This window comes from Serratia sp. TSA_105.2, assembly GCF_052692115.1.
In genome coordinates this window covers 55339-104653 of the sequence record NZ_JBQZFT010000012.1, presented here as the reverse complement: position 1 = coordinate 104653, position 49315 = coordinate 55339, and the positions used below count along the sequence as shown (strand labels likewise).

Annotated in this window: 54 protein-coding genes and 1 riboswitch (1 of these 55 cut by a window edge); of the genes, 32 read left to right on the top strand and 22 right to left on the bottom strand. The window is 58.7% G+C overall.

The genetic code is table 11. The features are described 5' to 3' along the window. Positions 1-602: 602 nt before the first annotated feature. Genes ACUTSC_RS22890 through ACUTSC_RS22880 form a run of 3 tightly spaced genes read right to left on the bottom strand, consistent with a single transcriptional unit; the run spans position 603 to position 3180 of the window. A complete protein-coding gene (locus ACUTSC_RS22890) occupies positions 603-755 on the bottom strand; it encodes a DUF2474 domain-containing protein (protein ID WP_071605360.1) in 153 nt (50 codons plus the stop codon). Between the two features lie 14 nt (positions 756-769). Then, positions 770-1777 (bottom strand): cytochrome d ubiquinol oxidase subunit II, encoded by a 1008-nt coding sequence (gene cydB / locus ACUTSC_RS22885; protein WP_197767888.1) that lies wholly within the window; start codon positions 1775-1777, stop codon positions 770-772. A gap of 2 nt (positions 1778-1779) precedes the next feature. Beyond that, complete coding sequence (locus tag ACUTSC_RS22880; RefSeq protein WP_004934615.1) at positions 1780-3180, bottom strand: cytochrome ubiquinol oxidase subunit I; 1401 nt, start codon at positions 3178-3180, stop codon at positions 1780-1782. 144 nt (positions 3181-3324) lie between these two features. On the opposite strand from ACUTSC_RS22880, the gene ACUTSC_RS22875 reads away from it, so the two are divergent. The 6 genes from ACUTSC_RS22875 (at position 3325) to ACUTSC_RS22850 (ending at position 10487) form a co-directional block, all read left to right on the top strand. Continuing rightward, a complete protein-coding gene (locus ACUTSC_RS22875; RefSeq protein ID WP_107226590.1) occupies positions 3325-4743 on the top strand; it encodes an aminotransferase-like domain-containing protein in 1419 nt (472 codons plus the stop codon). Between the two features lie 187 nt (positions 4744-4930). After that, positions 4931-6586, top strand: a complete 1656-nt coding sequence (locus ACUTSC_RS22870; RefSeq protein ID WP_445653556.1) for an ABC transporter substrate-binding protein — start codon at positions 4931-4933, stop codon at positions 6584-6586. Positions 6587-6634: 48 nt separating this feature from the next. Next, positions 6635-7591: an ABC transporter permease gene (locus tag ACUTSC_RS22865; RefSeq protein ID WP_048234726.1), complete on the top strand. Its 957-nt coding sequence runs from the start codon at positions 6635-6637 to the stop codon at positions 7589-7591. Between the two features lie 4 nt (positions 7592-7595). After that, a complete protein-coding gene (gene opp4C, locus ACUTSC_RS22860) occupies positions 7596-8546 on the top strand; it encodes an oligopeptide ABC transporter permease (protein WP_197772873.1) in 951 nt (316 codons plus the stop codon). Then, positions 8543-9529 carry an oligopeptide/dipeptide ABC transporter ATP-binding protein gene (locus tag ACUTSC_RS22855; protein ID WP_197767886.1) on the top strand — a complete coding sequence of 329 codons (987 nt, stop codon included), beginning with the start codon at positions 8543-8545 and terminating at the stop codon, positions 9527-9529. Before opp4C ends, ACUTSC_RS22855 begins: the two co-directional genes overlap by 4 nt. Next, positions 9519-10487, top strand: a complete 969-nt coding sequence (locus ACUTSC_RS22850; protein WP_197767885.1) for an oligopeptide/dipeptide ABC transporter ATP-binding protein — start codon at positions 9519-9521, stop codon at positions 10485-10487. Before ACUTSC_RS22855 ends, ACUTSC_RS22850 begins: the two co-directional genes overlap by 11 nt. A 2-nt stretch (positions 10488-10489) precedes the next feature. Here the strand turns inward: ACUTSC_RS22850 and ACUTSC_RS22845 are convergent, their stop codons facing one another. Beyond that, positions 10490-11464: an alpha/beta hydrolase fold domain-containing protein gene (locus tag ACUTSC_RS22845; RefSeq protein ID WP_197767884.1), complete on the bottom strand. Its 975-nt coding sequence runs from the start codon at positions 11462-11464 to the stop codon at positions 10490-10492. A gap of 665 nt (positions 11465-12129) precedes the next feature. On the opposite strand from ACUTSC_RS22845, the gene ACUTSC_RS22840 reads away from it, so the two are divergent. From ACUTSC_RS22840 to ompC, 6 genes are all read left to right on the top strand, one after another. Continuing rightward, on the top strand, positions 12130-13344 hold the full coding sequence (locus ACUTSC_RS22840; protein ID WP_197767883.1) for a bifunctional succinylornithine transaminase/acetylornithine transaminase: 1215 nt from the start codon (positions 12130-12132) through the stop codon (positions 13342-13344). A gap of 52 nt (positions 13345-13396) precedes the next feature. After that, positions 13397-14431, top strand: coding sequence for an arginine N-succinyltransferase (astA, locus tag ACUTSC_RS22835; RefSeq protein WP_197767882.1), 1035 nt, complete (start codon positions 13397-13399; stop codon positions 14429-14431). Then, the gene (gene astD / locus ACUTSC_RS22830; RefSeq protein WP_197768048.1) at positions 14431-15903 is read left to right on the top strand and encodes a succinylglutamate-semialdehyde dehydrogenase; all 1473 of its coding nucleotides are present in this window, start codon (positions 14431-14433) and stop codon (positions 15901-15903) included. The genes astA and astD overlap by 1 nt, the downstream gene beginning before the upstream one ends. A 52-nt stretch (positions 15904-15955) precedes the next feature. Beyond that, a complete protein-coding gene (gene astB / locus ACUTSC_RS22825) occupies positions 15956-17296 on the top strand; it encodes an N-succinylarginine dihydrolase (protein WP_197767881.1) in 1341 nt (446 codons plus the stop codon). A 10-nt stretch (positions 17297-17306) separates the two neighbouring features. Then, positions 17307-18290: a succinylglutamate desuccinylase gene (astE, locus tag ACUTSC_RS22820; RefSeq protein ID WP_197767880.1), complete on the top strand. Its 984-nt coding sequence runs from the start codon at positions 17307-17309 to the stop codon at positions 18288-18290. A 568-nt stretch (positions 18291-18858) separates the two neighbouring features. Then, on the top strand, positions 18859-19941 hold the full coding sequence (gene ompC, locus ACUTSC_RS22815; protein ID WP_443006851.1) for a porin OmpC: 1083 nt from the start codon (positions 18859-18861) through the stop codon (positions 19939-19941). A 241-nt stretch (positions 19942-20182) separates the two neighbouring features. Here ompC and ACUTSC_RS22810 read toward each other — a convergent pair whose 3' ends face one another. Further along, a complete protein-coding gene (locus tag ACUTSC_RS22810) occupies positions 20183-20407 on the bottom strand; it encodes a biofilm development regulator YmgB/AriR family protein (protein WP_197767879.1) in 225 nt (74 codons plus the stop codon). Between the two features lie 123 nt (positions 20408-20530). Next, positions 20531-20722 (bottom strand): YdfD/YebW family protein, encoded by a 192-nt coding sequence (locus ACUTSC_RS22805; RefSeq protein ID WP_004934567.1) that lies wholly within the window; start codon positions 20720-20722, stop codon positions 20531-20533. A 228-nt stretch (positions 20723-20950) separates the two neighbouring features. Between ACUTSC_RS22805 and lysM the strand changes: the two genes are divergently transcribed. The 5 genes from lysM to ACUTSC_RS22780 all read left to right on the top strand — a co-directional run bounded on the left by lysM (position 20951) and on the right by ACUTSC_RS22780 (position 23835). Next, positions 20951-21397: a peptidoglycan-binding protein LysM gene (lysM, locus tag ACUTSC_RS22800; protein WP_107226346.1), complete on the top strand. Its 447-nt coding sequence runs from the start codon at positions 20951-20953 to the stop codon at positions 21395-21397. 134 nt (positions 21398-21531) lie between these two features. Beyond that, positions 21532-21819 (top strand): hypothetical protein, encoded by a 288-nt coding sequence (locus ACUTSC_RS22795; protein WP_197768055.1) that lies wholly within the window; start codon positions 21532-21534, stop codon positions 21817-21819. Between the two features lie 23 nt (positions 21820-21842). Continuing rightward, positions 21843-22007, top strand: a complete 165-nt coding sequence (locus tag ACUTSC_RS22790) for a hypothetical protein (RefSeq protein ID WP_197767878.1) — start codon at positions 21843-21845, stop codon at positions 22005-22007. Between the two features lie 105 nt (positions 22008-22112). Beyond that, positions 22113-23054: a pirin family protein gene (locus ACUTSC_RS22785; protein WP_197767877.1), complete on the top strand. Its 942-nt coding sequence runs from the start codon at positions 22113-22115 to the stop codon at positions 23052-23054. A gap of 427 nt (positions 23055-23481) precedes the next feature. Further along, positions 23482-23835 carry a DUF1304 family protein gene (locus ACUTSC_RS22780; RefSeq protein WP_197767876.1) on the top strand — a complete coding sequence of 118 codons (354 nt, stop codon included), beginning with the start codon at positions 23482-23484 and terminating at the stop codon, positions 23833-23835. Positions 23836-23856: 21 nt separating this feature from the next. Here ACUTSC_RS22780 and ACUTSC_RS22775 read toward each other — a convergent pair whose 3' ends face one another. Further along, entirely contained in the window at positions 23857-24243 is a 387-nt protein-coding gene (locus ACUTSC_RS22775; protein ID WP_063990191.1) for a helix-turn-helix domain-containing protein, read from the bottom strand. A 448-nt stretch (positions 24244-24691) separates the two neighbouring features. Further along, entirely contained in the window at positions 24692-24904 is a 213-nt protein-coding gene (locus ACUTSC_RS22770) for a YccJ family protein (protein WP_004927694.1), read from the bottom strand. A gap of 182 nt (positions 24905-25086) precedes the next feature. Here ACUTSC_RS22770 and ACUTSC_RS22765 point away from each other — a divergent pair, with 182 nt between their 5' ends. Then, positions 25087-25326, top strand: a complete 240-nt coding sequence (locus ACUTSC_RS22765) for a DUF2766 family protein (RefSeq protein ID WP_004927692.1) — start codon at positions 25087-25089, stop codon at positions 25324-25326. 40 nt (positions 25327-25366) lie between these two features. Here ACUTSC_RS22765 and ACUTSC_RS22760 read toward each other — a convergent pair whose 3' ends face one another. Then, positions 25367-25600, bottom strand: coding sequence for a YobH family protein (locus ACUTSC_RS22760; protein WP_049202099.1), 234 nt, complete (start codon positions 25598-25600; stop codon positions 25367-25369). Positions 25601-25761: 161 nt separating this feature from the next. Here ACUTSC_RS22760 and ACUTSC_RS22755 point away from each other — a divergent pair, with 161 nt between their 5' ends. After that, the gene (locus ACUTSC_RS22755; protein WP_004927688.1) at positions 25762-25920 is read left to right on the top strand and encodes a PhoP/PhoQ regulator MgrB; all 159 of its coding nucleotides are present in this window, start codon (positions 25762-25764) and stop codon (positions 25918-25920) included. A gap of 81 nt (positions 25921-26001) precedes the next feature. After that, positions 26002-26280: a YebO family protein gene (locus ACUTSC_RS22750; RefSeq protein WP_197767875.1), complete on the top strand. Its 279-nt coding sequence runs from the start codon at positions 26002-26004 to the stop codon at positions 26278-26280. Positions 26281-26319: 39 nt separating this feature from the next. On the opposite strand, the gene fos is transcribed toward ACUTSC_RS22750, so the two are convergent. Then, positions 26320-26727, bottom strand: coding sequence for a fosfomycin resistance glutathione transferase (gene fos, locus ACUTSC_RS22745; protein WP_197767874.1), 408 nt, complete (start codon positions 26725-26727; stop codon positions 26320-26322). Positions 26728-26897: 170 nt separating this feature from the next. Here fos and ACUTSC_RS22740 point away from each other — a divergent pair, with 170 nt between their 5' ends. From ACUTSC_RS22740 to ACUTSC_RS22730, 3 genes are all read left to right on the top strand, one after another. Further along, positions 26898-27200 (top strand): phage protein NinX family protein, encoded by a 303-nt coding sequence (locus ACUTSC_RS22740; RefSeq protein ID WP_004927682.1) that lies wholly within the window; start codon positions 26898-26900, stop codon positions 27198-27200. 74 nt (positions 27201-27274) lie between these two features. Then, positions 27275-27511 carry a DUF4060 family protein gene (locus tag ACUTSC_RS22735; RefSeq protein ID WP_004927680.1) on the top strand — a complete coding sequence of 79 codons (237 nt, stop codon included), beginning with the start codon at positions 27275-27277 and terminating at the stop codon, positions 27509-27511. A 175-nt stretch (positions 27512-27686) separates the two neighbouring features. After that, on the top strand, positions 27687-29048 hold the full coding sequence (locus tag ACUTSC_RS22730; protein ID WP_443003405.1) for an amino acid permease: 1362 nt from the start codon (positions 27687-27689) through the stop codon (positions 29046-29048). A gap of 46 nt (positions 29049-29094) precedes the next feature. On the opposite strand, the gene ACUTSC_RS22725 is transcribed toward ACUTSC_RS22730, so the two are convergent. Then, on the bottom strand, positions 29095-29385 hold the full coding sequence (locus ACUTSC_RS22725; protein WP_107226343.1) for a hypothetical protein: 291 nt from the start codon (positions 29383-29385) through the stop codon (positions 29095-29097). Positions 29386-29605: 220 nt separating this feature from the next. On the opposite strand from ACUTSC_RS22725, the gene ACUTSC_RS22720 reads away from it, so the two are divergent. The 3 genes from ACUTSC_RS22720 (at position 29606) to cspE (ACUTSC_RS22710) (ending at position 31690) form a co-directional block, all read left to right on the top strand. Further along, entirely contained in the window at positions 29606-30640 is a 1035-nt protein-coding gene (locus ACUTSC_RS22720; RefSeq protein WP_445653555.1) for an MBL fold metallo-hydrolase, read from the top strand. A gap of 682 nt (positions 30641-31322) precedes the next feature. Beyond that, positions 31323-31439, top strand: coding sequence for a DUF2627 domain-containing protein (locus tag ACUTSC_RS22715; RefSeq protein WP_002211058.1), 117 nt, complete (start codon positions 31323-31325; stop codon positions 31437-31439). Positions 31440-31480: 41 nt separating this feature from the next. Next, positions 31481-31690, top strand: coding sequence for a transcription antiterminator/RNA stability regulator CspE (gene cspE, locus ACUTSC_RS22710; RefSeq protein WP_002221949.1), 210 nt, complete (start codon positions 31481-31483; stop codon positions 31688-31690). A gap of 52 nt (positions 31691-31742) precedes the next feature. Here cspE (ACUTSC_RS22710) and ACUTSC_RS22705 read toward each other — a convergent pair whose 3' ends face one another. Continuing rightward, entirely contained in the window at positions 31743-32459 is a 717-nt protein-coding gene (locus tag ACUTSC_RS22705) for a polyphenol oxidase family protein (RefSeq protein ID WP_445653554.1), read from the bottom strand. Between the two features lie 161 nt (positions 32460-32620). On the opposite strand from ACUTSC_RS22705, the gene rlmA reads away from it, so the two are divergent. Continuing rightward, positions 32621-33439, top strand: a complete 819-nt coding sequence (rlmA, locus tag ACUTSC_RS22700; RefSeq protein WP_443003403.1) for a 23S rRNA (guanine(745)-N(1))-methyltransferase — start codon at positions 32621-32623, stop codon at positions 33437-33439. A 64-nt stretch (positions 33440-33503) separates the two neighbouring features. Here the strand turns inward: rlmA and mntP are convergent, their stop codons facing one another. The 5 genes from mntP to manX form a co-directional block, all read right to left on the bottom strand. Further along, entirely contained in the window at positions 33504-34073 is a 570-nt protein-coding gene (gene mntP, locus ACUTSC_RS22695; RefSeq protein WP_164113109.1) for a manganese efflux pump MntP, read from the bottom strand. 11 nt (positions 34074-34084) lie between these two features. Beyond that, a riboswitch (yybP-ykoY riboswitch) is annotated at positions 34085-34268 on the bottom strand. A 218-nt stretch (positions 34269-34486) separates the two neighbouring features. Next, positions 34487-34945: a DUF986 family protein gene (locus ACUTSC_RS22690; protein WP_197767870.1), complete on the bottom strand. Its 459-nt coding sequence runs from the start codon at positions 34943-34945 to the stop codon at positions 34487-34489. A gap of 54 nt (positions 34946-34999) precedes the next feature. Then, complete coding sequence (locus ACUTSC_RS22685; protein ID WP_033634889.1) at positions 35000-35842, bottom strand: PTS mannose transporter subunit IID; 843 nt, start codon at positions 35840-35842, stop codon at positions 35000-35002. Positions 35843-35857: 15 nt separating this feature from the next. Then, positions 35858-36658, bottom strand: coding sequence for a PTS mannose/fructose/sorbose transporter subunit IIC (locus tag ACUTSC_RS22680; RefSeq protein ID WP_033634888.1), 801 nt, complete (start codon positions 36656-36658; stop codon positions 35858-35860). 56 nt (positions 36659-36714) lie between these two features. After that, positions 36715-37674, bottom strand: a complete 960-nt coding sequence (gene manX, locus ACUTSC_RS22675) for a PTS mannose transporter subunit IIAB (RefSeq protein ID WP_445653553.1) — start codon at positions 37672-37674, stop codon at positions 36715-36717. Positions 37675-38236: 562 nt separating this feature from the next. Between manX and ACUTSC_RS22670 the strand changes: the two genes are divergently transcribed. After that, positions 38237-39781 (top strand): TerC family protein, encoded by a 1545-nt coding sequence (locus tag ACUTSC_RS22670; RefSeq protein ID WP_197767868.1) that lies wholly within the window; start codon positions 38237-38239, stop codon positions 39779-39781. 16 nt (positions 39782-39797) lie between these two features. On the opposite strand, the gene ACUTSC_RS22665 is transcribed toward ACUTSC_RS22670, so the two are convergent. From ACUTSC_RS22665 to pabB, 4 genes are all read right to left on the bottom strand, one after another. Next, positions 39798-41384 carry an EAL domain-containing protein gene (locus ACUTSC_RS22665; protein WP_197773349.1) on the bottom strand — a complete coding sequence of 529 codons (1587 nt, stop codon included), beginning with the start codon at positions 41382-41384 and terminating at the stop codon, positions 39798-39800. A gap of 267 nt (positions 41385-41651) precedes the next feature. After that, on the bottom strand, positions 41652-43016 hold the full coding sequence (gene sdaA, locus ACUTSC_RS22660; RefSeq protein WP_445653552.1) for an L-serine ammonia-lyase: 1365 nt from the start codon (positions 43014-43016) through the stop codon (positions 41652-41654). 446 nt (positions 43017-43462) lie between these two features. Next, entirely contained in the window at positions 43463-44041 is a 579-nt protein-coding gene (locus ACUTSC_RS22655) for a CoA pyrophosphatase (protein ID WP_142110044.1), read from the bottom strand. Then, positions 44038-45411 carry an aminodeoxychorismate synthase component 1 gene (pabB, locus tag ACUTSC_RS22650; RefSeq protein ID WP_445653551.1) on the bottom strand — a complete coding sequence of 458 codons (1374 nt, stop codon included), beginning with the start codon at positions 45409-45411 and terminating at the stop codon, positions 44038-44040. The genes ACUTSC_RS22655 and pabB overlap by 4 nt, the downstream gene beginning before the upstream one ends. Positions 45412-45932: 521 nt before the next feature. Between pabB and ACUTSC_RS22645 the strand changes: the two genes are divergently transcribed. Next, positions 45933-46934, top strand: a complete 1002-nt coding sequence (locus ACUTSC_RS22645) for a glycosyltransferase (RefSeq protein WP_197767866.1) — start codon at positions 45933-45935, stop codon at positions 46932-46934. A gap of 70 nt (positions 46935-47004) precedes the next feature. Further along, positions 47005-47250, top strand: a complete 246-nt coding sequence (locus ACUTSC_RS22640; RefSeq protein WP_063990176.1) for a YoaH family protein — start codon at positions 47005-47007, stop codon at positions 47248-47250. A 34-nt stretch (positions 47251-47284) separates the two neighbouring features. Here ACUTSC_RS22640 and purT read toward each other — a convergent pair whose 3' ends face one another. Further along, positions 47285-48463 carry a formate-dependent phosphoribosylglycinamide formyltransferase gene (purT, locus tag ACUTSC_RS22635; protein WP_197767865.1) on the bottom strand — a complete coding sequence of 393 codons (1179 nt, stop codon included), beginning with the start codon at positions 48461-48463 and terminating at the stop codon, positions 47285-47287. A 246-nt stretch (positions 48464-48709) separates the two neighbouring features. Here purT and cspE (ACUTSC_RS22630) point away from each other — a divergent pair, with 246 nt between their 5' ends. Together cspE (ACUTSC_RS22630) and dbpA are read left to right on the top strand one after the other, a co-directional pair. Further along, complete coding sequence (cspE, locus tag ACUTSC_RS22630; protein WP_004927572.1) at positions 48710-48919, top strand: transcription antiterminator/RNA stability regulator CspE; 210 nt, start codon at positions 48710-48712, stop codon at positions 48917-48919. Between the two features lie 147 nt (positions 48920-49066). After that, positions 49067-49315 carry the 5' end (the start) of an ATP-dependent RNA helicase DbpA gene (gene dbpA, locus ACUTSC_RS22625; protein WP_197767864.1) on the top strand. Its footprint extends 1134 nt past the window's final position, so only the first 249 of its 1383 coding nucleotides appear in the window; its start codon is at positions 49067-49069; its stop codon lies beyond the right edge, outside the window.

Below are 49315 nucleotides of genomic sequence, written 5' to 3'. Positions count from 1 at the left end.
CCATGGCGGTTTCGCCTAATGCGCTATGCCTGCGTTCGGCGTCTTCAAGGGCGTCCAATACCGTGCTCATCTCCGATTCCTCTTCTCTGCCATAACCTTATAAAGGACGGGTTGCCCGGTAGCTGCCAGCTCAGGTGTTGACCTTTGGTGCGCATCACCGGCTGCCGAGCAAGACGGCGTTGTCAGGGGCAACTGGCCAGGGAAGGCCGGTTGAGGCGAGACTAACAGGGACGTTTGTCGCAGCCGACCCGCCCGACAATGCAGACGCGGCGAGGACAAATCTGCCGGGAGCAGATTTGAACGCTGCTTGCAGCGGCCCCGAAGGGGCGAGGCCCAGGATGGGCCGAGTAATTTCCGCACAGCGGACAGATGGTGTTAAGCGAAGGCGTGGGTGGAGGGGCCGCGCCTTCGGCCCCTCCAATTGCCGTTTATTGTAGTAACAGAGAAATGCGGAACATCTACGGCAATTCAGGCTGCACGAAACACACAAAGATGGGATAAAAAATGCCAGTCAGGCTTAATTGACAAGTATTAACGTCTTCGCCTGGCATTTTCTTTATCAATCCTAAATTCCCAACAGCGCGGCCAGATAAGGCGCCGCGTCAATGCGACTTCATGCCCGCCGCGGTCATCAGCAGGCGGAACAGCGAGGCGACCACGAACAGCCCCAGCACGCTGGCGCTCCAGATGATCACCAGCCAGCCGATGCGTTTCCACCAGGGCGCCGGCGCAGCGGTTGCCGTTTTATCTTGCATAGCGTCCTCCCTCCTCAGTGATAGCCGTGTTCATGGCTGATCTTGCCGCGGAACACGTAGTAGCTCCAGAAGGTGTAGACCAGAATGATCGGGATGATGAACAGCGCGCCCACCAGCATAAAGCCGAGGCTCTGCGGCGGGGCGGCGGCGTCCCAAAGGCTGATGGCCGGCGGGATCAGGTGCGGCCAGATGCTGATGCCAAGCCCGCTCAGGCCGAGGAACACCAGCAGCAGCGTCAGCATGAACGGCGAGTAGTGCGCGCCGCGTTTCACACCGCGCTGAATTCCCCAGGCGCTGAGCAGCACCAGCAGCGGCACCGGCAGCAGCCAGAACAGGTTCGGCAGCGTAAACCAGCGGGCGGCGATTTCCGGATGCGCGATCGGCGTCCAAATACTGACCGCGGCCAGCACCAGCAACAGGATCGCCAGCAGCGGCGTCGCCAGATGATACATGCGCGCCTGCAGGTCACCGGCGGTTTTCATCACCAGCCAGGTACAACCGAGCAGGGCATAGGTCACCACCAGCCCCAGCCCGCAGAACAGCGCGAACGGCGTCAGCCAGTCCAGCGCGCCGCCGGCGTAGGTGCGGCCTTCGACCGGGAAGCCGTTGATCACGGCGCCTACCACCACACCCTGGCTGAAGGTGGCGAACAGTGAGCCCCAGATAAATGCCTTGTCCCAGATATGGCGTTTCTCCGGCTTCGCCTTGAAGCGAAACTCGAAGGCCACGCCGCGGAAAATCAGCCCGATCAGCATCAGCGTCAGCGGGATCGCCAGCGCGTTGAGGATCACCGAGTAGGCCAGCGGGAAGGCGCCGAACAGCGCCGCACCGCCCAGCACCAGCCAGGTCTCATTGCCGTCCCACACCGGGGCAACGGTGTTCATCATCAGATCGCGGTCGCCGCTCTCTTTCACCCACGGAAACAGGATGCCGATGCCCAGGTCGAAACCGTCCATCACCACATACATCATGGTGCTGAACACGATGATCACAAACCAAATCAGCGGAAGATCGATACCCATGTTCAGCTCCTGTCGTCCAGAGTGTCGTTGACCGCGGACAGCGGACGCGCCGGCCGGCCCTCGGTATTGTCTTCTTGGTGTTCATGCGGCTGCGGCCCTTTGCGGATCAGGCGCATCATGTAGGAATACCCCACGCCGAACACCGAGCAGTAGACGATGATGAACGCCAGCAGGCTGATGCTCATGTGCAGGTCGCCGTGCGCGGAGACCGCGTCCTTGGTGCGCAGCAGGCCGTACACCACCCACGGCTGGCGGCCGATCTCGGTGGTGAACCAGCCCGCCAGCAGCGCCAGCAATCCGGAAGGACCCATCCACAAAATGAAGTACAGGAACGGACGCGACTGATACAGCCCGCCGCGCCAACGCAGCCACAGGCTCCACACCCCGGCCAGAATCATCAGCATGCCGAGCCCGACCATGATGCGGAACGACCAGAACACCACGGTGGAGTTGGGGCGATCTTCCGGCGGGAAGGATTTGAGTGCCGGCACTTGTTCGGTCAGGCTGTGGGTCAGGATCAGGCTGCCGAGGTACGGCACCTCCAGCTTGAAGCGGGTCTCTTCGCGCTGCATGTCCGGCCAACCGACCAGGATCAGCGGCGTGGCTTCGCCCGGCGGGTTTTCCCAGTGGCCTTCGATGGCGGCGATCTTCGCCGGCTGGTGCTTCAGCGTATTCAGGCCGTGCGCATCGCCGATCAGCGCCTGCACCGGCGCGACGATCAGCGCCATCCACATCGCCATCGACAGCATCTTGCGCATCGCCGGGGTGTCGCGGCCGCGCAGCAGGTGCCAGGCGGCGGAGGCGCCGACGAAGAACGCCGAGGAGAGGAAGGCGGCGGTGGACATGTGCAACAGGCGGTACGGGAAGGACGGGTTAAAGATCACCTTCAGCCAGTCGACCGGTACTACCTGGCCGTTGATGATTTCATGCCCCTGCGGCGTCTGCATCCAGCTGTTGGAGGCCAGGATCCAGAAGGTGGAGATCAGCGTGCCGAGCGCCACCATGCAGGTAGCGAAGAAGTGCAGGCCGGGGCCGACGCGGTTCCAGCCGAACAGCATCACGCCGAGGAAACCGGCTTCGAGGAAGAAGGCGGTCAGCACTTCATAGGTCAGCAGCGGCCCGGTAATGCTGCCGGCGAACTCGGAGAAGAAGCTCCAGTTGGTGCCGAACTGATAGGCCATCACCAGCCCGGACACGACGCCCATGCCGAAGTTAACGGCGAAAATCTTTGACCAGAAATGGTAAAGCTCGCGGTAGGCTTCATTGTGCGTTTTCAACCATAACCCTTCCAGCACCGCCAGATAGCTGGCTAAACCGATGGTGATGGCGGGGAAGATGATATGGAAAGACACGGTGAAGGCGAACTGTATTCTGGCGAGTTCCAGTGCATCAAGACCCAGCATGGCGCCTCCTAGGGTTGAACATAAATTAACCTCTTGAGTATAGCTGTCATTTTTATGTGAAATACTTGGCGTTAAGTTAAGCACGGAGTACAGTGACTATAATAGTGACAGTTATTTTACTTTTTCATATAACAGTTAATGGTTATGACCCGATACGAGCAGCTTGCGCAGCAGATTAGAGAACAGATCCAGAACCGGGTGTGGCGGGCGGGCGACAAACTGCCTTCGCTGCGCGAGAGCGGCAAACGTGCCGGACTGAGCCTGATGACGGTGGTGCAGTCCTATCAACTGCTGGAGAGCCAGGGGTGGATCGTCGCCCGGCCGCAGTCGGGCTACTACGTGGCGGCGCGTCCGCAGCCGCTGCCCCAGCCTTCGCGCGGCGAGAAACTGTTGCTGAGCGAGCAGGTGGACATCAACGCCTTTATTTTCGACGTGCTGCAGGCCTGCAAGGATCCGGATATCGTGCCTTTCGGTTCAGCCTTTCCCGACGCCACGCTGTTCGCCCAGCCGAAGCTGGCGCGCGCGCTGAGCAGCGTGGCGCGCAAGTTCACGCCGCACAGCTCACTGGCCAACCTGCCGCCGGGCAACGACGCGCTGCGGCGGCACATCGCCCAGCGTTATGCGCTGAGCGGGATGCAGGTTGCGCCGGACGAGATCGTCATCACCGCCGGGGCGATGGAGTCGCTCAGCCTCAGCCTGCAGGCGGTGACCCAGCCGGGCGACTATGTGGCGATCGAGTCGCCGGCGTTTTACGGCGCGCTGCAGGCGCTGGAACGGCTGCGGTTGAAGGCGGTGGCGATCGCCACGCATCCGCAGGACGGTATCGATCTGGACGCGCTGCAGCAGGCGGTGGAACAGTATCCGATCAAAGCCTGCTGGTTGATGACCCACTTCCAGAACCCGCAGGGCGCCACCCTGCCGGAGGCCAACAAGCAGCGTCTGGTGACGCTGCTGCGCGACCGACAGATTTCGCTGATTGAGGATGACGTTTACGGTGAGCTGTACTTCAGCGCGGAACGGCCGCTGCCGGCCAAGGCGCTCGACAGCGGCGGCCAGATCCTGCATTGCTCGTCGTTTTCCAAATGCCTGGCGCCGGGCTTTCGCGTCGGCTGGGTGGCGGCGGGGCGTTATGCGCAGCAGATCCAGCGTTTGCAGCTGATGAGCACCGTTTCCACCAGCGTGCCGACCCAGATGGCGCTGGCGGATTATCTGCTGCACGGCGGCTATGATACCCATCTGCGGCGGCTGCGGCGGCTGCTGGCCCAGCGCCAAAGCGCGATGCGTCAGGCGATCGCCCACCATTTCCCGCCGACGGTGAAGGTCAGCCAGCCCGACGGCGGCTACTTCCTGTGGCTGGAGCTGGATCCGGCGCTGTCGTCGATGGAACTGTACCGGCGGGCCCTTTCGCGGGGCATCAGCATCGCGCCGGGGCGTATGTTCACCACCGGCGACCATTTCAACCACTGCTTCCGTCTCAACGCCTCTTTTGAATGGAACGATCGGTTTGAAGAGGCGATCAAAACCTTAGCCAAACTTATCCGGGGGCTGGCGGCGGCAGGCTGAATCGCATTTTGCACGGCGCCTCGCCACAGAAAAATTCATAATGCTTTTTTCGGCAATGGAATGCCGGTTTCGTTGTTAGACAGCCCTCCAGCCGCCCATTACTCTGCGATAAATTTTGTCACATTTTTATCAACGGGAAGACGAGGGGCTGTGGGTGAGCAGAATAAAAAATAGGTTAAACAAACTGTTGCGATATCGGCTGACGCCGCTGGCGTTGGTCTGCGCGCTGGGGCTGAGCGCCGGCGCGCAGGCGGAAACGCTGGCCGAAGGCATCACGCCGGCCAGCGACGCCGCTCGGGTACCGGCCGCCGCCAAGCTGCGCAAAGACACCGTGGTGGCGGGCATCTCGGAGCCGCAGGGGATTTTCAACCCGTATCTGTTCACCAACGGCTGGGACGAGAACGTGACCGACGTGATCTTCAGCCGCCTGATCGGCCTGGACAGCCAGGGCAAGCCGGAAGGGCGGTTGGCGGAGTCCTGGCAGGTCAGCCCCGATAATCTGACCTACACCATCAAGCTGCGGCCGAATCTGGTCTACAGCGACGGCTCGCCGCTGAAAGCCGACGATATCGCCTTTACCCTGACGCTGCTGCACGATCCGGCCTATGACGGCGACACCGACATCACGCCGGCGCACATCCAGGGTGGCGCCGAGTATAAAAACGGCACCGCCGCCGGCATCAGCGGCCTGAAGGTGATCGACGATCGCACCATTCAGATCGTCACCACCCAACCGGGCGCGACCACGTTGCAACTGATCGGCGGCCCGGTGCTGTCGCGGGCTTACTACGGCAAAGACTATCAGCGCGGCAAGCTTGACGGCGTGCGCGCCTTCAACGGCAAGCCGCTCGGCAACGGCCCCTATATTTACGACAAGTACGTGCCGGGGCAGGAGATCCGCTTCCACGCCAACCCGAACTTCTACCTCGGTGCGCCGCCGATGGCGCGCTTTATCTACCGAGTCACCAACCCGGCCACCAACTTCCAGCTGTTCCAGACCGGTGAGACCGACTACGACGCTTTTACCGCCAAACCGGACGATATCGAACAGCTCAAGCTGCTCGGCTTCGCCAATATCAACCTTTACAGCTCAAGCGATTACAGCCGCATCGACTTCAATCTCAAGCGCCCGGCGCTGCAGGACAAACGGGTGCGTCAGGCGCTGATCTACGGCCTGGATCGGCAAAGGCTGATCGCCGTGGTGTACCAGGGTTACGGCAAGGTCGCCAACCAGCCGATCTCGCCGATCTCCTGGGCTTATGACGCGAACGGGATCAATCCCTACGCTTACGATCTCGACAGGGCCGGGAAGCTGTTGGACGAGGCAGGTTGGCGAGTGGGCGCGGACGGCATTCGGCAAAAAGACGGTAAAAAGCTGGAACTGACGCTGCTGGTGACCAAAAAGCTGATCAACGATGCGCTGGTGCCGATCGCCAAGGATAACTATCGCCGGCTCGGCGTGGTACTGAAACCGCAGGTATTGGACTTCAACGCGCTGCTGGCGCAGCGCAAGGCGGGCAATTACGACCTGGCGTCCCTCAGCACCAGCACGCTGAACGATCCGCACGACGGCGTGCGCGATTTCATCAGCAGCGAGAGCGAAACCGGCTATCACAACTCGCAGGTAGACGCGCTGATCGCCAGGGCCAACGCTACGCTGGATATCGCGCAGCGTAAGCCGCTGTACCACCAGCTGTATCAAGCGCTGGCGGACGATCCGCCGGTGATCCTGCTCGGCAACCGCGAGATTTTGAGCGCCAGCAGCGCGCGCGTCATCGGCTTTAAACCGGATATCTACAACGGTTTGGTCGGCAGCCTGCCGAACGTCAAACCGGCGCCGTAACGCCCTGACGCCGCCGCGCCACTCCGGGCGGCGGCGATGGAACCCGCGATGAGAAACTTTATCCTGCGCCGTCTGTTACAGACTATCCCGATGCTGTTGCTGGCTTCCTTGCTGATTTTTTGCATCTTCGCCCTGGCGCCCGGCGACTTTATCGACGGCAACATCAACCTGACCGCGCAACGCGCCGCCGAGCTGCGGGCGCTGTACGGGTTGGATCAGCCGTTGTTCAGCCGCTACCTGCACTGGCTCGGCCGGCTGCTGCAGGGCGATCTCGGTTTTTCGCTGCAGTACCAGATCCCGGTCAGCACGCTGCTGAACCAATACATCTGGAACTCGTTCCTGCTGGCGGCGGTGGCGATGGTGCTGTATTGGGGCATCGCGCTGGCGGTGGGGGTGATCTCGGCGATGAAACCCTATTCGCTGTTCGATCATCTGATCACCGTGGCGGTGTTCGCCGCCATGTCGTTTCCGACGTTCTTCCTGTGTCTGCTGCTGATCAAATGGTTCGCCGTCGATCTGCACTGGTTGCCGGCGGGCGGCATGCTGCGCACCGGCAGCGAAGCGAGCGGACTGGCCTGGGCGCTGGAGGTGGCGGCGCACCTGCTGCTGCCGGTGCTGGCGCTGGTGATGCTGCAGGCCGGCAGCCTGACGCGCTATTTCCGCGCCAGCATGCTGGACGTGATCCGCATGGACTATATCCGCACCGCGCGCGCCAAGGGGCTCAGGGAGAAAACGGTGATCCTCAAACACGCGCTGCGCAATGCGCTGTTGCCGATCGTCACCCTGCTGGGGTTCGAACTGCCGGGATTGTTCTCCGGCGCGCTGATCACCGAAAAAATCTTCAACTGGCCGGGCGCCGGACATATCCATATCGATTCGCTGGCGGCGCGTGATTACCCGGTACTGATGGGATTCACGCTGTTTCTGGCGGCCCTGACCATCCTCGGCAATCTGCTGGCGGACATTCTGTACGCCTATGCCGATCCGCGCATTCGTTTGAGGTAACGCTATGTTGGCTACGTTGTTTTTCGGCCGCCGTCGCCGCTGGCGCCAGGCGCAGCTGCCGGCACTGGCGCAACTGTCGCCGCCGCCCGCCGCGCAGGCCTGGCGACGGCTGCGCCGCCACCGGCCGGCGATGATCTCGCTGGCGTTGCTGGTGCTGTTGGCGCTGCTGTGCCTGATTGGGCCGTCGCTGTCGCCGTGGCGCGACGACGCCGGCGATGTGCTGAATATCAATCAGGCACCGAGCGGCGCGCACTGGTTGGGCACCGACTTTCTCGGCCGCGATATCTGCACCCGGCTGCTGCTGGCGGGGCGGATATCGCTGACCATCGGCCTGGTGTCGATGCTGCTGTCGGTGACGCTGGGCTATGTGCTGGGTGCGCTTGCCGGTTATCTGGGCGGTGTGGCGGATCGGCTGATCATGCGCTTCGCCGATCTGCTGATGACCATTCCCGGCCTGCCGCTGCTGATCATCATGGGGGCGATGCTGACCGAGCTCGACGTCTCGCCGGACTACCGCATCTACATGGTGATGATCATGCTGAGCCTGCTGGGCTGGCCGTCGCTGGCGCGGCTGGTGCGCGGCCAGATCCTGTCGCTGCGCGAGCGGGATTTCATGCTGGCCACCGAGGTGCTGGGGCTCTCCACCCGTCGGCGTCTTTTCGGCCATCTGCTGCCCAACACCGTGCCGATTTTGGTGGTGGTGGCCACCATGGCGGTGGCCAACGCCATCCTCAGCGAATCGGCGTTGAGCTACCTCGGGCTGGGCGTGGTGCCGCCGACGCCATCGTGGGGCAACATGATGGATGCCGCCAACAGCCTGATCGACTTTCAGCGCCGCCCCTGGCTGTGGATGCCGCCGGGGCTGGCGATTTTCGTCACCGTGGTGGCGATCAATATCTTGGGCGACGGCCTGCGGGACGCGCTCGATCCGAAAATGAACGGGGTAACACCATGAGTCAACCGCTGGTGGCGTTCGATCGACTGTCGGTGTCGTTTCAGGGAGAGCAAGGGCCGGTGCGGGCGGTGCAACAGGTCAGCCTGGAACTGCAGGCCGGGCAAACGCTGGGGATCGTCGGCGAGTCGGGCTGCGGCAAAAGCGTGACCGCCATGGCGCTGATGGGGCTGTTGCCGCAGCCGCTGGCGCAGGTAGACGGCGGTGAGATTCGCTTTGAAGGGCAGAACCTGCTGTCGCTGCGGGCATCAAAGATGGCCGATCTGCGCGGCAACCGGCTGGCGATGATCTTTCAGGAACCGATGAGCGCGCTCAATCCGGTGTTGACCCTCGGCGAACAGCTGGTGGAGCCGCTGATTCGCCACCTGGCCCTGTCGCCGAAAGCGGCCTGGGGTCAGGCGGTGCAACGGCTGGCGGAAGTGGGGTTGGCGCGTGCGGAGGCGCTGATGCGCTGCTACCCGCATCAACTGTCCGGTGGCATGCTGCAGCGCGTGATGATCGCCATGGCGATCGGATGCCGCCCGGCGCTGCTGATCGCCGATGAGCCGACCACGGCGCTCGACGTCACGGTACAGGCGCAGATCCTGGCGTTGCTGCGCGAGCAGAGCCGGCGACATAACATGGCGATGATCTTGATCACCCACGATCTCGGGGTGATCGCCCAGATGACGGACCGGCTGGCGGTGATGTACGCCGGGCGCGTCGTCGAGCAGGGCACGACGCGGGAAGTGTTGGACGAGCCGCGGCATCCTTATACTCAGGGTCTGATCGCCTCGCGGCCGGTGCCGGGCCAGCGGCTCCGCCGCCTGTATTCCATTCCCGGCCAGGTGCCGGATCTGGCGCGCTTGCCTGAACACTGTGCGTTTGCCGAGCGTTGTGCGCAGGCCTCCGCTCGCTGCCGCGATGGCATTCCGCCGCTATACGGCACACCACAGCGCCAGTCCGCCTGTTTCCTCAACGCCGGAGGGCGCCCCCATGTCGATTGAACCTCTGGTGGAAGTGAAAGGATTAAAGAAATATTTCCCGCTGCGCGACGGGCTGTTCGGGCGAACCACCGGCCAGTTGAAGGCGGTGGACGACGTCAGCTTCAGCATTCGCAAGGGCCGAATTTTCGGGCTGGTGGGCGAGTCCGGCAGCGGCAAAACCACCGTCGGCCGCACGCTGCTCGGCCTGCACGACAAAACCGCCGGCGAAGTGATGTTCAAAGGGAAGACGCTGGATAGCCTGAGCAAAGAGGCGTTGCGCGCTCTGCGGCCGAAAATGCAGCTGGTGTTTCAGGATCCCTACAGCTCGCTGAATCCGCGCCTGCGCGTAGGCGACGCCATTGGCGAAGCGCTGTTGCAGCACGGCCTGGCGAGCAAGGCGGAACTGCGCGAGCGGGTGCTCGATACCCTGTCGATCTGCGGGCTGTCTCCACAGCATTACGGGCGGTTTCCGCATGAGTTTTCCGGCGGCCAGCGCCAGCGCATCGGCATCGCGCGCGCGCTGATCCTGCAGCCGGAGTTTATCGTCGCCGACGAACCGATATCGGCGCTCGACGTGTCGATTCAGGCGCAGATTATCAATCTGTTTTCCGATTTGCAGGAACGGCAGGGGGTGACGCTGCTGTTTATTTCGCACGATCTCGGCGTGGTAGAGCATCTGTGTCAGGACGTGGCGGTGATGTACCTGGGGCAGATCGTCGAGAGCGCCGACCGCGATGCGTTATTTCGCCGGCCGCTGCATCCCTACACGCAGGCCTTGCTGGCGGCGGTGCCGACGCTGGATGCGCATCGCTTGCCGCCGCAGGTGGCAAGCGGCGAACCGCCGAATCCCGCCAACCCGCCGCGCGGCTGCCGTTTCCATCCGCGCTGCCCGCTGGCCACGGCGCAGTGCCGTGAACAGGCGCCGCACCTGCGCAGCGTGGCGCCCGGTCATCAGGTGGCGTGCCACGTGGTCGGTTAGCGTCAGGACAGGTAGTGCTTCAACGCGCGCCCGGCCTGGTGGATCGCCGAATGCACCGCCGGGACGTGGGCGAGCGGGTTCAACAGGCCGTAGTCGTGGATCAGCCCGTTATAGCGGGTGGCGGTGACCTCGACGCCGGCGGCATCGAGCAGACGCGCGTAGGCTTCGCCCTCATCGCGCAGAACGTCCAGCTCGGCGGTTTGCACCAGCGCCGGCGGCAAACCCCGCAGCTGTTCCGGCGTGGCGTTGAGCGGCGAGGCGTAGATGTCTTTGCGCTGCGCCTTATCGGGCGCGTAGCTGTCCCAAAACCACTTCATCATGTTGCGAGTCAAGAAATGGCCTTCGGCGAACTGATGATAGGAGTCGGTATCAAACTGGGCGCGGGTGACGGGCCACAGCAGGATCTGGCAACGCAGCGCCGGTATGCCTTTCTCTTTGGCCATCAGGCTGACCACCGCCGCCATATTGCCGCCGGCGCTGTTGCCGACCACCGCCAGCCGCGAACCGTCGACGTTGATCTTCTCGCCGTACTCGGCCACCCATTCGGTGGCGGCGTAAGCCAGGTTGATCGCCTCAGGGTAGCGCACCTCCGGTGAACGGGGATAGTTGACGAACACCGCCGCCGCGCCTGAGCTGTGCACCAGATCGCGCACCAGCCGTTCATGGGTGGGGAAATCGCCCAGCACCCAGCCGCCGCCGTGAAAGAACATGAATACCGGCAACGCCTCTTTGACCCTGGCCGGCCGCACCAGCTGCAATAGAATATCCTGACCTTCTACGTGAATGGTTTTCTCGCTGATCTCGACCTCGCGCAGCGGCACCTCGACGCTGCGCTGCGCGTCCTCCAAGACCCTGCGCGCCTCTTTGGGCTTCATCTGTTCCATGGGTTTACCGCCGCCGGCATTCAGCGCGTCGAGAAACGCGCGGATGTCGTGCTGGGCGTGTGGCTGGCTGAGATCGACGGTTTTCTTGGGCATGGTGACTCCTTGTGCGCAGAAGAGAAGGGGCGGTCAGGATCACAGTGTAGACGCTGGCGCACAAAGCAGGAGCCGCGGTCAGCGCGGCCTTGTTGCGGGAGCATGGCGGGGGAGATCTCTGCGTCGCTGCCGCGTTGCACAATTTTGGCGCACCGCTGCACCCGATGGGGGCAAAAAGCGTGATAGCGAGCAAAGGGGGGGAAATTATTTTTGCGAGCCCGATCAGAAATTCTAAAGTTTTTCGTAATTGAATAGGATTTCGCGCGCAATGATGATTTTAGGCCTTATTTTTTAATTTATGCATTACCAATGCATAGAAAATGAATAAATATTCATTATAAGCCGTTGTTTTAACGTAAAAAATAGCAAAATACGGCAAAAATCCCGTTTTGGCACGATAGCTGCTCTACACTCTTTATCAAACGACATGTATTTTAACTGCTCGTTAACATTTACTCCCCGTTCAGGGACCGGATATACGCCATAAATAGTGAAAAATCGATTTTATGTAACAGATTTGTTTCTAAATCAGCGGTAAGGGACAGCATTTTCTCCGCCGGGAAAGTCGGTTTTGAACAACGGTTTTTTTTCATTGTGGCGGCCTAGCCGGGCTTGAACGGTCCTTACAGTCAAAATTCAGCCTTTGCTGAGATTATGAGGTCACTATGGAACAGCCAATCGCAGTTACCCGCCAGTCTTTCGATGACTGGATGGTCCCGGTTTATGCCCCTGCCGATTTTATTCTGGTGCGGGGAGAAGGATCGCAGGTGTGGGATCAGCAGGGTAAGTCTTACATCGATTTCGCCGGCGGCATCGCGGTTAACGCGTTGGGGCATGCGCACCCGGCGGTCAAGGCGGCGCTGGTGGAGCAGGCGGGCAAACTGTGGCATCTGGGCAATGGCTATACCAACGAACCGGTGCTGCGCCTGGCCAAAAAGCTGATCGACGCCACCTTCGCCGACAAGGTGTTCTTCTGTAACTCGGGCGCTGAAGCCAACGAAGCGGCGCTGAAACTGGCGCGCAAGCATGCGCACGACCAGCACGGCGCCGGTAAAGATCAGATTGTGGCGTTCAACAACGCGTTCCACGGTCGCACGCTGTTTACCGTGTCCGCCGGCGGCCAGCCAAAATATTCGCAGGATTTTGCGCCGCTGCCGGGCGGTATCACCCATACGCCGTATAACGATCTGGCCGCGGCGGCCGAGCTTATCAACGATCGCACCTGTGCGGTGATCGTCGAGCCGATCCAGGGCGAAGGCGGCGTGCTGCCGGCGGAAGCCAGTTTCCTGCAGGGGCTGCGTGAGCTGTGCGATCGTCATAATGCGCTGCTGATCTTCGATGAAGTGCAAACCGGCGTCGGCCGCACCGGCCATCTGTATGCCTACATGCAGTACGGCGTGGTGCCGGACGTGCTGACCACCGCCAAAGCGCTGGGCGGCGGCTTCCCGATCGGCGCCATGCTGACCACTGATGCACTGGCGAAAACGCTGGGCGTCGGCACCCACGGCACCACTTACGGCGGCAACCCGCTGGCGACGGCGGTGGCGGGGGCGGTGTTCTCCATCATCAACACCCCGGAAGTGCTGGAAGGCGTCAAACAGCGTCAACAGTGGTTTATCGACGGGTTGAACGACATCAACCGCCAGTACCCGATCTTCGCCGAGATCCGCGGCGGCGGTTTGCTGATCGGCTGCCAATTGACGAAAGACTATGCCGGCAAAGCGAAGCAGATCACCCAACTGGCCAATGAAGAAGGCGTTATCGCGCTGATCGCCGGCCCGGACGTGGTGCGTTTCACGCCGTCGCTGATCATCCCTGAGCAGGATGTGAAAGAGGGGCTGGCGCGATTCGCGCGCGCCGTGGCGCGCATTTGCAGCTAATCAGCGGGCTGCGCCTTCACCGGCGCAGCCTGATTCAGAAGAGGTTCGCATTATGATGATTATTCGCCCTATAGAGCGTCGCGATCTGGCGGATTTACTGACGCTGGCCGGTAAATCCGGCATCGGTCTCACTTCACTGCCGCAAAATGAAGATACCCTGTCGGCACGCATTGAGCGGGCGTTAAAAACCTGGCAAGGCGAACTTCCGCAAAGTGACCAGTGTTATTTGTTCGTGTTGGAAGACAGCGAGCGCCGTCAGGTGGTCGGGGTCTGCGCGATCGAAGTGGCTGTCGGCCTGGCGGAACCCTGGTACAGCTTCCGCGTCGGCACGCAGGTGCACGCTTCCAAACAGCTGAACGTCTATAAATCGGTGCCGACGCTGTTCCTCAGCAACGACCACACCGGCCATTCGGAGCTGTGCACGTTGTTCCTCGATCCGGATTATCGTCACGGCGAGAACGGCAAGCTGCTGTCGAAGGTGCGTTTCCTGTTTATTGCCGCGTTCCGTGAGCGTTTCTCCCGGCGCCTGATCGCCGAGATGCGCGGTTTCTCCGATGAAAACGGCCGATCGCCGTTCTGGGAGAGCGTCGGGCGTCATTTCTTCTCCATCGAGTTCGCCAAGGCGGACTACCTGAGCGGCACCGGGCAAAAGGCGTTTATCGCCGAGCTGATGCCGAAACACCCGCTGTATGTCGATTTCCTGGCCGAAGACGCGCAGAAAGTCATCGGCGAGGTGCATCCGCAAACCCTGCCGGCGCGCCGATTGCTGGAGGCGGAAGGCCTGAGCTATCAGGGCTACGTCGATATTTTCGACGGCGGCCCGACGCTGGAAGCCGAGATCGACCACATCCGCGCGGTGAAGCAGAGCCGCCTGGTGAAAGTGGTACTGGATGACACGCCGATGCGCGCCGATGCGCCGGTGCATCTGGTGGCCAACGACAACTATCAGAACTACCGCGCACTGTTGGTCAATGCCGAACTGTATGACGACCGCCTGCATATCAACGCCGCCACCGCTGCGGCACTGGGCGTCGAGCAGGGCAGCCCGGTGCGGGTACTCCCCCTTATTGCACAGGAGAAAGCATGATGTCTCATCCTGCACTGTTGATTAACGGCGTCTGGCGGCAGGGCCGCGGCGCCGAGTTCGGCAAGGCCGATCCGGTCGGCAACCAGCCACTGTGGCGCGCTAACGCCGCCGATACCGACGACGTCGCCGCCGCCTGCGAGGCCGCACGCGCCGCGTTCCCGGCCTGGGCACGTACGCCGTTCGAGCAGCGCGAACAGTTGGTAAAACGCTTCGCCGCCTTGCTGGAAGAACACAAGCAGTCGCTGGCGGAAACCATCAGCCGCGAGACCGGCAAACCGCGCTGGGAAACGCTGACCGAAATTCAGGCGATGATCGGCAAGGTGGGCATTTCGCTGCAGGCCTATCAGACGCGTACCGGCTTTAGTCAGACGGCGATGGCCGACGGCGCCTCGGTGCTGCGCCATCGTCCGCACGGCGTGTTGGCGGTGTTCGGGCCTTACAACTTCCCCGGCCATCTGCCGAACGGCCATATCGTGCCGGCGCTGTTGGCCGGTAACTGTGTGGTATTCAAACCGAGCGAGCTGACGCCGCTGACCGCCGAGGAGACCCTGAAGCTGTGGCAGCAGGCCGGTCTGCCGGACGGGGTGATCAATCTGGTGCAAGGCGGCCGCGAAACCGGCGAAGCGCTGGCGGCCAGTGCGGATATCGATGGCCTGCTGTTCACCGGCAGCGCCGGTACCGGCTATCACCTGCATCGCCAATTGGCCGGGCAGCCGGAAAAGATCCTGGCGCTGGAGATGGGCGGCAACAATGCGCTGATCGTCGACGGTTTCAACGATCGCGATGCGGCGGTCAACCTGGCTATCCAATCGGCGTTTATCTCCGCCGGCCAACGCTGCACCTGCTCACGCCGTATTCTGGTGAAGCAGGGGGCGGAAGGCGATGCCTTTATTGCGCGTTTGGTCCAGGTGGCGGGCGAACTGCAGGTCGGCCGCTGGGATGCCGAACCGCAGCCGTTCATGGGCGGGGTGGTGTCGGCAGCCGCGGCGGAAAACATGCTGAAAGCGCAGCAACACTTGCTGGCGTTGGGCGGCAAATCGCTGCTGACCATGCGCCTGCTGGAGCCTGGTAGCTCGCTGCTCAGCCCGGGCATCGTCGATCTGACCGGCGTGGCCGGCGTACCGGACGAAGAGTACTTCGGGCCGTTGACCACCATCGTGCGTTATCGCGATTTCGACGAGGCGCTGCAGCTGGCCAACCGGACGCGCTACGGCCTGTCGGTGGGGCTGGTATCGCCGCAGCGCGAGCTGTTCGAGCGATTGCTGCTGGAAGCGCGCGCCGGCATCGTCAACTGGAATAAGCCGCTGACCGGGGCGTCCAGCGCGGCGCCGTTCGGTGGCGTGGGCGCCTCCGGCAACCATCGCCCAAGCGCCTTCTATGCGGCGGACTATTGCGCCTGGCCGATGGCTTCGCTGGAAAGCGAAAGCCTGTCGCTGCCGGCGACGCTCTCGCCGGGCTTGTCGTTCCGTTAATCGTCTGCGGCGGCGCGATGGCGCCGCCGCACGCTATCCCCAGGGGATGAACATGTCAGGATATGAAGTCAATTTCGACGGTTTGGTGGGGCCCACGCACCACTATGCCGGGCTGTCGTTCGGCAACGAGGCGTCGACGCAGCATCAAAACAGCGTATCGAACCCGAAGCTGGCAGCGAAACAAGGTTTGCTGAAGATGAAGGCGCTGGCCGATCTCGGTTTCCAGCAAGGGGTATTGCCGCCGCAGGAACGGCCGCATTTGCCGATGCTGCGCCGCCTGGGCTTCAGCGGCAGCGATGAGGCGGTGCTGGCGCAGGCGATGCGTCAGTCGCCGCGCCTGCTGTCGGCGCTCAGCTCGGCGTCGTGCATGTGGACCGCCAATGCGGCCACCGTGTCGCCCTCGGCGGACAGCGCCGACGGCAAGGTGCATTTCACCGCCGCCAACCTGAATAACAAATTCCACCGCGCCATCGAAGCAGAAACCACCACCGCCGTATTGCGGGCGATGTTCAGCGACGATCGGCATTTCGCCCACCATGAGGCGCTGCCGCAGGTGGCGTTGTTCGGTGACGAAGGGGCGGCCAACCACAACCGTTTGGGCGGCGACTACGCCAGGCGCGGCGTGCAGGTGTTCGTCTACGGTCGGCAGGAGTTCGGCGGCGAAACGGCACCGGCGCGTTATCCGGCGCGCCAGACGCGCGAAGCCGGCGAGGCGATCGCTCGCCTGCATCAGTTGGACGAGCAGCATACGGTCTTCGTGCAGCAAAACCCGGCGGTGATCGATCAGGGCGTGTTCCATAACGACGTGATTGCGGTCAGCAACCAGAACGTGCTGTTCCACCATCAGCAGGCGTTTTACCGCCAGCAACAGGCGCTGGATGAAGTGCGCCGCAAGATGGCGACGCTGGACAGCGAGCTGGTGGCGATAGAAGTGCCGACGGAGCGCGTCTCGGTGGCGGACGCGGTGGCGACCTACCTGTTCAACAGCCAAATTCTTACCAAGTCGAACGGCAAGATGATGATCGTGGTGCCGGAAGAGTCGCGCCAGCACGCCGGCGTGTGGCGTTATCTGAACGACATGGTCGGCAGCGGCGGCCCGATCGATGAAATCCGCGTGTTTGACCTGCGCGAAAGCATGCGCAACGGCGGCGGCCCGGCCTGCCTGCGGCTGCGGGTGGCGCTTAACGAGCAGGAGCTGCGGGCGGTGAACCCGCGCGTGATGATGAACGATCGGCTGTTCACAACGTTGAACGAGTGGGTCGATCGCCATTACCGCGATCGCCTGACGCAAGATGATCTGGCCGATCCGCTGTTGCTGCGCGAAGGGCGCGAGGCGCTGGATTCGCTGACGTCGATCCTCGGTCTTGGTTCCATCTATCCATTCCAACGCTAAGGGAGGCGGCATGATCGATCTACTGCCCCTGACGCTGGAAGGGAACGAACCTGTCGAATGGCAGGGTGAAACGCCACTGCTGCGCTGGCGCTGGCAGGGGGAAGGGGTGCTGGAGCTCACGCCGCGGCAGCCATACAGCCAGGCGATGGTGATGTCGGCGGGCGTGCACGGCAACGAAACCGCGCCGATCGAACTGCTCAATCAGCTGGTCGGCGACCTGCTGACCGGCCGGTTGCCGCTGAGGGTGCGGCTGTTGGTGGTGCTGGGCAATCCGGCGGCGATGCGGGCCGGCAAGCGTTATCTGCACAGCGATATGAACCGCATGTTCGGCGGCCGCTACCGCAACTTCGCCGCCAGCGGCGAAACCGTGCGCGCACAGCAGCTGGAGCGTACGCTTGCCGCCTTTTTCGATGGGGAACAGGCGGCGCGTTTCCATTACGATTTGCACACCGCCATCCGTGAATCGCGGTTGCCACGCTTCGGCATTTTGCCCTTCCAGAAACGCCCGTACAGTGAGCCGATGTTGAAGCTGTTGGATGCCGCCGATTTGGATGCGCTGGTGGTGCACAGCGCGCCGGGCGGGACTTTTAGCCATTACTCCAGTGAACATCTTAATGCGGCGAGCTGTACGCTCGAGTTGGGCAAAGCGCGGCCGTTCGGCAGCAACGATCTGCAGCAGTTCGCCGCCATCGATCGCGCTCTGCGGGCGGCGGTCAGCGAGGGGGCATTGCCGGCGCGTGCGGGCGACGAGATTCGGGTTTTCCGCGTGATGCACTCGTTGATCAAGCACAGCGAAGAGTTCAAGCTGTACCTGGATGATGACACGGCCAATTTCACCGAACTGAAGCCGGGCATGTTGCTGTGCGAGCAGCCGCAGGAGGACTATCGCGTTGGCCCAGAGGGGGCGTGGATACTGTTCCCTAACCCCAATGTGGCGCTGGGCCTGCGCGCCGGTATGTTGTTGAACGAGGTTTCCCGCTCTACGCTGTATTGATTTATCCACGGCGGCGCCGTCAGCGCGCCGCCGTTATTCCCTTCATTATTTTACTCTGCTATTTACCGCTATTTTAATTGCAGTAAGGCGAATTTTATTCGTTCCGAAGATATTCATTTATGCGAATGAATAAAAGGCAGTGCCAGATGATTAGCTGAAAGCCTTAATTGCCTGGTGAGTTTGTTAAGATAAAAATGTGAAATAAGTAACGTTTTTAATAACCATGCTAATTTTGTTGTTACTTTTGAATCGCGCAGAAAGCACGCAAAACGAAACCAAGATGCACTATTTTGGTGCGATGCACCATTTTGGTTATAACTTATGTGATAAAATATTCTTATATTCAATGAGTTGAGTGGTTTCTTTTTTGTAATATTTAGTTACAAATAAACATGCTTTCTCCTCGTTGTTTCATGAACTTTTTGATTTTAAGTTTTGATTCATGATGCTAATGTCACATCACCCCCGCATTAGGGGAGCTCATAAAATACCAAAAGATAAAATCACAGCCCAAATTATAAATTGGGCGTGACGGGCAGGGTTCTAATTATAATATCTAGGAAAATAAATGATGAAACGCAGTGTATTAGCCTTAGCTGTCGCCCTCGGGGCGATCACCTCCTTCGCCAACGCGGCTGAAATCTACAATAAGGATGGCAATAAACTCGACCTGTACGGCCGTGTTAACGCCAAGCATTATTTCAGCGACAGTAAATCCAACGACGGCGATATGACCTATGTTCGTCTGGGCTTCAAAGGCGAAACGCAAATCAATGACCAGCTGACCGGTTACGGCCAGTGGGAATACAACGTTCAGGCCAATCACGACGAAGCGCAGGGCACCGCCGGCACCAAAACGCGTCTGGGCTTCGCGGGGCTGAAGTTCGGCAACTACGGTTCTTTCGATTACGGCCGCAACTACGGGGTGGTCTATGATGCCGAGGCTTACACCGACATGCTGCCGGAATTCGGCGGCGACTCCTACAGCTATACCGATAACTTTATGACCGCCCGCTCCAACGGTTTGGCCACCTACCGTAACCGTGATTTCTTCGGCTTGGTGGAAGGCTTGAACCTGGCGGTGCAGTACCAGGGTAAAAACGACGGCGACGGCCGCAGCGTCAGCAAGCAAAACGGCGACGGTTACGGCCTGTCTCTGGACTATCAGGACATCGGCGGTTCCGGCATCGGCGTAGCGGCGGCGTTCTCTGACTCCAACCGCACCAGCAAGCAGAAAGAGCTGCAGTATGGTAAGGGCGACAGCGCCACCGCATGGACCACCGCGGTGAAATACGACGCCAACCAGGTTTACCTGGCTGCGATGTATGCCGAAACCCGTAACATGACGCCGATCAGCGTCAATGGCACTTCCGGCTTCGCCAATAAAACGCAAAACTTCGAAGTTGTGGCCCAGTATCAATTCGAGAACGGCCTGCGTCCTTCCGTGGCCTACGTGCAGTCCAAAGGCAAGGATATCGAAGGGATCGGTGATGCCGACCTGGTGAAATACGTGGAAGTGGGGGCGACTTACTACTTCAACAAAAATATGTACACCTACGTCGATTATCAAATCAACCAGCTGAGCGACGATAACAAACTGAAACTGGCCAACGATGATATCGTTGCCGTCAGCTTGACGTATCGCTTCTAAGCGGCAATTTCATTACCTTCATCCTGTGTCGGGATTGGTAATCAGGCAGGGCGCAAGCCCTGCCTTAGCTTGCTGACAAAAAAGGGAAAAGCGTGGTTTTTCCTTCTCTGTGGTGAGCCGCCGAAAATCAATGAATTGATTTTTCTTTTTTAAATGTTCTCTTCGATAAACCTGGCAATGCCATCAGGTTTGTCATTAACCTCAGGCAGGGCGCAAGCCCCGCCTTTGTTTTATCGGGATCTCAGCTTTTGGGCGCCAACCCGACCAGCTCAATGGCGGAACGCAGCGCGGCGAAACGTTGCTGATCCTGCTCACGCTCTATTTCGTTCACCAGCTGTGAAAGAATATTGCCGCCGGATACTTTTTTATGGTTTTGGATTAACTGCAATACTGCGTCGCCTAACGCCAGGCTGACGTCGCGCAGCAGAGTTTCATATTGCTCGTTGGAATGAGCCGGTGCTGGCATGACCTTTCTCTGCCTCTCTCTTCTTCGGGAGACGCAATTTAGCAAAACAGCGGCCTTATGCCTCGGAGGAAGACGAAGTTTCCGATGAAATCAGAAATTCCTCAGCATCGCGCGGGGAGGGAATTAAAAATCCGAATATTCGCTGGCTGGCAACCAGAAACCGTCGATAAACTCTTCCATGGGATAACAGCCGGCATGTCGCAAGTTCTGTTCCTTCATCGCGACCAGGCATTGCGGCTCGTCACGCAATATGTCGACCACCATTTCACTGCAGCCACCATCCAGATAACAGACAAACATCACCAATGCGTACATCGTTGCACGCCTCCTTCGTCGAGTTGCCTTGTCTGCAACAGTGTAGGTAAAAAAGCGCGATTTTTCAGCATCATTGCGCGATTAATCACCATTGAAACGCCGCTGACGACACTTTCGGAATACTCTAACCGTTTCTGACGCCGTGAGCGGATGGCATATCCTTTTGTCGATGCTAAGCTTAACAAGCCTTACTTAAACGCATTAGTGAAACCATCAAAAGGAGTGAATATGGGCTTGTTTAACTTCGTCAAAGAAGCGGGAGAAAAACTGTGGGACACAGTCACCGGCAATGCCTCCGCCGAAGATCAAGGCGCCAAACTCAAGGAGCATCTCGATAAGAGCGGCTTGCCGGGCACCGACAAAGTCGAGGTGCAGGTGATCGATGGTAAAGCCGTAGTGACCGGCGACGCCGTCAGCCAGGAGTTAAAAGAGAAGATTCTGGTGGCGATTGGCAACGTGGCGGGTATCAGCGGCGTGGAAGACAAGGTGGCGGTGGCGCAATCCGATGCCGAGAGCCGCTTCTATACCGTGAAGAAGGGCGATACGCTGAGCGCGATCTCTAAAGAGATGTACGGCAACGCCAATCTGTACAACAAGATTTTCGAAGCCAACAAGCCGATGCTGTCGAGCCCGGACAAGATTTATCCGGGGCAGGTGTTGCGTATCCCGCAATAACGCGTTGGCTTGCCATAGCCCGGTTACGTACCGGGCTTTTTTTTGTCCTCTGCAATAGGCGTCTCTTATTTCTCTGCGATCCCCATGCCAGTTACATCTCCCCTGTGTCCCTGCTCGCTCGCCGGGAGGGGGTGGTGTTGACCCTGATGGGGAAAATTGATAGCGTCATCCCCCGGTTGAGGCCGGAACGACCAAGGCGGCAACGTTGGCGCCTTATTCTGAGGGGATGTTTTGCCCCGTCAAACAGCAATGCAGCAGTTGAACGAGTGAAAACCGATTTAGTGAAACAACAGCGTAACGCCTCAACGGATAAAAATTATCGAGAAACCTTGGGTGATGCGCAATTTGCGATCGTCGTGTTGGCGGTGGCGTCCTGCTCACTGATTATCTTTACGCTGGCGGTCACGCTGTGGGTGACCTGACGCGATTAACTAGGGGAGATAAAATGGAGCCTAATCTCCATGATGAAACCAAACTGCTGGCGATCATCGGCCTGTTGGTGTCCGTGCTGCTGGTGGTATCAATTCTCTTTGGCGTGACCTTTTTCTCCGATCTCAGGCACGCGCACGACGATATAGACATCAAGAGCTGCTATATCAAAGCGTCCTGATCCGCGCGAACGCGCCTGAGCGTCGCCGCTCTGTCGGGGATCTGTCCTGTGTTAAGCTTGGGCGGTTACCCTTGGCGAATCGGCGCCATTCAGGAGGTCTTTGCGATGAGTCAGTCACGTCCTACGCTCTCTTCACCTTCACGCGAGTGCCCCGTCGTTGACGGCGTGCGCCAGATACAACGTATTGCCGTGCGTAACGCCGAAGTGGGAGGCATTCCGATCAACCGTGCGTTGCCAACTCGGGAGCGGCGTACCGTTGGCGCTTGGTGTTTTCTCGATCACGCCGGGCCGACGGTATTCAACGGCGCCTCGCCCGGTATGGATGTGGGGCCGCATCCGCACATCGGGCTGCAAACGTTCACCTGGATGATAGAGGGGGAGGTGCTGCACCGAGACAGCCTCGGCAGTGAGCAGGTGATTCGCCCGGGTCAGGTTAACCTGATGACCGCAGGGCACGGCATTGCGCATACGGAACAGTCGGTGGGTGAGCAACGGCGATTGCATGCTGCGCAATTATGGATCGCGCTGCCGGCCGAACATGCCAATATGGCGCCACGCTTCGATCATTATCCTGACTTGCCGCAATGGCAGAATAACGGCGTGAATCACCGTTTGTTGGTCGGGGAATTTGGCGCTTACCGTTCACCGGTGTTTACTCTTTCGCCATTAATCGCCATTGATCTGGAATGGGAGGAAGCGGCGAGAATCGAATTGCCGCTGCGCGATGATGATGAAGTCGGCTTTTTGCCCCTTATTGGTGCATTTGAACTTAATGGTGAAACCTTTTCACCTGATGAGTTCGCCTATTTGGGCATGAAGAATAACTCTATTGGGTTAAGTGCGCAGAAGGGCAGCCGGGGATTATTGATCGGTGGGGCGCCATTAAACGAAGAGATCCTTATCTGGTGGAATTTCGTTGGCCATACCAAGGCTGAAATTACTCGGGCTCAGCATGATTGGGAACAAGGCGCACCGCGTTTCCCGGCGGTTAGCGGTTATTCTGGTGAGCGCATGACCGCACCGCGCCTGCCCTGGAGCGATGTTTGATAGCGTTCGGCTATAATCGCCGCGATTATTCGGTTTATTTCGCTCTAATAAGGCGTAATTAGTGTGATCGCGGCTCCAGCTTTACGACAATATAAGGTTTCTCGGCGGAAAAGTGATCTGGCGCAAATAATGACAACGAGAAGAAGTTTAGGATAATCCTCAGGAAGTCAAGTTGTCTCCCGTTAGTCAGATGTCAGTGAGGTCATTATGAGCCAGGTACTTTATCGTGCAAGACTGTCCCATGTCGTGGTTGCCACGGCGCTGTTTTGGGTCTCTGTCGCGGCATTGTTGGTCGCCGTATTAAACTAACCTCAGAAAATGACTCCTGCATAAACCCGCTTCGGCGGGTTTTTTTATCTCCGCCGATGGGGAGGTGAGAGGTAGCGTTTATAATTAATGACATCTTAAATAAATGACAGGGACCATCATGAAGCTGTTTGCCGATATTTTGCTGCTGCTCATCGCAGCGCTCCATCTTTATATCCTGGTGCTGGAAATGTTCTTGTGGCGTACGCCACTCGGCAGGCGCGCATTCGGCACGACGGCGGAGTTCGCCGCAGCCACGCGAGTGTTGGCCGCCAATCAAGGGTTGTACAACGGCTTTCTGACGTTGGGGTTGGTATGGAGCTACTGGCGTGGGGATATGGCACTGCAGCTGTTCTTTCTCGGGTGTGTGTTGGCGGCCGGGGTGTTCGGCGGGTTGACCGCCAGCCGCAAAATTCTGTGGGTGCAGGCGCTGCCGGCCGCGATCGCGATACTGGCTGTCTGGGGGGCGCGTTAACCCGTCGGTTTGCGGCGGGCGTCAGGCGGATTTTTGGTGAATGACGTGCAAAGGCGGAGCGATGTGCAGATCGACGCTCAAGTCCTGACGGAAATCATAGGGCGTGATATTAAAACGCTTTCTGAACATGTAGGTGAAGTGGGACTGTGAACCGAAGCCAAAGTCCAGGGCGATATCGAAGATCGACGCTTCACTGCTGCGCAGTTGATAGACCGCGCCGGCCAGACGGCGTTCGCGAATGTATTTGCCGAGCGAAATCCCTGTCGCTTCTTTGAACAACTTCTGCATGTGCCACAGCGAGTAGCCGGAATATTCGGCCAGCTCTTCGAGATGGATCACTCGTCCGAGGTGAGTTTCGACCCATTTGCTGAGGGCGCAGACCAACGAGAGGTGGTGTTCTTGTATCATCAGTGCGTCAGTGTGAGACCTACATAGCGGTGAAGTATACACAACTTGCCGCCGTGGACAAAAACGCAGCCGGTGACGGGGGGGAAATTATTCGGAAAAACCGTTTAACCGCCGCTTGTCAGCCGAAAGGAAAAACGGCTAATCTGAGACTGTCGCCGCCGCGGTGGGGGACGCAAAGCAGGCCGCAGCAAGTAACCGCCAAAACAGAGTCAGCCGTAACAACTCAACGTTGATGGGGTGATCGCATGTTAATGACAGTGATTATTACTCTGGTTGTAATCGTGGGCGTCGGCGCTTTTATGGCGATGCCGGTGATGAACATGAAAAATGCGGAAGGTGTAGGAGGTGAAGAACCGTGAGAGCAAAAGACATTGCACGCCGCTGAGCGGGGCGATCGCTAATCGGGAAAGCCTGGGTCAGAAACCCGGGCTTTTTGTTGCGTAACCGCTCAAACGTTTTTCCGCTCGACGGTTTCCTCTCCCCAATAAAGCTGGTCGGCGGTGGTTTTGGCAAAGGCCTTCTCCAGCGCTTCGTCGCTGCCTTCTTCCCAGATTTTCTGCGCCAACACTTCGTCGTTCCCTGCCAGCTCAAAAATGGCTTCGGCGATTTCCACCGAAGTTTCACGCACTGTCGCCCAGGATTTCACATTGTGATTCGCCATAACTTTCTCCTGTTGGTTGTGGCTGTGGGTGGTTTTACCACTGTCATGCTGCAAGTATAGGCTAATCCGCCGCAGGCTTTTGCCCGGCGGTGCGCAGAAGGGGGAAAAAAATGGGGATAGCGGGCAATGGCGCGGACGTCATGCTATTCTGTGCGGCGTTTGAATCAAGAGGGAAAGTTATTATGTCTGACATGCTGAGCAACGAGCAGGAACTGGCTTCCGATCTGGTCGCTTGCCAACTGGTCATCAAACAGATTCTGGACGTTATCGACGTGATTGCGCCGACCGAAGTGCGCGACAAGATGGCGGGTCAGCTCAAAAGCATCGATTTCTCCACGCACCCTGCAGGTGCCGATCCGGTGACCCGCCGAGCGATTGACAAGGCGATTGCGCTGATCGAAATGAAGTTTACCCGCAACTGAGGCGGGGCCGCCGCAGAGCGGCGGCGTCGGGCGGTGGCGGTTAATCCACCACCGTTTCGATTTTCTTGAACAGCGGGCAGTCGGCTACGCCGATGAAACCGTTGTCGCCATTCACATACTGGGCGATCGCCACGTTGCGCGCCGTCAGGTATTTGCACTGCAATCCCAACCCGCCAACGTTTTTGTTGCTACCGATCAGCACGCCGTAGCCCGAGATCAAAAAGCCGCCGTAAATTACCGCCAACACCACTACCCACTTAATCAATCTGCTCATTGTGCTTCCTCGTTGTCCCTGAGAGGGCATCTAGCCACGGCACCTCTGCGAGAGCAAGGGTAACAGTCTGAAAACCGGGCGATAGCCAGAAATCTAAACGACAAGTTAAACTTCGTTTAACTTCGTTGTGATAACATGCGCGATAGATTACCCAGATAACAATGAGGCTGCTAAATTTGTTGCGAAAAAAAATCCTCGTGATAATGACGGCCGTCGCTGCCTGCCTGTTTTTCTACCTGCTGGCGCTGGACAGCTATTGCGACGATGGTGGAAATTTTGCGTTGGGCATCTGTTCGGTGACCCGCTTCGTGCCCTGGTAAGCAATTTTTGGCGGGGATGTTCGCACGGCCGCCGCGAGTGTTAAGATGGCGGCCTGAATGTCGCAGTAGATAGGGTTGTCCATGTACGATTTAGGTTTTGGCCAGAACGGCCTGTTGTCGCTGGCCCTCGCCGCCGTGGCGTTGCTGGCCGGGCTGTGGGTTTGGTTTCTGGTGAACCGCGCCAGCGTGCGCGCCAACGAGCAGATTCGTCTGCTGCAGGAGATTGCCGAGCAACAACGCCAACAAACGGCGCTGTTGAAACGCCTGGCGCACCGCGCTGGTGCTGATGGCGGCGATGCTGCTGACGACGACGATCTCAGCCCCGCGCTGGATTTCAAAGGTTTTATCCCCGAACGTTAAGCATGATGCTCCGGCCGGCGGCAGCGCCGCCGGGGCGCCTCAGTAAAACACCATGCCCTGATACGGTTTTTCCCGGCATGCCGCCAGGCGGCTGGCCAGATCGCCGGCATGGATCTCCAATTGATGCCCGTCAGGATCGAGAAAATAGAGCGATTCGCCTTCGCTGCGATTGCTTTTCCACTCTTTGACGCCGTTCTGGCGCAGCCGCTCGCTGACCCGCTCAATGTGTTCCGGCGCTACGCTGAAAGCGTAATGAGTGTAATCGCGCTCGCGTTGTTGCGTACGCGATTCATCCAGCGACAGGCACAGCCACAACGGCCCCAACGAAAGATAGGCGCCGCCTTGCCAGCGGGCGTGCGGGGTAAACCCCAACAGATGACGATAAAATTCGAAACTGCGATCGAGATCGCTGACGGCGAGCGTCAGGTGATTGAGGCCGGTCAACATGCATGCATTTCCTGGGCGCTGAACAGAGGGAAAAGTGTACGCAGGCGCTAAGGAAAGATAAAGGGGACAAAGCATTAGTAGAGATAATGTGAAAACCGGCGGCGCTGTCATAAAACTGTCGTACAGACATCGTAATGTAGCGCGAACCTTACGAAAGATGGATAAAGCCGATGATTAAATGGTACGAAGAAAGCGATGCCGAAGTGAACCGCAGCATCGCGCTGCTAACCGGGGAGAACCCGGACAAGTGGTATCCCTACGGTGGTGTGAAAGGTAAAGATTACTGCAAGAATCCCTCCGATGCCTGGCCGATCATTTGCGCCAACAAAATCAGTCTGAACCCCGACAACCAAAGCGACAGCCCGCAGTGGCAGGCACGCATGAGCACCCAGGGCGGTGAATGGCAGGCGGACAGCGCCAGCCCGCTGCGCGCGGCGATGATCTGCTTCCTGATGAGCCGACAGGCTAACTGAGTCGAACAATACCGGTGATTGGTAAGAGTTTCTCCTTTTTCTAATAACAGAACTGTCGTTGGCGGAGGCTGTTTATGAAGCGCATTATCAAAGGTGATAAAAACTTGTCTCATCTGGTGATTGCCCATGCGGCGATCGATCGTCATGCCGAAAGTTTCGGCCAGCGCCGTCAGGGCTGGCCCTCGACCTACCTGATAAAATATCAAAACGATCGCGTGGCGGTGGAAGTGGTCACGCGTAGCCAATCTTATGTCGCCACGCTGATGATCGGCGCGCGCAACCTGACCAAACTGTGCGGAATGCCTGGCTAAACGCTGCCCTTATCCGCTTTCTCTCGGTAAAAAAATCGCGCTCCGGCCTGCCGTCTCGGGGCGCTTCTCCTTGATGCTCACGGGGTTAAGTGTTAAAAAACCGCCCGCAGATACATTTATTGATTGGTGAAATCTTGGCCGATAGCGGCAAGGGTGTACGCCATATGAGGATAAGATGGGCGGTCAGCATCAGGATACTCCGCTAAAACGCGGTTTAAAAAACAGACACATACAGCTTATTGCCCTCGGGGGCGCCATCGGTACCGGTTTATTTCTCGGCATTGCGCAAACCATTAAAATGGCCGGCCCCGCCGTGCTGTTGGGCTACGCCATCGGCGGTTTTATCGCGTTTTTAATCATGCGCCAGCTGGGCGAAATGGTGGTGGAAGAACCGGTCGCCGGCTCTTTCAGCCACTTTGCCTATAAATATTGGGGCGACTTCGCCGGCTTCCTTTCCGGCTGGAATTACTGGGCGATGTTCATTCTGGTCGGCATGGCGGAATTGACCGCTGTCGGCATCTACATTCAGTACTGGTGGCCGGAGATCCCCACCTGGGCCTCCGCCGCGCTGTTCTTCGTGCTGATCAACCTGATTAACCTGGTGAACGTGCGTCTGTACGGCGAAACCGAATTCTGGTTCGCCATCATCAAAGTGGTGGCGATTGTCGGCATGATCGTGTTCGGCGCCTGGCTGTTGGTCAGCGGCAACGGTGGCCCGCAGGCCAGCATCACCAACCTGTGGCAGCAGGGCGGCTTTATGCCGCATGGCTTCTCCGGGCTGGTGATGGCGATGGCGGTCATCATGTTCTCGTTCGGCGGGCTGGAAATGGTCGGCATCACCGCGGCGGAGGCCGCCGATCCGCGTCGCAGCATTCCCAAAGCCACCAATCAGGTGGTGTACCGCATTCTGATCTTCTATATCGGCTCACTGACCGTGCTGCTGTCGCTCTATCCGTGGGGGCAAGTGGTGGAGGGCGGCAGCCCGTTCGTGCTGATCTTTCATGCGCTGAACAGCAATCTGGTGGCGACCGTGCTCAACGTAGTGGTGTTGACCGCCGCGCTGTCGGTCTACAACAGCGGCGTTTACGCCAATAGCCGCATGCTGTTCGGGCTGGCCAGCCAGGGCAATGCGCCGCAGGCGCTGACGCGCGTGAATAAACGCGGCGTGCCGGTGCTGTCCATCGCGCTGTCGGCGTTGATTACCTCGATTGGCGTGCTGATTAACTACCTGATGCCCGGCAAGGCGTTTGAGCTGCTGATGGCGCTGGTGGTGTCAACGTTGGTGATCAACTGGGTGATGATCTGCCTGGCGCACCTGAAATTCCGCGCGGCGAAGAACCGCCAGGGCGTCATTCCCAGCTTTAAGGCGCTGTGGTATCCGTTCGGCAACTACCTGTGTCTGGCGTTCCTCGGCCTGATTCTGGTGATTATGTATTTCAGCGAAGGGATCCGCATTTCGGTGTTGCTGATGCCAGTGTGGATTGCGGTACTGTGGTGCGGGTTTATGCTGACGCGCCGCAAAGACGCCAAGCGTTAATCTGTGTGCTGCGGAGGCGTATGCCGCGCCTCCGCTTCTCTTCTCGTCAGCCGCGCGGCATAAAGGCGCGTCCCTCACCGTGACTGCGCCCCAGCAGTTTCCGGCACAGCAGCAGCAGGGTGCTGATCACATCGATGACCACCACGCTGAGCATCAGCAGGGTCAACATGAAGAATCCGAGCAGCGAACCGCCCAGCACCACCAGCGGTGCAGGTACGCGCAGACGGCGCAACTTCATGGCGAAATACATTTTCCAGTATTGCTTCTGCGCCAGCAGCGCGCTGCGAATACGGCGCCCCAGGCTTGAGCCTGGCTTGCGGGATGTAGAACGACTCATAACTTCTCCTTTTCTGTATGCCCTACAAGTCAATCACAAAGATCTTAAGAGAGTCTTAACGGGCTCTTGGCGGCCCTGGCTGTCTCACCGGAGTGAGACAACAGCATAAGGCAAAAGGTCCCGAGATGCAGCGCACGGCTGACAAAGTGCGAGCTTCATCGGGTTTGTTACACTGAAAGTCATGCCCGTGCAGGGCGCAGTGGTCGGGAGAAAAGGCTGGATGAAAAGAATCAACCGTTATTACGACGCGGCCAAGGCGCATCACACGCCGGAGGGATTTCGTAACCCGGAACCCTCGCAGCGCCAGGAGGGCGACCTGCAGCGTTGGCAGGATGAGCGCAAGCGGCAGGGGCTGCCCAAGCCGCCGCAGCAGGGCTACGCGCAATTTACCGAGCGCTGGTGGCAACCTGCCGATCTCAGCGGCAGCGATGACAGCATCTGGTGGCTGGGGCATGCGTCAATGCTGTTGCGGCTGGGCGGCCGCTATATTCTGATCGACCCGGTGTTGTCCGAACGCGCATCGCCGCTGAGCTTCTACGGCCCGAAGCGCAGAACGCCGACGCCGCTGACGGTGGGACAACTGCCGGCGGTGGATGTGGTGCTGGTCTCCCATAATCACTATGACCATCTCGACAGGCGCACGGTGCGGCAGCTGGCGCGGCGCTTCCCACAGGCCGAGTTTATCGTGCCGCTCGGCTTGAAGCGCTGGTTCCGCCGCTATCGGCTGAAGGTGCATGAACTGGACTGGTGGCAGAGCCTGCCGCTGGGCGAACTGACGGTCTATGCCACGCCGGCGCGGCACTGGAGCATGCGCACGCTGTGGGATCGCAATCGCTCGCTGTGGTGCGGTTGGGTGATCCATCATCCGGCGCTGCGGTTTTATTTTTCCGGCGACAGTGGCTATTCGGCGCAGCTGGCGGAAATCGGTCAACGGCTGGGACCGTTCGACGTGGCGGCGTTGCCCATTGGCGCCTATGCGCCGCGCTGGTTCATGCAGGAACAGCATATGGATCCGCAGCAGTCGGTGACGCTGTATCGCGAGCTGAATCAGCCGCGTGCCATTCCCATCCACTGGGGGGTATTCGAACTGGCGGACGAATCGCTCGACGAACCGCCGCAGCAGCTGAACCTGGCGCTGAACGAGGCAGGGTTGGAGCAGCATCAATTCCACCCGCTAAAGATTGGCGAGCGCATCGCGTTGCAGGACTCACCGCAAGCGTTCTCTCTTCGCCCTGTGGGGCAGGGGAAAGAATAAGAGCAACGGTTTGAAAGCGTGGCAGTAATTAGCAAAATTGATAAGTACGGGTGGCGATTCAAATAACCACCCGATTTTCAGGATTTAATTCAGCGCTGCTCTTTTGCTATTCACAAGGTTATTCCGGCTATTCAGAGTCATGGCTTTCGGATTATTTAGGATGAAACAACCGGCCAGCGGGAGCGGCGCCAGGACGTTGCATGCTTATGCAACCGTTGCCTGTTGTACCAACGTCACCTCCGGCTTCCGACGCGATAGGGTTCACACCCTGAGGGGGCAGGGCTGAAGGCCGACGATGAATGGGCTCTCCGGCGGTAAAGGAGCGGAGGATCATTGAATAAATTGGCCCCCGTTCATCGATATTCAAATGTTGCATATGACATTCCATAAAGATTCAAATTTTTTAACGCTATAAGCGATGAAAAAGCGAAAATGCCGAGAAGGAGATGCGTCAAAACGATGAAAGTTTTGTTAAAACGCTATCAGAATGCGGGGTCTGGCGCCGTGTTTTTGGCAAGCAGAAAATAGCCGATGCTTCAACATCTTTTGGCCTATTTAAGCAAATGTGGCGCTCGACCGTTTCAAATATGTGCGACATGTCGTTCAGTGATTAAAAATGGCTTGCCATCGCATACAGAGTATGTGATAACGCATCTGGGTAAAACGAGGTACAGTTCTGTATATGTGTGGCATTTTCAGTAAAGAAGTTCTGAGTAAAGACGTTAGCGTTGAATACCGCTTCTCTGCCGATCCTTATCTTAGTGCCTCAAGCAGTAACGACTCTAGTTTGTCTATGTAACGCCCTCGGGCGGTTTAAACAATCCAAAGGAAATACTCAAGATGGCAAAGATCAAAGGTCAAGTTAAGTGGTTCAACGAGTCTAAAGGTTTCGGTTTCATCACCCCGGCTGACGGCAGCAAAGACGTGTTCGTACACTTCTCTGCAATCCAGGGTAACGGCTTCAAAACCCTGGCTGAAGGCCAGAACGTTGAGTTCGAAATCCAAGATGGCCAGAAAGGCCCATCTGCAGTAAACGTTACTGCTATCTAATCAGCGTCAGCTGTACAAAAAGCCCGCCTTCGAGCGGGCTTTTTCGTTTCCGTCATTCGGCGGCGATGATGATGCCGGCATACTGGTTGCGGCCTTTGATCCCCGGATGCGTCGGATCCTGCGCGCGCCGGTGGCTATTGCGGCGATAGCTGGTGTACTTGAAGCGCTGCGGCCGCTGCGGGTCGACGTCCGGCGTGCAGATGGTGCAACTGCCGGCGCGGTCAACGGCGGCGAAGCCGAGCGCCGTCAGCTTGTATTCGGCAATTGCGGCCAAATCGAGATGACGGTAATGCGGGCTGATCAGCGTGGCGGGTAGCGGCAGGCGCTGTTTAAAATTTTCCACCAGCGCTTCGTCGACTTCGTAGCAGCACGGGCCGGCGGCAGGGCCGATAGAGGCTACCCAATCGGCGGCGTCGCCGTCCTGGCGAATGCGGGCCGCCATCTGTTCCAGAATGCCGTCCAGCAACCCGCACCAGCCGGCGTGTACCGCCGCGATAGCGCCGCCGTCACGGCGGCTGAACAGCACCGGCAGACAGTCCGCCGTCAGTACGCTGAGCAGAATGCCGGGCTGGCGAGTATAGAAACCATCGGCCTCGCCGCATGCCTGCGCCGGTTGCAGCACGTCGACGATGCGGGTGCCGTGCACCTGTTTTTTTTCCGGCAGCGTGGCGCTGTAGGGCAGAAGATGCCCGGGCAGCAGCGCGAGTTTGCTGCCGAAGCCGTGCTGAATGTGGGGCACCGCATCGAGCAGCGCGGAACGATCGCTCATAAGTTATGTTCACCTGCGTGAGAAAACAGACTCTCAGTGTAGCCAGCTTTTTCCCCGCTTGGCCAGGCGTTGTTGGCGGCGAAAGCGAGCGGGGATGCGCCTTGCATCGAGCCGACGCCTTCTTTAGACTAGCCGCGCCCTGTCTTTCTGGAAGCCCATTCATGTCTTATCAATGCCCTCTGTGTCATCAACCGCTGCATTTTTCATCACAACACTGGCGTTGCGACGGCAATCATCAGTTCGATCAAGCCAAAGAAGGCTACGTCAATCTGCTGCCGGTGCAGCACAAACGATCGAAGCAGCCGGGAGACAGCGCGGAAATGATGCAGGCACGGCGCGCGTTTCTCGACGGCGGTTATTATCAACCGCTGCAGCAGCAGGTGGCCGAGTGGCTGGCTTTGGCGCTGGCGGCCGATGCTGGCGCGTTGTTGGACATAGGCTGTGGGGAAGGGTATTACACCGCCGCCGTGGCCGCACGGCTGGCCCAGGAGCGCAATATGGCGGTCTATGGGCTGGACGTCGCCAAGGTAGCGATCCGCTACGCCGCCAAACGTTATCCTGCGGTCTCGTTCTGCGTCGCCTCCAGCCACCGTCTGCCGTTCGCCGACGGGGCGCTGGATGCGGTCTTGCGCATTTATGCGCCTTGCAAGGCAGAGGAGCTGGCGCGGGTGGTGAAGCCGGGCGGCGTGGTGGTGACGGTTTCGCCGGGCCCGCGTCATCTGTACCAGTTGAAAGAGCAGGTCTACCAGCAGGTGCAGCTGCATGCCGAACAGGACGAGCAGTTCGACGGATTCGAGTGCGAGCGTAAAGAGGCGTTGGCCTACACGATGACTCTGCCGGGCGCGCAGGCTGCCAACCTGCTGCAGATGACGCCGTTCGCCTGGCGCGCCACGCCGGAGGTGCAGCAGCGGCTGGCGGATGGCGTCGAGTTCGTGTGCGAAACGGATTTCGCGTTGGCGCTGTACCGACGCCGCGCTTAACAGGCGCACTGAGCCCAGAAACAAAAAAACCTGCCGCGGCAGGTTTTTTTGCAGAGCGAGCGCCTCAGGCCAGGTAGCCGAGATGCTCCAGCAGAATGTTGATGCCGATACCTATCAGCACCACGCCGCCGAGGATCTCGGCGCGTTTGCCCAGCAGCGGGCCGATAAAGCGGCCAATCATCATGCCCAGCGTCGCCATGATCATGGTGGCGCAGCCGATGGCCATGGCGGTATGCACGATATTGACCTGCAGGAAGGCCAGGCCGACGCCGATAGCCATAGCGTCGAGGCTGGTGGCGATAGCGGTGGCCACCAAGATCCAGAAGCCGTGGCGTTTGACCTTCTCTTCCTCATCGGGCCTGTTGCGCACCCCTTCGACGATCATGCGCATGCCGAGAATGAACAGCAGGGAAAAGGCGACCCAGTGGTCCCATTCCATGATGTATTGGCTGGCGAACAGACCGATGGCCCAACCGATAAGCGGGGTGATCGCTTCGACCACGCCGAAGATCAGGCCGGTACGGATCGCTTCGCGGAAACGGGGTTGATGCAGGCTGGCACCTTTGCCGATCGAAGCGGCGAAAGCATCCATGGACATGCCGAAAGCGAGAATGAGTGTAGCTGAAAGGTTCATGTGAAATAGCCTCGGCCGGGTGGCTCCATATACACGTAACCCACCCCCAACCTAACGACGGAGTTACGTGTCTATGGTCTCGCCAACCTTACCTGGCTGCCCGCACCACGTTTCATACGGCGAAACGAGTATGTTGATACGGGCGTTTCTGGCGTTTTATTCTCCAGAAACCGGCTACTCCCCAATGACGGCGCAACCATACCATATTATTTCCGCCACCGACAACTTTATTCTGGAGTCATGTTCGCTCTTAATTGAGACTCGTTTTCATTAATCCAAGTTGATATGGGAATATAATGTAGACGTGGGTAACAATGTTGCAGAAATAATAGTCAGAAAGGAAATGGCGCTGCCGATTAATTATCCACAAGCAGCGCAAGGTTTGAGCGAAAGTAAAATGGTTTTTTCTTTATTTACTGATTATCAATGAAAAAGTGGTAAATCTTCTCTAGGTCGTCCAGGTGCGTCACCTGAACCAACAGCCGGCGCTGTTCCAGGTCGACGGCCAGAATGCCATCCTCCGATAAATTCATGGATTTAATGCGGTTATATTCGACAAACACATTGGCGAAGAAAAATCCGTGCGTTTTAAACACCATCTTGGGAGCGCGAATATAAGAAACATAGATAGCGAGCAGCGCCAAAGAAATAAGCAGATAGGTGGTTAATACCGCACCATTGTCGGTGACATTGCGGTAAATCAGAATGACGATCAGGCCGACGAAAATCAGGCTGTCGAGGCGGTTACGGCGTTTGAGCGGCACTTTGAGCCGCGTTTTGCCTTTCAGCAGATCCATGCCAAATTCGTCGTACAGCGAATACAGCAACAGCAGGGCGATAAACAGCATCAGTACGGCGTCGGTCAGTGACATCTCTTGCTCCACACATAAAAAAGCCGGGGGTTGCCCCCCGGCCGTTTCGAACGATTACAGGCCCAGCAGGCCAATCCAATAGCCAAAGATACCGATGACGAAGAAGCCGATGATGATCCACAGCGCATTGACTTTTTTACGCAGCAGCCACATACAGGCGAAGGTCAGCAGCAACGGCACCAGGCCCGGCATCAGCTGGTCGAGGATGGTCTGCACCGTGGTGACGTTGGTATGCCCGGTCTGGTCGGTGATCTTGGACACCACCAGCGGGATATTCACGTGCGTCCACTTGTTGACCAACGCGCCCATGACAAACAGGCCGAGAATGGACGCCCCTTCCGTCAATTTCTGCAGGAAGCCGCCGCCCATGTCGTTGACGATATCCACCCCTTTACGGTAACCGTAGGCCACGCCGTAGTAGCGGGTCAACAGGCGCACCAGGTTGAACAGCACGAAGAACAGGATCGGCCCGAGCAGGCTGCCGCTCATGGCGATGCCGGCGCCGAGCGCGGCGAATACCGGCCGCACGGTGCCCCAGAAGATCGGGTCACCGACGCCCGCCAATGGCCCCATCAGACCGACCTTGATGCCGTTGATCGCGCCGTCGTCGATCGGCGCGCCGTTGGCGCGTTGCTCTTCCATTGCCATGGTCACGCCGAGCACCGGCGCCGCCACGTAAGGGTGGGTGTTGAAGAACTCGAGGTGGCGCTTGATCGCCTGTTTGCGATCGTCATTGTTTTCCGGATACAGGCGACGGATCACCGGGACCATCGAGAAGCAAAAACCCAGCGCCTGCATGCGCTCGAAGTTCCACGAACCCTGGAACAGGTTGGAGCGCAGGAATACGCCGCGAATATCGGCCGGCGTGAGTTTCTTTTGAGCAGTTGTATCAACCATTTCTCTCACCTATTCCTAGTCGAGTTCGTTATCGAGATCGTTCGCATTAGCCGGGCCGGCCTGGACAACCTGAGACTTGTTGTATTTCGGGCTGAGCTGGATGTACAGCACGGCCATCACCACGCCGATGACGCCGAGCGCCACCAGGTTGAAGTTGGTGAAGGCGGCGGTCACGAAACCCAGGTAGAAGAACGGCATCAGGTAGCCGGCGCGCATCATGTTAATCACCATCGCGTAACCGACCACCACGATCATGCCGCCGGCGATGTTCAGGCCGCTGGTGACCACTTCCGGGATCGAGTTGAGCAGGGCGTGTACCCCGGCGGTGCCAACCGAGATGGCGACGATGACCGCCGGGATGGCGATACGCATCGCCTGCAGCAGCAGGGCGCCGATGTGGATCCAGGTGATGGCGCGCAGGCTGCCGCGTTCCGCCGCGCTGTCCGCCGCGTGCTGGAAGGCCACGGTGAGGGTACGCACGATGATGGTCAACACCTGGCCGGCCGCCGCCAACGGAATGGCCAGGGCGATACCGGCGCCGACGCTTTGCCCGCCGGCGATGACCAGAATGGTCGAGATGATGGACGCCAGGGCGGCATCCGGCGCGACTGCCGCACCGATGTTCATCCAGCCCAGGGCGATCATTTCCAGCGTACCGCCGATAATGATGCCGGTTTTCATATCGCCGAGAATGAAGCCGATCAGGGTACAGGCGACCAGCGGACGGTGGAACTGAAACTCGTCGAGGACGGAACCCATCCCGGCGATACAGGCAACGATAAATATCAGCACAATCTGAAGAGTGGTGATCTCCATTGCACTTCTCCTATGACCAAAAAAGCTCTGAGTAAAATAATCAGCGGCTGGCGCCACTAATTGAGTTTGTTAATCAGGTCCATCATTTTTAGCCGGCTGTCGGACGAGACCTTACGCACCTCCAGCTCGATACCGCGATCGTTCAGTTTCTTAAACGCTTCGATATCTTTTTCATCGACGGAAACGGCGTTGTTCACCTGGGTTTTCCCCTGACGGAACGCCATGCCGCCGATATTGACGGATTGAATATCCACGCCGCCTTCCACCAGGCGCAGGACGTCGGTCGGGTTGGTAAACAGCAGCATCACGCGGTCGTTGGAGTATTTCGGGTTGTTCCACACGCGGATGGCCTTCGCCACGTCCACCACGTGAGCGGTGACGCCCGGCGGGGCGACCTGGGTCAGCAGAGTTTTGCGCACATGGTCGGCGGCGACTTCATCGCTGACGACGATAATGCGGCTGACGTTGGTCTCTTTGGTCCAGCGGGTGGCGACCTGGCCGTGAATCAAGCGGTCATCGATGCGCGCCAGGCCGATTTTCATGTGGTCGTTCGGCCCCAGCGGCGCCTGAGGGGCAGCGGCTTTGGCGACGGGTGCTGCGGGTTTTGCGGATTCTTCCTGCGGTTTTTTCAGCGCCTTCACGCCTTCTCGGCCGGTTTCCAACGCCAGCGCCACCAGTTCATCGAAAGCGGGGTTATCGTCCCGCGCCATGAAGGTTTCCACCAGCATCGGGATGTTGACCCCGGTGACGACCTCATAGTTTTCTTTGTCGACCGCAATGCGGCTGGCGGCGTTGAACGGGCTGCCGCCCCAGGTATCCACCAGGAACAGCACGCCGCCGCTGGTATCCAACCCACTGATTTTTTCGTTGTACTTGACGATTAACGTTTCGGCATTCTCACCGGGAACGAAGTCTATAAAGGCGACGTTGTCCTGCTCGCCCAATAGCATCTCCGCCGTTTTCAGCAGTTGTTCCGCTGCAGCCCCGTGTGTGCCGATGATAATAGCTATTGCCACTCGCTACCTCCTCGTTGAACTCCAGACGCGGTTTGTGTCGTTTCTCCGCGCCGTCTTGGCAGTCACTTCCGCGGTTCAGATACATTATGGTAGAAAAAAAGAAACGCACGCCTAACATTTCTCACGCAGTTTCAAGTGCCTGTGCGTGATGCTTCACGAACGCGAGATTTATTTTAGTGAGTGAAAAAATATTTTTTGTGACGCTGCTCTGCTATTGAATGCTCGGAGAAATCTTAGCTGTCACAGACGATATGTCGTAGCGCCATGCTAAACCGCCGTTGAAAAAGGCGCTTTGTCCCCCAGAAAAATCCTGATACAGTAATTTCTTCTTTCATCACTAAGGAGTGAAGGGCCTCAGCCCTCCCTATGGACTGTCACCGAAGTTACTGTTTTTCCAGGTTTCATCCGCCACCTGCTGGCATTGCATATGCTGTTCGGCCCTTCGGCCATCTCCCGGTAACCCCATTCCGTCACTTTGCTAGTGTCGACTGCGCCCACGCAGCGGCGGCATCGTCACGTCTGCGCGGCGTGCGCGCATTCCCACTTTTCGCTGGAGTCTGATATGGAATTTTTAATGGACCCCTCTATTTGGGCGGGGTTGCTTACGCTGGTGGTGCTGGAAATCGTGCTGGGCATCGACAACCTGGTGTTCATTGCCATTCTGGCCGACAAACTGCCGCCGAAGCAGCGCGATAAGGCGCGCATCATTGGCCTGTCGCTGGCATTGCTGATGCGTTTGGGCCTGCTGTCTGTTATCTCCTGGATGGTGACCCTGACCACGCCGCTGTTCAGCGTCGGCGATTTCAGCTTCTCCGGCCGCGATTTGATCCTGCTGTTCGGCGGGGTGTTCCTGCTGTTCAAGGCCACCATGGAGCTGCATGAACGACTGGAAGGGCAGACGCACCAGGACGGCGCCAATCGCGGTTACGCCAAGTTCTGGGCGGTGGTGGTGCAGATCGTGATCCTTGACGCCGTGTTCTCGCTCGATGCGGTGATTACCGCCGTGGGTATGGTGAACGATCTGCCGGTGATGATGGCGGCGGTGGTGATCGCGATGGCGGTGATGCTGTTGGCGTCGAAGCCGTTGACCAACTTCGTCAACGCGCATCCGACCATCGTGGTGCTGTGCCTGAGCTTCCTGTTGATGATCGGTTTGAGCCTGATCGCCGAAGGCTTCGGCTTGCACATTCCTAAAGGCTACCTGTATGCGGCTATCGGCTTCTCGATCCTGATTGAATTGTTCAACCAGATCGCGCGTCGCAACTTCATCAAGCATCAAGCGCGCCGCCCGATGCGCGAGCGCACCGCGGAAGCGATCATGCGCCTGATGGGGCAGCAGCGTACACAGCAGACGGACGATGAGGTCGCCTTGCCAAGGGATGAAACCTTTGCGGCGGAAGAGCGCTATATGATCAGCGGCGTGTTGACGCTGGCCTCGCGTTCATTGCGCAGCGTGATGACGCCGCGCACCGACATTTCCTGGGTCGACTGCGAGCGCTCCCGCGAGGAGGTACGCGCACAGCTGCTGGATACGCCGCACAGCCTGTTCCCGGTGTGTCGCGACTCGGTGGATGAGATCGTCGGCGTGGTACGCGCCAAGGATCTGCTGGTGGCGCTGGAGCAAGGGGAGGATATCGCCGAGTTCGCCGCCCGTACGCCGCCGATCGTGGTGCCGGAAACCATGGACGTCATCAAGCTGCTGGCGGTGCTGCGCCGCGCCAAAGGACGTTTGGTGGTCGTCACCAACGAGTTCGGCGTCGTGCAGGGGCTGGTGACGCCGCTGGACGTGCTGGAAGCGATTGCCGGTGAATTCCCGGACGAGGATGAAACGCCGGACATCGTGGCGGAAGGCGACGGCTGGCTGGTGAAGGGCGGAACCGATCTGCACTCGCTGGAACAGGCGCTGGTCTGCGATGACCTGGTCAGCCCCACCGCCGATTACGCTACCCTGGCGGGGCTGCTGTTGGCCCACTATGGCCAGATGCCGGTGGTGGGGGACACCATCGAGCTGAACCACCTGCGTTTCGATATCGTTGAGGTGTCCGAATACCGTATCGAACTGGTGCGCGTTACCCGCGTCGCCCTGGACGAGACGGCGCACGCGTAACCCTCCCGCCGGGGGCTCAGGCCTCCGGCGGATCCTCTTCCGCTTTCCTGACGCGCGATTCGTACTGCTGCAACCACAGCGGGAAAACGTGGATCGGCATCGGCTTGGCGAAATAATACCCCTGCAGGGCATTGACCTCGCGTGCGCGCAGATAGTCGGCCTGTTCTTCCGTTTCCACCCCCTCTGCCACCAGTTTCAGCTTCAGCCGCTGCGCCAGCGTAATGATGGTGTCGGTCACCGTGGCGTTGACCGCGTCGGTGCCGATGGCGGCGGTAAACCCGCGATCGATCTTCAACACGTCCGGGCTGAGGTTTTTCAGGTAGCTCAGCGAGCTGTGGCCGGTGCCGAAATCGTCGATGGCCAGCATGATCCCCATGTCTTTCAGCGTGCGAATCTGGTCATACTGGATCGCCGACAGCGCGGTGCGTTCGGTCAGCTCAAGCATCAGAGAGGGCATCGGGTGCGCCGGCAGCCAAATCTGGCGGATATCGTCGATGATGTTGAGCGTTTTAAAATGCTCGGCGGCGACGTTAATGCTGATGTAGAACGACGGTCGTGGCGGGAACAGCTGCAGATTTTCCGTCACGGTGTTCATCAAATAGCGGGTGAGCGGAATGATGAGGTCATGCTGCTCGGCCAATGGAATAAACACGTCAGGCGAGATCCATCCTTGTCGCTTCTTTTTCCAACGCAGCAGCATCTCGACGCCGGCGCAGCGCCCGGTGTCGCTGTGGATGATCGGCTGGCAGTAGACGCGGAACTCGCGATGAGTGATGGCATGGCCGATGTGGTAAGACAGGCTCATGCGGTTGGCGGTGAGCAGATAGACCACATAGGCCGCCAACAGACTGATCAGCAGCGCCAGCGGAATATGGCGCGGCAGTGCGGAAAGTGCCAGCATGCCGATCTGCGGGCCGAACAGAGAAATCGAGAACGGATACAGCGCAGAGCCGGCGGTGTAGCGCAGATCGTTGGTCAGGGTGTCACGGCTCAGGATTTCGCGTCGGCCGTATTCCAGGCTGCTGTCGGCTACGTTCAGCACCACGCGCTGAACGTAAGGCTCCTGCGGCTCGAGTAAAAAGTTGGACAGCAGCTCGATATTGAATACGTGCAGCACGCCGCTGGTGTTATCGCGGGGGGATGGCGTCCACATCACCAGCGTGGGCAGGCCTTTGCTGACCGCCAGCGAGGGGCGCAGCGCCAGCCTGGCGTCGCTGTTGACGAAGGTGGGCATCACCGCGGCCAGCTGATAATGACGGGCGCCAAACAGGCTGGAGCAGTAAATAATGCCGTTTTTTACCAGCAACATGGCGCGCAACGCCTGATTTTGCGCGGCGCGAAAGCGCAGGGTCGATGAGACGTTCTCGCAGGGTTGGTCCAGCATGTCCATGCTGCGTTCCGCCTGCAGCTGCGCCGGCGTCAGCAACTGGTTGAGCTTGCCGACGGTTCGGGTGGCCAATGTCTGTTGGCTCAGCTCGATGCTTTTGACCTCTTGATAGTAACGGGTATACAGCGATACCAACAGAATAGCCGCGCCCACCGCTCCGGCCAGCAGCCAACGGTAGTAACGATATCGGGACGCGGCGAGGTGGGTCATCAACATCCGGTAAATCCTTGTTCGGTAATCCAGCTCCGAGTCACAGTCAGGCCATAGCTCCTTAAGTTGCGCTCGGCTAATTCTAGCCTGAGGTTATACAAGATTGATGGTAACTCAGTAAATTATTTCAGTTTGGTAAAACAGAAGGCCAATTTGCAGGTTAACCGTCGGATCGATGAGAAAAATGCAGGATATTTTCTGGTGACATTGTCACTAAAGAGGGGCAATGAATTGATTATCCATAAAAAACCCCGCCGGCGGCGGGGTTGTCTGTCAGTCGCATTGCACCTTGATTGCCAGGCCACCGCGTGACGTTTCCCGGTACTTGGCGTTCATGTCTTTGCCGGTTTCGTACATGGTCTCGATCACCTTATCCAGCGAAACGCGCGGTTCGCTGGTGCGGCGCAGCGCCATGCGGGCGGCGTTGATCGCCTTGACCGAGGCGATGGCGTTGCGCTCGATGCACGGCACCTGTACCTGGCCCGCGACCGGGTCGCAGGTCAGCCCCAGGTTGTGTTCCATGCCGATTTCCGCCGCCACGCATACCTGCTCAGGGCTGCCGCCCAGCAGTTCGGCCAGGCCGGCTGCCGCCATGGAGCAGGCCACGCCGACTTCGCCCTGACAGCCGACTTCGGCGCCGGAAATGGAAGCATTCATCTTGTACAACGCGCCGATGGCGCCTGCCGCCATAAAGTAACGGATGTAGATATCCGGGCTGGCGGACTCGATGAAGTGATCGTAGTAAGCCAGCACCGCAGGCACGATGCCGCAGGCGCCGTTGGTCGGTGCGGTGACCACGCGGCCGCCGGCGGCGTTCTCTTCGTTAACCGCCAGCGCGAACATGTTGACCCAGTCGATCACGTTCATCGGATCGTTGGACAGTTTATCCGACGCCACCAGCATGCGGCGCAACGCGGAGGCACGGCGCGGTACGCGCAGCGGCCCCGGGAGCACGCCTTCGGTGTTCAGACCGCGATCGATACAGGCGCGCATGGTTTGCCAGACGTTGCCGAAGTAGGTCTCGATCTCTTGCTTGCTGTGCAGCGCCAGTTCGTTCTGCATCACCATACCGGACAGCGACAACCCGGTCTCGCGGCAGTGATCGAGCATTTCGCGCGCGGAGTTGAACGGATAGGGCATTTGCAGCTCTTGCTCGGCGTCCTTACCGAAGTTCTCCTCGTCGACGATAAAACCGCCGCCGATAGAGTAATAGGTCTTGCTGTACACTTCTTTATCGCCGGCGAAGGCGTGGATCTGCATGCCGTTTTCGTGCAGCGGCAGGTTGTCGCTGCGGAAGACCATGCCGCCGTCGCGTGGGAAATCGACTTCATGCAGGCCGTTGGCCAGCATCAGGCGTTGACGTTGTTCTACATCGCGAATAAAACCCGGAATGCTATCGATATCGACGGTGTCCGGCATGTTGCCGGCCAGGCCGAGAATGATGGCGATATCGGTATGGTGACCTTTACCGGTCAATGAGAGTGAGCCGTAAACGTCTACGGCAACACGCGTGATAGAAGGCATCAGGCCTTTATTTACCAGATCGTCGACAAACTGTTTGCCGGCTTTCATCGGTCCAACCGTATGAGAGCTGGACGGGCCGATGCCGATCTTAAACATGTCGAAAACGCTAATCACGCTAAAACTCCTTAAAGAGACGTATTGTTATGGCTGCAGCGGTTAAAAACCGCGCAGGGAACAGCGATATTGTAAAAGGGCCGTGCGGGTTCGGCTGCCTTTTTCGCATGAAATTAAATAATCCGTGGTGTCGCTTTTTTTACTGATTACCCGGGGTGAACCCTTAAGCGGGGTATCCGCTTTCGCCCAAGTTCCATTAACGGTAATCGCGCCAGCCTTCCGTGCTGAACGCCGCCGGCTTAATCCCTGTTTCTACAGTGGTTTATCTCGGACGGTGGTATTTTACAGGTATTTCGTAAGGTTTAAGAGAGGGTTTACAGTTTTTTTAAAACCATTCAACCGGAACGGTAGTTGAAAAAGCGAACAAATGAAGTGATTTCGATCGCTTTACCTGCAGCGGACGCCGACGGCCATGCCAGATTGCGAGTCAGATCACGCAATACGGGTTAAATACTGACCTGCTGCGCCAGGCGGCGAATGATGGCGGCGGTCAGCCCCCAGATAAACTGGCTGTGATACCAGGAGAGGTAAATGCGGTGCGTATGGCCGGCGCGATGAATATCCAGCGGGTAGTAACGCGACAGGGTCAGCGCTTCCCGCAGGGGCATCTCGAACACGTCCGCCACTTCGCCCTCATTGGCGCGGAACTGCACGTCCGGCGGGATGAGGCCGACGATAGGGGTAACCTGAAATCCGGTGCTGCTGTCGAGCGGCGCCATTTGGCCGAGAACGGTCACCGCTTGCGGCGGTATCGCCACCTCTTCCTGTGCTTCTCGCAGCGCCGTGACGATCGCCGATCCGTCTTCGGCATCGGTTTTACCGCCGGGGAAGGCCACTTGACCGGCATGTTTGCGCAGCGAGTCGGCGCGGCGGGTCAACAGCAGCGTCGGCTCGGCTCGGCAGACGATTGGGATCAGCACCGCCGCCGGGCGCACATTGTGCGAGATCTGCGCCGCCTGCGGCAGCTGCAGTTGAAAACGGCTGATAAAGGCGTGCAGCGAGGCCGGCGAGTTTGATGGGATCACGACAGGGCATACTCCCCAAGCTGCGGCAAAATACGACCAACCTTGTCGAAGGTTTCCTGGTATTCCGCCTGCTCCTGGCTGTCCGCCACGATGCCGCCGCCGGCGGAGCAGTGGATGCGGCCGTTTTCGGTGACGAGCGTGCGGATGGTGATATTGGTGTCCATCGTGCCGCAGGCGCTCAGGTATCCGATGCTGCCGCAATAGGCATTGCGGCGCTGCGGCTCCAGCTCTTCGATGATTTCCATCGCTCGCACCTTGGGCGCGCCGGTGATCGACCCACCGGGGAAGCAGGCGCGCAGCAGTTCGGCCGCCGAGGTATACGCCGGCAGGGTCGCGGTGATGGTGCTCACCAGGTGATGCACGGCGGGAAACGGCTCCACGGCAAACAGTTCCGGCACCCGTACGCTGCCAGGTTGGGCGACGCGGCCGATATCGTTGCGCAGCAGATCGACGATCATCAGATTTTCAGCGCGGTCCTTGGGCGAATCGGCTAAACGGCGAGCCTGTGCGGCGTCTTGTTCTGCGTCCGCCAGCCGCGGCAGCGTGCCCTTGATCGGGCGGGTTTGGATACGCTGCTGCTCCAGCCAGAGGAAGCGCTCGGGAGAGACGCTCAGCACGCTGTTGTGCGGCAGCCGCAGGAAGGCCGAGAACGGCGCGCGGTTGCTGGCGCTCAATCGGCAAAACGCCTGCCATTCGTCCCCCTGGTAGTCGGCGGAGAATCGCTGTGCCAGATTAATCTGGTAACAGTCGCCGCTGCGCAGGTAGTGCTGAATACGTTGGAACTTCTCGCCGTATTGCCGCCGGCTCATATTGGCACGCCAGTCGCTCAGCAGCGTGAAAGGGCGTTCCGTCGGCGCGGTTTGGCTATTGAGCCAACGCCAGCGCTGTTCTACGTCGCCATAGCTGATCAGCGTCAGGGTCTGCAAATGGTGGTCGGCGATCGCTGCCCAGTCATAAATGCCGACCGCCATGTCCGGCAAAGCGAGGTCGGCTTCGGCCAACTGCGGCAAGGTTTCCACCCGGCGCCCGAGATCGTAGCCGAACAGCCCCAGGGCACCGCCCTGAAACGGCAGATCTGGGTTAAACGCCGGCTGCCAGCCTTGCGCCGACAATTGTTGCTGCAGCAGGGAGAACGGATCTTCCTGCGACTGAATAGTGACGCCGTCACTTTCGATTTTCGTGCTGGCACCCTGAGTGGTGAGCGTAACGCGCGGCTGCGCGACCAAGATGTCGAAGCGGTTATGCGAATGGTCGGCGAAGCCCGAATGCAGCAGCATCGCCCAGGGCTGCGCTGAAAGCGGGGCGAAGAGCGTCATCAGGGCATCGCGGCTGTAGGGCAAAGATTTTATGTTTGGGGCGGTTACGCTCATGAACGTCAATAAACCTGGCTGTGAGGACGGCGATATCTGGCAGCTAGTGTGCCATAGACGGTCACGTCATGCATGTTTTGCCATGCGCGACATGAAGCACAGTTCACATAAACGGCAGTTCAATAAACCTGAAATAAGGCATTTTTTGCGCCATTGATTATACTTCGATATGTTAAAAATTTAACGTCAAATGCACTGGAAACCTATTTATCGAGGGCGCAAGACCCGAGAGATATAAAAAAGATTCGTTGATTTCATAAATTTATTATTTCTGCTTGTTATTAGATGCGGGAGCGGCGTGGCGTTGCCTGATTTTAGCCAGCGTCGCCGCCCTTTGGAATTAATGGATTAATTACTCAGCGCTTTTCCGGCGCTGGTTTGAAAAAGAAAGCCAGGTTCGGCCCCATTGCCACTGCGGCAATTTAGAGGTTTCACGCCTATTTCAAGCGTGCGCCGAACCGAATGAGTCTTTTAGAAAAATAAAATTATTATTTTGTTACATTATCATTGAAGAGCTGCCTATGTCGTTAATGCTGAGCGTGATCGTCCCGATGCACAATGCGGGGGAGTTATTGGAGCCTTTCCTGGCTTCGCTGCTGGCCCAGCGCGAGCAACGGTTGGAGGTGATCATCGTCAACGATGGTTCCACCGACGGTTCGGGGGAGATAGCGCACCGTTACGCGGCGGTGCATCCGCATATTCGTGTGATCGATCAGGCTAACGCCGGCGTTTCTAACGCGCGTAATGCCGGGCTCGCCGTTGCCCGGGGCAAATACGTGGCGTTTCCCGATGCCGACGATTTGCTGGCGCCGGACATGTATTCCACGCTGTTGGAACAGGCGGAGCACCACCAATTAGACGTAATGCAATGCAATGGCGAGCGCTATTTCACCCGCCAAGACGAATTGCAGCCGATTTTTCCACAGGGTCGCTTACAGACCACCGACGTTATCACCGGCGTACAGTGGTTTGAACGTGCGCTGAAATCGCGAAAGTTTATTCACGTTGTATGGCTGGCAATATATCGCCTCGACTTTATTCGCCAGCATCGGCTTTATTTCGAGCCGGGATTACATCATCAGGATATTCCCTGGACGACGGAAGTCATGTTTAATGCCCAACGGGTCAAATATTTAAGTACGCCGCTGTACCGCCAACGGGTACACGACAAGTCGATCAGCAACCGTCGTCGCACCGGCAAGGCGAACGTGGATTATCAACGCCACTATATGAAAATCGTCGAAATGTTGGAGCGGCTCAACCGGCGCTATGCGGGCACTGTCGCCATTCGCCCGGCTTTCCATTGGCAAATCACCCGCGAAGCGCTGGGCATTTGCCACAGCATTCGTCGTGAGCCGGATCCGGCTGCCCAGAGTCAAATCACCGAAGAGTTCTATCAGCGAGGCATCGACAGAGCGATGTTCGCCAATGCGCGCGGCCTGAAACAGGGGTGGCACGTCATGCTGTGGCGGCATCGGCTGAAGCAGTGGCGCAGCGATAGCGGCTGCTCGCAACCGGTCTGAGGCACAAGACGTTGGGATCCGCCGCGTTAGCGCGTATACTCCTTCTCCCTTTTGCCGGAGAGAACGACACATGCATGCAGGTATGCCATTACTGAGTCACGCGGAGCAGCAGGAAGCGGCGGATCGTATCCATCAACTGATGGAGCAGGGCATGAGCAGCGGTGAAGCCATTGCTCGCGTTGCGCAGGAAATTCGCGAGAAGCATCAGGGCGCTCAGGTTGCGGTACTGTTCGATGAGGATGATGAAGACGAGCAGCATGAGGCCGCACCGGAGGCGTCGCGGGATGACGATGCTGAAGATGACGAAGACTATTGACGTTATCGGGGCCGCGTAAGCGGCCCCGTGAGTATCAGCCGTTGACCGCCACGGCGGCGGCGGCTTGTTTCGCTTGCTCCACCGCCTGTTCCGTCGTGCTCGCCGTCGCCAGCGCTACGCCCAGGCGACGCTGCCCGGCGATCTCCGGTTTGCCGAACAGGCGCAGCTGGTTGTGCCCGCGCAGCGCGTTTCCCAGGCCGCTGAAGCGCACATCGCTGCTGGTGAGCTGTGGCAGGATCACCGCCGAAGCGGAAGGGCCGAACTGACGGATGGCGCCGATCGGCAACCCGAGAAATGCGCGAACGTGCAGAGCGAACTCGGACAGATCCTGTGAGATCAACGTGACCATGCCGGTATCGTGCGGGCGCGGTGACACCTCGCTGAAGATCACTTCGTCGCCACAGACGAACAGCTCCACGCCGAACAGGCCGAAACCGCCCAGGGCTTTCACCACCTTCTCCGCGATAGTCTGAGCACGGCTCAACGCCGTCGCCGACATCAGTTGCGGCTGCCAGGATTCGCGATAGTCCCCATCCTCCTGACGATGGCCGATCGGCTCGCAGAAATGCACGCCGTCCACGGCGCTGATGGTCAGCAACGTAATTTCAAAATCAAACCTTACCAGCCCTTCGACGATCACCCGGCCGCCGCCGGCGCGTCCGCCCTGTTGCGCGTAATCCCAGGCGCTTTGCAGTTGCTCAGGCGAGCGGATCAGGCTCTGTCCTTTGCCGGAAGAACTCATCACCGGTTTGACGATGCACGGGTAGCCGATGTGCTCGACCGCCAGCCGGAAAGTTGCCTCGCTGTCGGCAAAGCGGTAGCTGGAGGTGGGCAGGTCAAGCTCTTCCGCCGCCAGACGGCGGATGCCTTCACGGTTCATGGTCAGGCGCGTGGCTTCGGCGCAGGGCACTACGCGGTGGCCCTGGCGTTCAAGTTCGACCAGCATGGCGGTAGCGATCGCTTCGATTTCGGGAACGATATAGTCCGGCCGCTCTTGTTCGATCACGGCTTTCAGCGCGTCACCGTCCAGCATATTGATGACGTGGCTGCGGTGCGCCACATGCATGGCGGGGGCGTCGGGGTAGCGATCGACGGCGATCACTTCCAGGCCGAGGCGCTGGCATTCAATGGCGACTTCTTTACCCAGCTCCCCGGAGCCGAGCAACATAACGCGGGTGGCGGAAGGGCGCAGGGCAGTTCCAATCGTTAACATAGTTTCGTACCTGGATCGGTGAAAGTAAGCGGATTGATGATCGGCGGGCAGTATATACGAAAACGATTGCGTGCACAGCCGCCGCGCCAAGTTTGTTGCTAACTTACTGTTTTTATAACAAGCAGAAATATTTGCCCTGTATGGGCGATTGTGCGTTAATAAGCGACGGCGAAAGAAGGCCTACATATAGCAAGGTTTTCGCGTCTCGTGCCGTCAAGGCAGGTTTATCAAGTAAAGGAAACACAAATGAGCAAGATCACTGGTCACGTAAAATGGTTCAACGAAAGCAAAGGCTTCGGCTTTATCACGCCTGCCGACGGTTCTAAAGACGTTTTCGTTCATTTTTCCGCTATCGTTAGCGATGGTTTCAAGACCCTGGCTGAAGGCCAGCAGGTTGAGTTCTCCATCCAGGACAGCCAACGTGGCCCTGCCGCAGCCAACGTCGTTGCTATTTAACGACTAAGCCGCCGAGAAACCCGCCGCCGGCGGGTTTTTTTATGCTCGCACCCCGTAACGCCGCCCATCTCTGTTATCATTTAGCGCTGATTCGGCGCCAACCTGCGGGCGCGCCGCCATTCCATTCGTCATATAAGAGTTATCGCCGTGAGCACAGTTTCTTTTTCTTCCCTGCCTCTGCCAGCCGAACAGTTGGCTAACCTCAACGAACTGGGGTACGCCAAAATGACGCCGGTGCAGGCCGCCGCGTTGCCCGCCATCCTGCAAGGGAGAGACGTGCGCGCCAAGGCGAAAACCGGCAGTGGTAAAACGGCGGCATTCGGCATTGGTCTGCTGAATAACATCGTCGTTGCTCAGGTCGCCACGCAGGCGCTGGTGCTCTGTCCCACCCGTGAG

Coding starts and splice junctions, on each gene's coding strand:
- ACUTSC_RS22890 (WP_071605360.1), bottom strand. CDS start 755: ATGCAAGATAAAACGGCAACCGCTGCGCCGGCGCCCTGGTGGAAACGC.
- cydB (WP_197767888.1), bottom strand. CDS start 1,777: ATGGGTATCGATCTTCCGCTGATTTGGTTTGTGATCATCGTGTTCAGC.
- ACUTSC_RS22880 (WP_004934615.1), bottom strand. CDS start 3,180: ATGCTGGGTCTTGATGCACTGGAACTCGCCAGAATACAGTTCGCCTTC.
- ACUTSC_RS22875 (WP_107226590.1), top strand. CDS start 3,325: ATGACCCGATACGAGCAGCTTGCGCAGCAGATTAGAGAACAGATCCAG.
- ACUTSC_RS22865 (WP_048234726.1), top strand. CDS start 6,635: ATGAGAAACTTTATCCTGCGCCGTCTGTTACAGACTATCCCGATGCTG.
- opp4C (WP_197772873.1), top strand. CDS start 7,596: ATGTTGGCTACGTTGTTTTTCGGCCGCCGTCGCCGCTGGCGCCAGGCG.
- ACUTSC_RS22855 (WP_197767886.1), top strand. CDS start 8,543: ATGAGTCAACCGCTGGTGGCGTTCGATCGACTGTCGGTGTCGTTTCAG.
- ACUTSC_RS22850 (WP_197767885.1), top strand. CDS start 9,519: ATGTCGATTGAACCTCTGGTGGAAGTGAAAGGATTAAAGAAATATTTC.
- ACUTSC_RS22845 (WP_197767884.1), bottom strand. CDS start 11,464: ATGCCCAAGAAAACCGTCGATCTCAGCCAGCCACACGCCCAGCACGAC.
- ACUTSC_RS22840 (WP_197767883.1), top strand. CDS start 12,130: ATGGAACAGCCAATCGCAGTTACCCGCCAGTCTTTCGATGACTGGATG.
- astA (WP_197767882.1), top strand. CDS start 13,397: ATGATGATTATTCGCCCTATAGAGCGTCGCGATCTGGCGGATTTACTG.
- astD (WP_197768048.1), top strand. CDS start 14,431: ATGTCTCATCCTGCACTGTTGATTAACGGCGTCTGGCGGCAGGGCCGC.
- astB (WP_197767881.1), top strand. CDS start 15,956: ATGTCAGGATATGAAGTCAATTTCGACGGTTTGGTGGGGCCCACGCAC.
- astE (WP_197767880.1), top strand. CDS start 17,307: ATGATCGATCTACTGCCCCTGACGCTGGAAGGGAACGAACCTGTCGAA.
- ompC (WP_443006851.1), top strand. CDS start 18,859: ATGATGAAACGCAGTGTATTAGCCTTAGCTGTCGCCCTCGGGGCGATC.
- ACUTSC_RS22810 (WP_197767879.1), bottom strand. CDS start 20,407: ATGCCAGCACCGGCTCATTCCAACGAGCAATATGAAACTCTGCTGCGC.
- ACUTSC_RS22805 (WP_004934567.1), bottom strand. CDS start 20,722: ATGTACGCATTGGTGATGTTTGTCTGTTATCTGGATGGTGGCTGCAGT.
- lysM (WP_107226346.1), top strand. CDS start 20,951: ATGGGCTTGTTTAACTTCGTCAAAGAAGCGGGAGAAAAACTGTGGGAC.
- ACUTSC_RS22790 (WP_197767878.1), top strand. CDS start 21,843: ATGGAGCCTAATCTCCATGATGAAACCAAACTGCTGGCGATCATCGGC.
- ACUTSC_RS22785 (WP_197767877.1), top strand. CDS start 22,113: ATGAGTCAGTCACGTCCTACGCTCTCTTCACCTTCACGCGAGTGCCCC.
- ACUTSC_RS22780 (WP_197767876.1), top strand. CDS start 23,482: ATGAAGCTGTTTGCCGATATTTTGCTGCTGCTCATCGCAGCGCTCCAT.
- ACUTSC_RS22775 (WP_063990191.1), bottom strand. CDS start 24,243: ATGATACAAGAACACCACCTCTCGTTGGTCTGCGCCCTCAGCAAATGG.
- ACUTSC_RS22770 (WP_004927694.1), bottom strand. CDS start 24,904: ATGGCGAATCACAATGTGAAATCCTGGGCGACAGTGCGTGAAACTTCG.
- ACUTSC_RS22765 (WP_004927692.1), top strand. CDS start 25,087: ATGTCTGACATGCTGAGCAACGAGCAGGAACTGGCTTCCGATCTGGTC.
- ACUTSC_RS22760 (WP_049202099.1), bottom strand. CDS start 25,600: ATGAGCAGATTGATTAAGTGGGTAGTGGTGTTGGCGGTAATTTACGGC.
- ACUTSC_RS22755 (WP_004927688.1), top strand. CDS start 25,762: ATGAGGCTGCTAAATTTGTTGCGAAAAAAAATCCTCGTGATAATGACG.
- ACUTSC_RS22750 (WP_197767875.1), top strand. CDS start 26,002: ATGTACGATTTAGGTTTTGGCCAGAACGGCCTGTTGTCGCTGGCCCTC.
- fos (WP_197767874.1), bottom strand. CDS start 26,727: ATGTTGACCGGCCTCAATCACCTGACGCTCGCCGTCAGCGATCTCGAT.
- ACUTSC_RS22740 (WP_004927682.1), top strand. CDS start 26,898: ATGATTAAATGGTACGAAGAAAGCGATGCCGAAGTGAACCGCAGCATC.
- ACUTSC_RS22735 (WP_004927680.1), top strand. CDS start 27,275: ATGAAGCGCATTATCAAAGGTGATAAAAACTTGTCTCATCTGGTGATT.
- ACUTSC_RS22730 (WP_443003405.1), top strand. CDS start 27,687: ATGGGCGGTCAGCATCAGGATACTCCGCTAAAACGCGGTTTAAAAAAC.
- ACUTSC_RS22725 (WP_107226343.1), bottom strand. CDS start 29,385: ATGAGTCGTTCTACATCCCGCAAGCCAGGCTCAAGCCTGGGGCGCCGT.
- ACUTSC_RS22720 (WP_445653555.1), top strand. CDS start 29,606: ATGAAAAGAATCAACCGTTATTACGACGCGGCCAAGGCGCATCACACG.
- ACUTSC_RS22715 (WP_002211058.1), top strand. CDS start 31,323: ATGTGTGGCATTTTCAGTAAAGAAGTTCTGAGTAAAGACGTTAGCGTT.
- cspE (WP_002221949.1), top strand. CDS start 31,481: ATGGCAAAGATCAAAGGTCAAGTTAAGTGGTTCAACGAGTCTAAAGGT.
- ACUTSC_RS22705 (WP_445653554.1), bottom strand. CDS start 32,459: ATGAGCGATCGTTCCGCGCTGCTCGATGCGGTGCCCCACATTCAGCAC.
- rlmA (WP_443003403.1), top strand. CDS start 32,621: ATGTCTTATCAATGCCCTCTGTGTCATCAACCGCTGCATTTTTCATCA.
- mntP (WP_164113109.1), bottom strand. CDS start 34,073: ATGAACCTTTCAGCTACACTCATTCTCGCTTTCGGCATGTCCATGGAT.
- ACUTSC_RS22690 (WP_197767870.1), bottom strand. CDS start 34,945: ATGTCACTGACCGACGCCGTACTGATGCTGTTTATCGCCCTGCTGTTG.
- ACUTSC_RS22685 (WP_033634889.1), bottom strand. CDS start 35,842: ATGGTTGATACAACTGCTCAAAAGAAACTCACGCCGGCCGATATTCGC.
- ACUTSC_RS22680 (WP_033634888.1), bottom strand. CDS start 36,658: ATGGAGATCACCACTCTTCAGATTGTGCTGATATTTATCGTTGCCTGT.
- ACUTSC_RS22670 (WP_197767868.1), top strand. CDS start 38,237: ATGGAATTTTTAATGGACCCCTCTATTTGGGCGGGGTTGCTTACGCTG.
- ACUTSC_RS22665 (WP_197773349.1), bottom strand. CDS start 41,384: ATGTTGATGACCCACCTCGCCGCGTCCCGATATCGTTACTACCGTTGG.
- pabB (WP_445653551.1), bottom strand. CDS start 45,411: ATGAGCGTAACCGCCCCAAACATAAAATCTTTGCCCTACAGCCGCGAT.
- ACUTSC_RS22645 (WP_197767866.1), top strand. CDS start 45,933: ATGTCGTTAATGCTGAGCGTGATCGTCCCGATGCACAATGCGGGGGAG.
- ACUTSC_RS22640 (WP_063990176.1), top strand. CDS start 47,005: ATGCATGCAGGTATGCCATTACTGAGTCACGCGGAGCAGCAGGAAGCG.
- purT (WP_197767865.1), bottom strand. CDS start 48,463: ATGTTAACGATTGGAACTGCCCTGCGCCCTTCCGCCACCCGCGTTATG.
- cspE (WP_004927572.1), top strand. CDS start 48,710: ATGAGCAAGATCACTGGTCACGTAAAATGGTTCAACGAAAGCAAAGGC.